The 56,044-nt window shown below is 57.4% G+C and carries 56 protein-coding genes and 1 pseudogene (2 of these 57 running past the window's edge); 19 read left to right on the forward strand and 38 right to left on the reverse strand.

Features of this window, described 5'->3' with window-relative positions:
* Nucleotides 1–330, forward strand: the 3' end of a protein-coding gene (locus WG29040_RS10495) for a MipA/OmpV family protein (RefSeq protein ID WP_127196120.1). 435 nt of this gene lie to the left of the window's left edge; the window shows 330 of its 765 coding nt (coding positions 436–765); its start codon lies beyond the left edge, outside the window; its stop codon occupies nt 328–330.
* Between the two features lie 63 nt (nt 331–393).
* Here WG29040_RS10495 and WG29040_RS10500 read toward each other — a convergent pair whose 3' ends face one another.
* From WG29040_RS10500 to WG29040_RS10565, 14 genes are all read right to left on the reverse strand, one after another.
* A complete protein-coding gene (locus WG29040_RS10500; protein WP_003443230.1) occupies nt 394–813 on the reverse strand; it encodes an EamA family transporter in 420 nt (139 codons plus the stop codon).
* Nucleotides 814–823: 10 nt separating this feature from the next.
* Nucleotides 824–1,198 carry a hypothetical protein gene (locus WG29040_RS10505; protein ID WP_003443228.1) on the reverse strand — a complete coding sequence of 125 codons (375 nt, stop codon included), beginning with the start codon at nt 1,196–1,198 and terminating at the stop codon, nt 824–826.
* On the reverse strand, nt 1,195–2,115 hold the full coding sequence (locus WG29040_RS10510) for an arginase (RefSeq protein ID WP_127196121.1): 921 nt from the start codon (nt 2,113–2,115) through the stop codon (nt 1,195–1,197). Before WG29040_RS10510 ends, WG29040_RS10505 begins: the two co-directional genes overlap by 4 nt.
* A gap of 188 nt (nt 2,116–2,303) precedes the next feature.
* Entirely contained in the window at nt 2,304–2,630 is a 327-nt protein-coding gene (locus tag WG29040_RS10515; RefSeq protein ID WP_177412970.1) for a GlpM family protein, read from the reverse strand.
* A gap of 8 nt (nt 2,631–2,638) precedes the next feature.
* Entirely contained in the window at nt 2,639–3,964 is a 1,326-nt protein-coding gene (locus tag WG29040_RS10520; RefSeq protein ID WP_003443222.1) for a sigma-54 dependent transcriptional regulator, read from the reverse strand.
* Nucleotides 3,961–5,865: an ATP-binding protein gene (locus WG29040_RS10525; RefSeq protein ID WP_003443220.1), complete on the reverse strand. Its 1,905-nt coding sequence runs from the start codon at nt 5,863–5,865 to the stop codon at nt 3,961–3,963. The genes WG29040_RS10520 and WG29040_RS10525 overlap by 4 nt, the downstream gene beginning before the upstream one ends.
* Nucleotides 5,866–5,994: 129 nt before the next feature.
* Complete coding sequence (locus WG29040_RS10530; RefSeq protein ID WP_003443218.1) at nt 5,995–6,729, reverse strand: amino acid ABC transporter ATP-binding protein; 735 nt, start codon at nt 6,727–6,729, stop codon at nt 5,995–5,997.
* A complete protein-coding gene (locus tag WG29040_RS10535) occupies nt 6,726–7,400 on the reverse strand; it encodes an amino acid ABC transporter permease (protein ID WP_003443216.1) in 675 nt (224 codons plus the stop codon). The genes WG29040_RS10530 and WG29040_RS10535 overlap by 4 nt, the downstream gene beginning before the upstream one ends.
* Nucleotides 7,400–8,146, reverse strand: a complete 747-nt coding sequence (locus WG29040_RS10540) for an amino acid ABC transporter permease (protein ID WP_003443214.1) — start codon at nt 8,144–8,146, stop codon at nt 7,400–7,402. The genes WG29040_RS10535 and WG29040_RS10540 overlap by 1 nt, the downstream gene beginning before the upstream one ends.
* Nucleotides 8,147–8,348: 202 nt before the next feature.
* Entirely contained in the window at nt 8,349–9,269 is a 921-nt protein-coding gene (locus WG29040_RS10545) for a glutamate/aspartate ABC transporter substrate-binding protein (RefSeq protein ID WP_003443212.1), read from the reverse strand.
* Between the two features lie 359 nt (nt 9,270–9,628).
* Complete coding sequence (glpD, locus tag WG29040_RS10550) at nt 9,629–11,167, reverse strand: glycerol-3-phosphate dehydrogenase (RefSeq protein ID WP_003443204.1); 1,539 nt, start codon at nt 11,165–11,167, stop codon at nt 9,629–9,631.
* A gap of 255 nt (nt 11,168–11,422) precedes the next feature.
* A complete protein-coding gene (locus WG29040_RS10555) occupies nt 11,423–12,178 on the reverse strand; it encodes a DeoR family transcriptional regulator (RefSeq protein ID WP_003443202.1) in 756 nt (251 codons plus the stop codon).
* A gap of 136 nt (nt 12,179–12,314) precedes the next feature.
* Complete coding sequence (gene glpK / locus WG29040_RS10560) at nt 12,315–13,820, reverse strand: glycerol kinase GlpK (protein WP_003443190.1); 1,506 nt, start codon at nt 13,818–13,820, stop codon at nt 12,315–12,317.
* 88 nt (nt 13,821–13,908) lie between these two features.
* The gene (locus WG29040_RS10565) at nt 13,909–14,760 is read right to left on the reverse strand and encodes an MIP/aquaporin family protein (protein ID WP_003443188.1); all 852 of its coding nucleotides are present in this window, start codon (nt 14,758–14,760) and stop codon (nt 13,909–13,911) included.
* A 381-nt stretch (nt 14,761–15,141) separates the two neighbouring features.
* On the opposite strand from WG29040_RS10565, the gene ybaK reads away from it, so the two are divergent.
* Nucleotides 15,142–15,612: a Cys-tRNA(Pro) deacylase gene (gene ybaK / locus WG29040_RS10570; protein ID WP_127196122.1), complete on the forward strand. Its 471-nt coding sequence runs from the start codon at nt 15,142–15,144 to the stop codon at nt 15,610–15,612.
* Nucleotides 15,613–15,724: 112 nt separating this feature from the next.
* Here ybaK and WG29040_RS10575 read toward each other — a convergent pair whose 3' ends face one another.
* On the reverse strand, nt 15,725–16,834 hold the full coding sequence (locus tag WG29040_RS10575; protein WP_003443186.1) for an ABC transporter ATP-binding protein: 1,110 nt from the start codon (nt 16,832–16,834) through the stop codon (nt 15,725–15,727).
* Nucleotides 16,831–17,751, reverse strand: a complete 921-nt coding sequence (gene argF / locus WG29040_RS10580; protein WP_003443185.1) for an ornithine carbamoyltransferase — start codon at nt 17,749–17,751, stop codon at nt 16,831–16,833. Before argF ends, WG29040_RS10575 begins: the two co-directional genes overlap by 4 nt.
* 409 nt (nt 17,752–18,160) lie before the next feature.
* Between argF and grxD the strand changes: the two genes are divergently transcribed.
* On the forward strand, nt 18,161–18,502 hold the full coding sequence (gene grxD / locus WG29040_RS10585) for a Grx4 family monothiol glutaredoxin (RefSeq protein WP_003443184.1): 342 nt from the start codon (nt 18,161–18,163) through the stop codon (nt 18,500–18,502).
* A 101-nt stretch (nt 18,503–18,603) separates the two neighbouring features.
* Here grxD and bfr read toward each other — a convergent pair whose 3' ends face one another.
* Nucleotides 18,604–19,074 carry a bacterioferritin gene (gene bfr / locus WG29040_RS10590; protein ID WP_003443183.1) on the reverse strand — a complete coding sequence of 157 codons (471 nt, stop codon included), beginning with the start codon at nt 19,072–19,074 and terminating at the stop codon, nt 18,604–18,606.
* A gap of 198 nt (nt 19,075–19,272) precedes the next feature.
* The gene (locus WG29040_RS10595) at nt 19,273–19,491 is read right to left on the reverse strand and encodes a bacterioferritin-associated ferredoxin (RefSeq protein ID WP_003443182.1); all 219 of its coding nucleotides are present in this window, start codon (nt 19,489–19,491) and stop codon (nt 19,273–19,275) included.
* Nucleotides 19,492–19,774: 283 nt separating this feature from the next.
* Between WG29040_RS10595 and WG29040_RS10600 the strand changes: the two genes are divergently transcribed.
* Nucleotides 19,775–20,377 (forward strand): peroxiredoxin, encoded by a 603-nt coding sequence (locus WG29040_RS10600; RefSeq protein ID WP_003443181.1) that lies wholly within the window; start codon nt 19,775–19,777, stop codon nt 20,375–20,377.
* A gap of 77 nt (nt 20,378–20,454) precedes the next feature.
* Here the strand turns inward: WG29040_RS10600 and rnt are convergent, their stop codons facing one another.
* Nucleotides 20,455–21,129 (reverse strand): ribonuclease T, encoded by a 675-nt coding sequence (rnt, locus tag WG29040_RS10605; RefSeq protein WP_003443180.1) that lies wholly within the window; start codon nt 21,127–21,129, stop codon nt 20,455–20,457.
* The gene (pyrC, locus tag WG29040_RS10610) at nt 21,126–22,172 is read right to left on the reverse strand and encodes a dihydroorotase (RefSeq protein ID WP_127196123.1); all 1,047 of its coding nucleotides are present in this window, start codon (nt 22,170–22,172) and stop codon (nt 21,126–21,128) included. The genes rnt and pyrC overlap by 4 nt, the downstream gene beginning before the upstream one ends.
* Before the next feature lie 155 nt (nt 22,173–22,327).
* Here pyrC and WG29040_RS10615 point away from each other — a divergent pair, with 155 nt between their 5' ends.
* From WG29040_RS10615 to WG29040_RS10625, 3 genes are all read left to right on the forward strand, one after another.
* Entirely contained in the window at nt 22,328–23,233 is a 906-nt protein-coding gene (locus WG29040_RS10615) for an OmpA family protein (protein WP_127196204.1), read from the forward strand.
* A gap of 128 nt (nt 23,234–23,361) precedes the next feature.
* Complete coding sequence (locus tag WG29040_RS10620) at nt 23,362–24,579, forward strand: argininosuccinate synthase (RefSeq protein ID WP_003443176.1); 1,218 nt, start codon at nt 23,362–23,364, stop codon at nt 24,577–24,579.
* 547 nt (nt 24,580–25,126) lie between these two features.
* Nucleotides 25,127–25,753: a response regulator transcription factor gene (locus tag WG29040_RS10625; protein ID WP_127196124.1), complete on the forward strand. Its 627-nt coding sequence runs from the start codon at nt 25,127–25,129 to the stop codon at nt 25,751–25,753.
* A gap of 85 nt (nt 25,754–25,838) precedes the next feature.
* Here WG29040_RS10625 and WG29040_RS10630 read toward each other — a convergent pair whose 3' ends face one another.
* The 4 genes and pseudogenes from WG29040_RS10630 to metG form a co-directional block, all read right to left on the reverse strand.
* A complete protein-coding gene (locus tag WG29040_RS10630) occupies nt 25,839–26,021 on the reverse strand; it encodes a PA3496 family putative envelope integrity protein (protein WP_003443171.1) in 183 nt (60 codons plus the stop codon).
* 106 nt (nt 26,022–26,127) lie between these two features.
* On the reverse strand, nt 26,128–26,766 hold the full coding sequence (gene nth, locus WG29040_RS10635) for an endonuclease III (RefSeq protein WP_003443169.1): 639 nt from the start codon (nt 26,764–26,766) through the stop codon (nt 26,128–26,130).
* A gap of 51 nt (nt 26,767–26,817) precedes the next feature.
* A pseudogene (gene rsxB / locus WG29040_RS10640) lies at nt 26,818–27,828 on the reverse strand (electron transport complex subunit RsxB); the annotation flags it as partial.
* A 156-nt stretch (nt 27,829–27,984) separates the two neighbouring features.
* Nucleotides 27,985–30,036, reverse strand: coding sequence for a methionine--tRNA ligase (metG, locus tag WG29040_RS10645; protein ID WP_003443166.1), 2,052 nt, complete (start codon nt 30,034–30,036; stop codon nt 27,985–27,987).
* A gap of 148 nt (nt 30,037–30,184) precedes the next feature.
* Here metG and apbC point away from each other — a divergent pair, with 148 nt between their 5' ends.
* Entirely contained in the window at nt 30,185–31,279 is a 1,095-nt protein-coding gene (gene apbC / locus WG29040_RS10650) for an iron-sulfur cluster carrier protein ApbC (protein ID WP_010655665.1), read from the forward strand.
* A gap of 211 nt (nt 31,280–31,490) precedes the next feature.
* Here apbC and WG29040_RS10655 read toward each other — a convergent pair whose 3' ends face one another.
* On the reverse strand, nt 31,491–31,700 hold the full coding sequence (locus WG29040_RS10655) for a cold-shock protein (RefSeq protein ID WP_002554837.1): 210 nt from the start codon (nt 31,698–31,700) through the stop codon (nt 31,491–31,493).
* A 353-nt stretch (nt 31,701–32,053) separates the two neighbouring features.
* Here WG29040_RS10655 and dcd point away from each other — a divergent pair, with 353 nt between their 5' ends.
* A complete protein-coding gene (dcd, locus tag WG29040_RS10660) occupies nt 32,054–32,620 on the forward strand; it encodes a dCTP deaminase (RefSeq protein ID WP_003443164.1) in 567 nt (188 codons plus the stop codon).
* 94 nt (nt 32,621–32,714) lie between these two features.
* Entirely contained in the window at nt 32,715–32,915 is a 201-nt protein-coding gene (locus WG29040_RS10665) for a hypothetical protein (RefSeq protein WP_003443163.1), read from the forward strand.
* Nucleotides 32,916–33,014: 99 nt separating this feature from the next.
* On the opposite strand, the gene WG29040_RS10670 is transcribed toward WG29040_RS10665, so the two are convergent.
* The 10 genes from WG29040_RS10670 to WG29040_RS10715 all read right to left on the reverse strand — a co-directional run bounded on the left by WG29040_RS10670 (nt 33,015) and on the right by WG29040_RS10715 (nt 41,893).
* Nucleotides 33,015–33,779, reverse strand: coding sequence for an ABC transporter ATP-binding protein (locus WG29040_RS10670; RefSeq protein ID WP_127196125.1), 765 nt, complete (start codon nt 33,777–33,779; stop codon nt 33,015–33,017).
* 7 nt (nt 33,780–33,786) lie between these two features.
* Nucleotides 33,787–34,908, reverse strand: a complete 1,122-nt coding sequence (locus WG29040_RS10675; protein WP_127196126.1) for a succinylglutamate desuccinylase/aspartoacylase family protein — start codon at nt 34,906–34,908, stop codon at nt 33,787–33,789.
* 9 nt (nt 34,909–34,917) lie between these two features.
* The gene (locus tag WG29040_RS10680) at nt 34,918–35,628 is read right to left on the reverse strand and encodes an ABC transporter permease (RefSeq protein WP_003443160.1); all 711 of its coding nucleotides are present in this window, start codon (nt 35,626–35,628) and stop codon (nt 34,918–34,920) included.
* The gene (locus WG29040_RS10685; RefSeq protein WP_127196127.1) at nt 35,625–36,353 is read right to left on the reverse strand and encodes an ABC transporter permease; all 729 of its coding nucleotides are present in this window, start codon (nt 36,351–36,353) and stop codon (nt 35,625–35,627) included. Before WG29040_RS10685 ends, WG29040_RS10680 begins: the two co-directional genes overlap by 4 nt.
* A 57-nt stretch (nt 36,354–36,410) precedes the next feature.
* A complete protein-coding gene (locus WG29040_RS10690; RefSeq protein WP_003443157.1) occupies nt 36,411–37,193 on the reverse strand; it encodes a transporter substrate-binding domain-containing protein in 783 nt (260 codons plus the stop codon).
* A gap of 299 nt (nt 37,194–37,492) precedes the next feature.
* Nucleotides 37,493–39,955: a penicillin acylase family protein gene (locus WG29040_RS10695; RefSeq protein WP_010655669.1), complete on the reverse strand. Its 2,463-nt coding sequence runs from the start codon at nt 39,953–39,955 to the stop codon at nt 37,493–37,495.
* A 230-nt stretch (nt 39,956–40,185) separates the two neighbouring features.
* Nucleotides 40,186–40,401 (reverse strand): SEC-C metal-binding domain-containing protein, encoded by a 216-nt coding sequence (locus WG29040_RS10700; protein ID WP_003443155.1) that lies wholly within the window; start codon nt 40,399–40,401, stop codon nt 40,186–40,188.
* A 7-nt stretch (nt 40,402–40,408) separates the two neighbouring features.
* Entirely contained in the window at nt 40,409–40,894 is a 486-nt protein-coding gene (locus WG29040_RS10705; RefSeq protein WP_029612260.1) for an LEA type 2 family protein, read from the reverse strand.
* Nucleotides 40,895–40,914: 20 nt separating this feature from the next.
* Nucleotides 40,915–41,391 (reverse strand): YchJ family protein, encoded by a 477-nt coding sequence (locus tag WG29040_RS10710; RefSeq protein ID WP_003443153.1) that lies wholly within the window; start codon nt 41,389–41,391, stop codon nt 40,915–40,917.
* A 4-nt stretch (nt 41,392–41,395) separates the two neighbouring features.
* Nucleotides 41,396–41,893, reverse strand: a complete 498-nt coding sequence (locus tag WG29040_RS10715) for a DUF6231 family protein (protein ID WP_003443152.1) — start codon at nt 41,891–41,893, stop codon at nt 41,396–41,398.
* A 154-nt stretch (nt 41,894–42,047) separates the two neighbouring features.
* Here WG29040_RS10715 and WG29040_RS10720 point away from each other — a divergent pair, with 154 nt between their 5' ends.
* From WG29040_RS10720 to WG29040_RS10730, 3 genes are all read left to right on the forward strand, one after another.
* Nucleotides 42,048–42,740 (forward strand): OmpA family protein, encoded by a 693-nt coding sequence (locus WG29040_RS10720; RefSeq protein ID WP_003443151.1) that lies wholly within the window; start codon nt 42,048–42,050, stop codon nt 42,738–42,740.
* Between the two features lie 177 nt (nt 42,741–42,917).
* Nucleotides 42,918–43,196 carry a DUF1145 domain-containing protein gene (locus WG29040_RS10725; protein WP_029612262.1) on the forward strand — a complete coding sequence of 93 codons (279 nt, stop codon included), beginning with the start codon at nt 42,918–42,920 and terminating at the stop codon, nt 43,194–43,196.
* Nucleotides 43,189–43,947, forward strand: coding sequence for a hypothetical protein (locus WG29040_RS10730; RefSeq protein ID WP_003443149.1), 759 nt, complete (start codon nt 43,189–43,191; stop codon nt 43,945–43,947). Before WG29040_RS10725 ends, WG29040_RS10730 begins: the two co-directional genes overlap by 8 nt.
* Before the next feature lie 69 nt (nt 43,948–44,016).
* On the opposite strand, the gene WG29040_RS10735 is transcribed toward WG29040_RS10730, so the two are convergent.
* Nucleotides 44,017–44,481 carry a CopD family protein gene (locus WG29040_RS10735; RefSeq protein ID WP_003443148.1) on the reverse strand — a complete coding sequence of 155 codons (465 nt, stop codon included), beginning with the start codon at nt 44,479–44,481 and terminating at the stop codon, nt 44,017–44,019.
* Nucleotides 44,482–44,579: 98 nt separating this feature from the next.
* On the opposite strand from WG29040_RS10735, the gene dinG reads away from it, so the two are divergent.
* The 6 genes from dinG to WG29040_RS10765 all read left to right on the forward strand — a co-directional run bounded on the left by dinG (nt 44,580) and on the right by WG29040_RS10765 (nt 53,230).
* Complete coding sequence (dinG, locus tag WG29040_RS10740; RefSeq protein WP_003443147.1) at nt 44,580–46,724, forward strand: ATP-dependent DNA helicase DinG; 2,145 nt, start codon at nt 44,580–44,582, stop codon at nt 46,722–46,724.
* A gap of 93 nt (nt 46,725–46,817) precedes the next feature.
* A complete protein-coding gene (locus tag WG29040_RS10745; RefSeq protein ID WP_127196128.1) occupies nt 46,818–49,169 on the forward strand; it encodes a beta-galactosidase in 2,352 nt (783 codons plus the stop codon).
* A gap of 352 nt (nt 49,170–49,521) precedes the next feature.
* Nucleotides 49,522–50,667, forward strand: coding sequence for an EstA family serine hydrolase (locus tag WG29040_RS10750; protein WP_003443145.1), 1,146 nt, complete (start codon nt 49,522–49,524; stop codon nt 50,665–50,667).
* Between the two features lie 109 nt (nt 50,668–50,776).
* On the forward strand, nt 50,777–51,907 hold the full coding sequence (locus WG29040_RS10755) for an OmpA family protein (protein ID WP_127196129.1): 1,131 nt from the start codon (nt 50,777–50,779) through the stop codon (nt 51,905–51,907).
* Nucleotides 51,908–51,930: 23 nt separating this feature from the next.
* Nucleotides 51,931–52,578: a pyridoxamine 5'-phosphate oxidase gene (gene pdxH / locus WG29040_RS10760; protein ID WP_003443143.1), complete on the forward strand. Its 648-nt coding sequence runs from the start codon at nt 51,931–51,933 to the stop codon at nt 52,576–52,578.
* A gap of 187 nt (nt 52,579–52,765) precedes the next feature.
* Complete coding sequence (locus WG29040_RS10765) at nt 52,766–53,230, forward strand: glycine zipper 2TM domain-containing protein (RefSeq protein ID WP_003443142.1); 465 nt, start codon at nt 52,766–52,768, stop codon at nt 53,228–53,230.
* 100 nt (nt 53,231–53,330) lie between these two features.
* Here WG29040_RS10765 and nhaA read toward each other — a convergent pair whose 3' ends face one another.
* Both nhaA and WG29040_RS10775 read right to left on the reverse strand, forming a co-directional pair.
* Entirely contained in the window at nt 53,331–54,512 is a 1,182-nt protein-coding gene (nhaA, locus tag WG29040_RS10770) for a Na+/H+ antiporter NhaA (RefSeq protein WP_010655673.1), read from the reverse strand.
* A 263-nt stretch (nt 54,513–54,775) separates the two neighbouring features.
* A protein-coding gene (locus WG29040_RS10775; protein ID WP_003443140.1) for an NAD(P)/FAD-dependent oxidoreductase crosses the window boundary here: on the reverse strand, nt 54,776–56,044 show its 3' portion. It continues 342 nt past the right edge of the window; 1,269 of the gene's 1,611 nt are visible here — the last part of the coding sequence; the start codon falls outside the window, past its right edge; its stop codon occupies nt 54,776–54,778.

Consider the following 56,044-nt stretch of genomic DNA (forward strand, 5'->3'; position numbering starts at 1 on the left):
GGTGAGCTGGGTTATCCGCTGGGCCTGGGAATTATCGGCAGCAGCCAGTTGGCGGTGAACTTTGCCGATGCCCGGCAAATGTCGACTTTCTTTGGTGTCAGCGCCAGTGAAGCCCGGGCTTCGGGTTTTTCTGCGTACAACGCCGGCGGTGGTTTTCAGAACGTGACATTGACCCAGAACTTCGAGTTTGCGCTGGCACAACATTGGTCACTGGTGGCCAGTGCCAGCTGGGTTCGTCTGGTGGGTACAGCGGCAGACAGCAGCATCGTCAAGGATGTGGGCGACGTGAATCAGGGCACAGTGCAGACCGCGATCAGCTATAAATTCTAGAGTGCGGGCTGACTCTGCGGGAGCTGGATAGCCGGCTCCCGCAGTTGCTCATCAGTCGATCTGTCAGTGCTCCGGCTCGCCGTCAGCCAGCAAGGCAATCCCGCCAATGATCACCGCCACGCCCGCCCAGTGCAGCGCGCTGATGTGCTCACCCAGGCCCAGCCACGAACCCAGCAGCACCCCCACGAATACCAGCGAACTCAGCGGAAACGCCAACGACAGGCTGCTGCGGCGCAATATCAGCATCCACACGAAAAATGCGCCGATATAGCAGGCAATGGCTGCCCATACCCCGGGATTGAGCAGCATGTCGTGCAGCCATTGCAGGGTGAAATCCGTATTGCCCAACTGATCGCCGCCGACTTTGGTCGCGATTTGCCCTGCGCTTTCCAGGATGATCAGCAATGCCCACAGTACAACCGTACCCAGCCGCCCATGCAGCCATCCACTTTGTGGCGGATTCATCGGTTCAGAGTTTTGCATGATTAATCTCCTAAGCTCCGGCGATGCTGACCAGCAACACGCCGAGGGTAATCACCAGAGTGCCCATCCAGCGGCGACGGCTGACGTGTTCACCAAGAAACACCTTGCCGGCGAAGACCACACCGCAATAGGCCAGCGCTGCGGCCGGAAACAACAAACTCAGCGGCGCCCGGGACAAGGCTTCAAGCCAGATGAAAAATTCGATCACGTAGGCAGCGATACCCGCCCACAGCATGGGAGCCTGGAACACCTGGCCCCAGAACGCATTGAGGCGAAAGCCGCCTTCGAGTTCGGGTAACCGGTCGAGGCCGATTTTGAAACACAGTTGGCCGATCACATCGAGAACGATGGAAAACGCCACTAGCGCAATAACAGTCAAAGTCACGGAAACAGCTCCTCAAACAACGAAATAAGGGCTTTGTTGGTGGTTGAATTGCGTAACAAATCGCTTTCGCTCCAGCGTTCTGGTGGCGGCTGATCGGACTTGGCCTCCCAGCGTTTGAGCAGGTTGCTGTGTGGCGCCCTGGCGAAGTCGCCGCAGACGTCGATCCCCAGTACGCGCTTGCTGGTGGCCAGCGCGCGTATGGCGTGGAGCAGGTGGGTAAGACGCATGCCGCCCTGATCCCAATTGGTGGCGGCGTCTTCGCTGGCCAGCACGTCTTTGTCGATGCTGATCCACACCCCTGTGGTGGGCAGGTTCTTGATCAGTTTGTCGATAAAGGTGGGCCAGTCCTGATCGGCCAGGTTGCGCCAGTACAGGAGATTTTCGTGTTGCTCATGGCCTGCGCCATCGCCGATGCGGCCCCAGACTTTGGTGGGCGCATGGCGCCATGGAAAGAGTTGCAGAGCCCCGCTGCGCAAGGCCCCCAGGTTGGCGCCTTTGAACTGCGGGCTTTTCAGATCATCGCTGCAGGGGCCAAGGGTGACGATACGCTTGATATTGTGCAGTCTGAGCGCCCGGTTGATCCATGAACCGCAATGCCGGCGGGGAGCAAAGCGCACCCAGTCGGGGTGGTTGTCGAAATGGACCAGGGTGACAGGCTCGTGCAGGTCTGCCAGCAGGGCCGGGGTCAGGTGATGATAATCACCGGAGCCGACGAAGAATATTTCAGGCCTGTGGGCCGCCCGCCTGGGACGTTCCTGCAGTAATTTGGCGAAGCGCTGGTAATTGCGTTCGGTGGACCACAAACGCAATTTCGGTCCCAGGGCCAGTAAATCCATACGGATCGCGCGACCATCGGCCAGCCGCAGCGCAATGGGCGCCTGGTGGGTCAGGCTGTGATCCAGATCGAGAATGTTCATGTGCTATGTACCCCCGTTTATTCACCGCCGGGTCAGACCAGGCGGGCGTCAGTGGGTAAATGCAAGGGGCGGGCCAGAATTTCGGCGGGTGTGGATCTCTGCTGGAACGAGACAGCTTGCGATCCAGGCCCCCGGGTATTTCAAGTGCAGCGCGACGTTGCTACCGACAGCAAGCTCGCTCCTGGCGATCAGTGCAAGCGCACCCAGACACTGACCAGTACGGTTGCGGCGATCAGCCAGGCCACGGCGGCCAGTGCCAAAGAGGCTTCTAGACGCATGCGATCCACCAGTACGTAGAGTGCTGCGAGGTAGACGAAGTAGGGAATGATCGACCACATGCCGAAGACGATGGTGGTTTTCAGGTCGTCCAGTGAGCGCCCTTTGCCGACGATGTAGTGGGCAATCAGGGCAAAAGTCGGAAACAGCGGGACCAGACCTGCGATGTAGTAGTTTTTGGTTTTTGCCAGCATCGCCAGGATGATTACCACGGCGGCGCCCAGTGCAGCTTTCAGAATTAAATCCATCAGTGAGCCAGCCCGTATTTTTTGACCTTGTCGAAGAGTGTGGTTTTGGCCATGCCCAACTCCTGGCTGGCCTGGGTCAGGTTGCCGCCACTGCGTTGTAGTGCATCGCTGAGCAGATTGCGCTCGAACGCCTCCACCGCTTCCGAAAAGCCCAGGCCCTGGGCGACGTTGCTGCCCGATTTCTTGAAGGCCGGCAGGCCCAAAGCAAAACGCTCGGCCACGTTGCGCAGCTCTCGCACGTTGCCCGGCCAGTCATGGCTCATCAGGTTGGACAGGGTCTGGTTATCCAGTTCAGGCGCCGTGCGGTCGAAACGCAGGGACGATTGCTGCAGGAAGTACTCGAACAGTTGCAGGATGTCTTCGCGGCGCTCGCGCAGAGGCGGCAGCTCGAGTGTCACCACATTCAACCGGTAATAGAGGTCGCTGCGAAACTGGCTGACTTTGCTCAGCTGATCGAGGTCGGACTTGGTGGCGGCAATCACCCGGCAATCGACATCGATGCTCTGGTTGGAGCCCAGGCGCTCCAGTGAGCGCTCCTGCAGCACCCGCAGCAGTTTGATCTGCAGGTTGAGCGGCATGCTTTCTACTTCGTCGAGAAACAGGGTGCCGCCGTCGGCATGTTCGATCTTGCCGATCCGACGCTTGCCGGCACCGGTAAAGGCATTGGCTTCGTGACCGAATATCTCGCTTTCGAACAGGTTTTCCGGCAGCCCGCCGCAGTTGAGCGCGACGAATTGCCGGGGCTGGCGACGGCTGAAGTCGTGCAGGCAGCGGGCGACCAGCTCCTTGCCGGTACCGGTTTCGCCCTCAATCAGCACGTTGGCCGAGGTATCGGCGACGTTGGCGATCAATTCGCGTAATTGCTGCATGGCGGGCGAGCGGCCGATGATCCGGCCCTCAAGGGAATCACGCTCGGCCAGCTGCCGGCGCAGTGACCACACTTCTCGGGCCAGGCCGCGTTGCTCCAGGGCCCGGCGTGCGATGTCGACCAGGCGTTCAGGAGAAAAAGGTTTCTCCATGAAGTCATAGGCGCCATCGCGCATGGCGCCCACGGCCATGGAAATATCGCCATGCCCGGTAATCAGTACCACCGGCAGGCTGCGATCACGGGCCTTGAGCCGTTTCAGCAGCTCCAGACCATCGATCCCGGGCAGGCGGATGTCACTGATGACAATGCCGGGGAAGTTGTCCCCGACCATTGCCAGGGCTTGTTCAGCACTGCTCACGCCTTCGCTGCGAATATCTTCGAGCGCGAGCGCCTGCTGGCATCCGAGCAGGACATGGGGGTCGTCTTCGACAATCAGGACGGTCAGCTCGTTATTCATATCGGCTCGGCCTTAGCGGGTTGCAACAGCGGTAATAAGAGGACAAACGCAGCACCACCGGTGGCCGGGAACTCGACGCTGAGGCTGCCGCCGGCAGCGGCGGCCAGGCTGGCCGACAGGGTCAGGCCCAGGCCCAGACCCTGCTCGCCGGGTTTGGTGGTGAAGAAGGGTTCAAACAGGTGTTTTCGGCTTTCAGGGTCGATGCCGGGACCGTTGTCACGTACTCGCAGGCGGTACTTGCCGTCGCCGGGTTCGCCTTCCAGCCACAGCTTTTTGGGGGCTGCCTGGTCCTGCATGGCGTCCAGAGCGTTGCCAATCAGGTTGACGAGGATCTGTTCCAGCCGGGTCTGGTCGATCTTGAGCTGGACGTCGCTGAAATCGCGCTGCAGTTCAACTCCGGCTGCTTCCAGGCGAAGCGCGAGCAGTTGCAGGGTCGCCTCCACTGCCTTGCCCAGGCTGGCCTGGCCCTGGTCATCGCCGCGTCGGGCAAAGGAGCGCAGGTTGGCAGTGATGCGGCCCATGCGGTCCACCAGATTGTTGATGGTGTTGAGATTGTCCGCCGCTACCTTCAGATCGCCGCGCTGGAGAAACCTTATGGTGTTGCCCGACAGTGTGCGCAAGGCGGCCAATGGCTGATTCAGTTCATGGGCAATGCTGGTGGACATTTGACCGATGGCGGCCAGTTTGCCGGCCTGGACCAGTTCGTCCTGGGCCCGGCGCAGGGTGTCTTCGGCCTGACGGCGCTCGCGAATCTGGCCCTTGAGCCGTTCGTTGCTGGCACGCAGGTGGGCGGTGCGTTCCGTAATTTTGCGTTCGAGCTGGTTATTGGCTTCTTGCAGGGCTTCGCGGGCCGCAAGCCTGGTTGCTATCACTTTGCGCCGTTCATTCCAGGCAATCAGCAAGAAGGCCAGCAGGGCAAAGGCCACGGCCACCAGCATGCCCTGATTGGCAGCTTCGCGGCGCAAGTCTTGTAATGGGGTGAGCAGGGTTATTTCCCAGGGCGTGTCGTTGAGCTTGCGGGTCTGGGCCAGATAGCTGACTTCCTTTTCATCCTTGGCCAGTCCGCTACTGGCGGCAAAGGTGACGGTTTCTACGCCTTCGGCCAGATGCTCACGTTCCACAGGTTGCAGCTCATTAAGCGGCCACCAGTAATACTGCAGGCTGCGCGCCAGCTGCTCTTTGGTGTCGGCGGTCAGGGGGCGGACCGATTTCAGGCGGCGGGTCGGATCACTCGACAGAATGATGATGCCGTTTTCATCGCTCACATAGGCTTCGAGCCGGGCGCGTTGCCAGCGCTCCTCAAGGGCTTCGAGGCGGACTTTGATCACCGCAACGCCAATGATTTTGCCTTGTTCTTCCAGACCGTGGGCCAGGTAGTAGCCCGGCTCGCCGGAGGTGCTGCCAATGCCGTAAAAACGTCCCGGCTGACCGCGCACTGCGTCTTGAAAGTAGGCCCGGAAAGACAGGTCTTCGCCCAGGTAGCTGTCGGCGTCGCGCCAGTTACTGGTGGCCATTACCCGGCCCGTGGTGTCCAGTACATAAATGGCACGGCTGCGGCTGCGGCGGTTCAGGCCTTCGAGGTATTGATTGACGGTAACCCGGTTCTGCGCGGTCGGATCTGCCAGCAAATGCGAAACACTGGACTCCAGCTCCAGCAGGCTGGGCAGGTAGGTGTATTTGCCGAGCTCACTCTCGACAGTGCGTGCATGGAGTTCAAGTTGACGCTCACCGTTCTCGCTGAGGCTGCGGATGCCAAAGTGTTCGCTGACGCGATAGCCCGCGTAGCCCAGCCCGATGGTTAGCAGCAGGATGAGCGGGGGTAACAGCAAATGGCGGAGCAGACGAGGTTTCACGGCAAGTGAGGGCGGGGCACCGCGATAAATAGTGGGGTCGCATTTCATCACAGATGCCTTGGGTCAACCACTGCGCAAGAGCAGCCGATTAACAGAAATCTCCTGTAGCAGCGAGCTGGTCTCGCGATCTTTTGGAAGATCGCGAGACCAGCCCGCTCCTGCAAGGAATGGTGCTGCTTAGTGCTGCAAGATTTTGGCGAGGAAGTGTTGCGCACGCTCGGAACGGGCCGTTACATCACCGAAGAACTCTTCTTTCTCACAGTCTTCGACGATTTTGCCCTGGTCCATGAAGATCACCCGGTTGGCGACCTTGCGTGCAAAGCCCATTTCATGGGTGACGCACATCATGGTCATGCCTTCGTGGGCCAGTTGCACCATCACGTCCAGTACTTCGTTAACCATTTCCGGGTCGAGGGCCGAGGTCGGTTCGTCAAACAGCATGACGATCGGGTCCATGGCCAGTGCGCGGGCAATGGCTACGCGCTGTTGCTGGCCGCCGGAGAGTTGTCCCGGGTGCTTGTGGGCATGTGCCGAGAGGCCAACGCGTTCCAGCAGTTCGAGGCCCTTTTTGGTGGCTTCTTCCTTGCTGCGCCCCAATACCTTGATCTGCGCGATCGTCAGGTTTTCGGTGATGGTCATGTGCGGGAACAGTTCGAAATGCTGGAACACCATGCCCACCCGCGAGCGCAGTTTTGGCAAATCGGTCTTCGGGTCGGCAATCGAAGTGCCATCGACCACGATGTCGCCTTTCTGGAACGGTTCCAGGGCGTTGACGCACTTGATCAGGGTCGATTTACCGGAGCCTGACGGGCCGCAGACTACAACCACTTCGCCTTTTTTGACTTCAGTACTGCAGTCGGTCAGTACCTGGAAGTCCCCGTACCACTTGTTGATGTTCTTGATCGAGATCATACGGCAAACCTTTTTTGCAGACGCTTGACCAGCAGCGAGGCGGAAAAGCTGATGATGAAATACACCAGACCGGCGAAGATCAGGAACTCATTGGAGCGGCCGATGATGTCGCCACTGGAGCGCGAGGCATTGAGGAAGTCCACAAGGCCAACCGTGTAAACCAGCGAGGTGTCCTGGAACAAAATGATGCTCTGTTGCAACAGCAGCGGGGTCATTTTGCGAAAGGCCTGGGGCAGGATGATCAGGCGCATGGCCTGGCCGTAACTCATGCCCAGCGCTTTGGCTGCGCCCATCTGGCCTTTGGGAATGGCCTGTACGCCGGCCCGCACGATTTCGCAGAAGTAGGCGGCTTCGAACATGACGAATGCCACCATGCATGATTCGAATGCACCGATCGGGGTGTCTTTGCCGGTGATCCAGCGCAGTACGAACGGGACCGCCAGGTAGAACCAGGTAATGACCAGCAGTAGCGGGATGGAGCGGAAGTAGTTCACGTAAGCGCCGGCCAGGTTGGCCAGCCACTTGCTGGACGACAAACGCATCAACGCCAGCACGGTGCCCAGGGCAATACCGCCGATAACGCCCAGGACCATGAGTTTCAAGGTCATGAGCATGCCGTTCCACAGGCCCGGCAGGGCAGGAACAATCCCGCTGAAATCGAAGAAGTCCATTATTTGCCCCCCAATGACATCAGGCCGGGCACCGCGACTTTCTTCTCGATCAGGCGCATCAGCAACATCAGGCTCATGTTCAGGGTGAAGTAAATCAGCGTGGCCAGGGTGAAGGCTTCAAACAGGTTGGCGGAAAACTCTGCCGTCTGTTTGGTTTGCGCCAGCAACTCCATCAAACCGATCAGCGATGCCACAGACGAGTTCTTGAACACGTTCAGGAATTCGGAGGTGAGCGGTGGAATGATGATTCGGTAGGCTTGTGGCAGCAGCACGTTCCAGTAGATCTGCGACAGGCTGAAGCCCATGGCGCGCGCGGCGGCTTCTTGCCCGTGGGGCAGGGCCTGAATACCGGTACGTACCTGTTCGCAGACACGGGCGGCGGTGAACAGACCCAGACACACGACAACACTCAGGTAGGCCGAGGTGGTCGGGTTGAGGTCTTGCTTGTACCAGTCCTGCAGGTTCTGCGGCAGCAGGTCGGGTACCAGGAAGTACCAGATAAACAGCTGAACCAGCAGTGGTACGTTGCGGAAGATTTCCACATACACCCCGGCGATGCCGGCTACCAGGCGGTTTGGCATGGTGCGCATGACGCCCAGCATCGAACCCAGTATCAGTGCAACAATCCAGGCGACAACAGCGATCGCAATGGTCCAGCCCAGACCGGAGATAAACCAGTCGAGATATGTCTCGCTGCCTATGCCGGTGGACTTGAAGAACACGCTCCAGTCCCAGTTGTAATTCATGCAGGGTCTCCCCTCAGATGGGTCTATAAAAAAGCACTTGCTTCAGGGAATCCGTTCTCACCCGACAGGGTCCGTCAGGCACACCGAGCCCGCTCGATCATCAGGGGTTCGAGTGTTCTCTAATGCAGTAAGAAGCAGTACAGCCGGTGAACAAGACTTGTGAGCGCGTTCAATCGCGCTCACAAGTCGCCTCAGCCAGGGATCAGGCCGCTGGTTTTTCTTCAGGTGCCGGCTTGTCGTTCGGGTTGGCGATCAGCTCTTTGAGCTCTTTGCTCATCGGGAAGTCGAGGTTCAGACCTTTTGGCGGGATAGGGGACTGGAACCATTTGGCGTAGGATTTATTGACGTCGCCAGACTTGTAGTAAGTGATGATGGCGTCATCCACGGCTTTCTTGAAGTCAGGATCACCTTTACGCAGCATGCAGCCATAAATTTCGTACGACTGTGGCGTGCCGGTCACGGCCCAGTCTGTTGGCTTCTTGGCCTTGGCCATTTCACCGGCCAGCAGTGCGTCATCCATCATGAAGGCTACAGCGCGGCCCGACTCAAGCATGTTGAAGGCTTCGCCGTGGTCTTTTGCCGAGATCACGTTCATGCCCATCTGCTTGTCGGCGTTCATCGCCTTGAGGATGCGCTCCGAAGTCGTGCCCGCGGTGGTGACCACGTTTTTGCCTTTCAGGTCAGCGAAGTCCTTGTAAGGCGAGTCCTTTTTGGACAGCAGACGAGTACCGATTTCGAAGATGCCGACCGAAAAGTCTACTTGCTGGGCGCGTTCCGCGTTGTTGGTGGTGGAACCACACTCAACGTCAACGGTGCCGTTCTGCACCAGCGGGATGCGGGTCTGGGAAGTGACCAGGTTGTACTTGACCTTGAGGTCGGGCATGTCGAGTTGCTTTTTCAGCCCTTCGACGATTGCCAGTTGCACATCGTGGGAGTAGCCAACCGGCTTGCCGGAGCCATCAGCGATGTAAGAGAACGGGATGGAGGAGTCACGATGCCCGAGGGTGATGGTGCCGGATTCTTTGATTTTCTTCAGTGTGCCGGTCAATTCGGCTGCAAAAACTGGAGTGCTAATCAGAGCTGCAGCAATAGCTGCGCTCAAAAGTTGCGGAACGATGCGCATCGATGTTTCCTCGACATTGTTTTTTTTATTGAGCCCGTTTGCGGACCCTTTTTGTACTAGGAATAGCCCAACAGGCTTGAGCACTGTTTAAGCATTCGGCTCAGAGTGTAGAGCATGAGTCGTGCCAAACGCGTGAATAATGCTCATCTATATGATTTGTAAGGATTTTTTAATATTTCAAGAATGGCTGTCGATAGGGAATGCCCGGAAAGCCGAATCAATGTGGGGCTTGCCGTTCGGAAAACCGAATGAAACCGGGCTGTAGCAGCGAGCCTGTTCGCGATGAAGGCAATCCGGTTGTCAGAAAACCGGGGAGGGTACCTTCGCGAGCAGGCTCGTTCATGCCGCGCGTCATGCCATCAAGCGGCTGCTACCTTGCGATGCTTCAAGTCCAGTGTGGCCATGTATTGCGCCAGGTGTTCCTGCTCTTGGGCCGTGGTGAACAAGCCGAGCTTGGTCCGGCGCCACAGGATGTCCTGTGCATCCAGTGCCCATTCCTGTGTGCACAGGTAGTCGACTTCACGACTGTAGAGACCGCTGCCGATATGCTCACCCATATCGTCCAGACCTTGCGCACCGTCCAGCAGGTTCCATGAGCGGCTGCCATAGGTGATTGCCCAGCGCTTGGCAATGGCAGCATCCAGCCAGTTGTATTTGCTGGTCAGGGCAGCGCTGAGGGCTTGCGGGGTAGTCATGTTTTCGCCACCCGGCAGGGTGGCCTTGGCGGTCCAGCTTGGCTTGATCTGAGTAAAGTACGGCGTCAGTTGGGCCATGGCCGATTCAGCCAGCTTGCGGTAAGTGGTCAGCTTGCCACCAAACACCGACAGCAAAGGTGCTTCGCCCGGAACGCCGGACAGTGCCAGGGTGTAGTCACGGGTGACCGCCGACGGGTTGTCCGACTCGTCATTGCACAGCGGGCGTACGCCGGAGTAAGTGCGCAGAATGTCGGCACGGCTCACTTGCTGTTTGAAGTGGGCGTTGACCACGTTCAGCAGATAGTCGGTTTCCTGTTCGGTGATGCTGACTTTGGCCGGGTCGCCGGTGTATTCGCGGTCAGTAGTACCGATGATGGTGAACTGGTCCATGTACGGAATGGTGAACACTATCCGTTGGTCTTCGTTCTGCAGGATGAAGGCGTTGGGTGCGTCATACAGCTTCGGAACGATCAGGTGGCTGCCCTGAATCAGGCGAATGCCGTATGGCGAGTCCAGCTTGAGATCGTCTTTGATGAACTTGGCCACCCAGGGCCCGGCAGCGTTGACCAAAGCCTTGGCGCGAATCGAAAACAGGCTGCCGTCAGCGCGCTCAAGATTCAGCTCCCACAAGCCTTTGCTGCGACGAGCTCCGACGCAGCGGGTCTGGGTATGTACATGCGCACCTTTTTCCCGCGCAGCCATGGCGTTGAGTACTACAAGGCGTGCGTCATCCACCCAGCAGTCCGAGTATTCGAAGCCTTTGGTGATTTCTGCTTTTAACGGGCTGTCGGTACCGAACTTGAGGCTGGTAGAACCGGCGAGCTTTTCACGCTTGCCCAGGTGGTCATACAGGAACAGGCCGGCACGGATCATCCATGCCGGGCGCAAGTGCGGGCGATGGGGCAAGACAAAGCGCATGGGTTTGACGATATGCGGGGCTTTTGCCAGCAACACTTCGCGCTCGGCCAGGGCTTCGCGCACCAGGCGGAACTCGTAATGCTCCAGGTAACGCAGGCCACCATGAATCAGCTTGCTGCTGGCGGACGAGGTGTGACTGGCCAGATCGTCTTTTTCGCAAAGGAACACAGATAAGCCTCGACCGGCAGCGTCTGCCGCGATCCCTACCCCGTTGATTCCACCGCCAATGACGGCGACATCGTAAACCTCGGCGAGGGGAGTGGCAGGCAAGGTGGTCAGGGACATATGTAGGCCTCGCGTTCTTTACGCATATTTGAATTCGAACATTAATGTTCATTTTCGAAAATGGTAGCGGATAAAGGCCGACAGAGCCAGTGCGCTTCGATTGAAAAAACTCATCGAAGGAGGGGGAAAGGAAGAATTTCGAACATTTTAGCGCGTGGGCCAGTTGCCTCGCGATTCACGCGAGGCATGCATGGGCCTGGCCGTGCTGTCATCGCGAGGCACACTCGCTCCTGCGGGAGTTTGTGCGGTGTGGTGTTAAACCACTTCCAGGCGGATTTTGTACTGGGCGAGCAGTTGCGCAAGTTCCGGGACCGGCGGCTGGTCGGTGACCAGACAATCGATCAGGCTGATAGGCCCGAGGCGGACCATCGCGTTGCGCCCGAATTTACTGGAGTCAGCGGCGAGAATGGTCTGTCGGGCATTGGCGATGATGGCCTGGGAAACACGCACTTCCTGATAATCGAAATCCAGCAGGCTGCCGTCTGAATCGATGCCGCTGATACCGACCAGTGCAAAGTCGAACTTGAACTGGTTGATAAAGTCGACGCTGGCCTGGCCCACGATGCCGCCATCGCGGCGCACGTTACCGCCGGCTATCAGGACTTCAAAATCATCCTTGGCGCTCAGGATTGAAGCGACATGCAGGTTGTTAGTGATGATTTTCAGGTGATTGTGGTTGAGCAGCGCCCGGGCAATGGATTCGGTAGTGGTACCGATATTGATGAAAATCGAGGCGTGATCGGGAATCTGGGCGGCGATGGCTTCGCCAATACGGCGTTTTTCATCGCGCATCTGGTCGGCGCGCATGGCGTAGGCGGTGTTTTCAACGCTGGAGTCATAGGCGGCGCCACCGTGATAGCGACGCAACAGGTCGGCTTCTGCCAACTGATTGATGTCGCGACGGATGGTCTGCGGTGTAACGACGAACAACTGAGCCATTTCCTCGATGCTGACATAGCCACGTTCGCGAACGAGTTCGAGGATCTGCTGTTGGCGTGGAGGCAGATTCATGGAGTTTCCTTTGGGCGGCGAAGCAAATTCGCCCATCATGCCGCAGGAAAGCGCCGCCTGCTACTCGCAGGTACCATGAACCATAGGCGTAGCAGCGAATACCAATGGTATCCGCTGCTCGCTTATCAGGGCGTGTTTAGTTGCTTTCTTCGTGGGGTTCCCAGTCACGAGTACGGCTCACGGCCTTTTTCCAGCCCGCGTAGAGCTTCTCTTTGCAAGCATCTTCAAGTGCAGGTTCGAACTCGCGTTCAATCACCGCCTTGCCTCGCAACTCTTCCAGGCTGCTCCAGAAGCCGCAGGCCAGACCGGCCAGGTAGGCCGCGCCCAAGGCAGTGGTTTCACGCATTTGCGGACGTTCGACCATGGTACCGAGAATGTCTGCCTGAAATTGCATTAGGAAGTTGTTGGCGACAGCGCCGCCATCTACGCGCAAGGCCTTGAGGCGTTCGCCCGAGTCTTGCTGCATGGCATCCAGTACATCGCGTGTCTGGTAGGCAATCGACTCCAGCGCGGCACGGATGATGTGATCCACGCGGACACCACGGGTCAGACCGAACAGTGCGCCACGGGCATACGGGTCCCAGTAAGGAGCCCCCAGGCCGGTGAACGCAGGTACCAGGTACACGCCATTGCTGTCTTTGACCTTGTTGGCGAAGTATTCGGTGTCATGGGCGTCGTTGATGATTTTCAATTCATCACGCAGCCACTGCACTGTGGAGCCGCCGTTGAACACAGCCCCTTCCAGTGCGTAGGCCACTTCGCCTCGTGGGCCGCAGGCAATGGTAGTCAGCATGCCGTGAGTCGACTTGACGGCCTTGGAGCCGGTGTTCATCAACAGGAAGCAGCCAGTGCCGTAGGTGTTTTTGGCCTGGCCCGGCTCAACGCACATCTGACCGAACAGCGCGGCCTGTTGGTCTCCGGCAATACCGCCAATGGCGATGCCGCTTTTGGTGCGCCCGTAGATCTCTGAAGACGATTTCACTTCAGGCAGCATTTCGCGAGGGATATCCAGCACCTCAAGCATCCTGGCATCCCAGTCCAGGGTGTGGATGTTGAAGAGCATGGTGCGCGAAGCATTGGTGTAGTCGGTGACGTGGGTTTTGCCGCCGGTAAATTTCCAGATCAGCCAGCTGTCGATGGTGCCGAACAGCAGTTCGCCATTACGTGCGCGCTCGCGGCTGCCTTCGACGTTGTCGAGGATCCACTTCAGCTTGGTGCCGGAGAAGTACGGGTCGGTCACCAGGCCGGTGGTGTCGCTGATGTATTGCTCGTGACCGTCGCGCTTGAGCTGCTCGCAGATCTCGGTGCTGCGCCGGCACTGCCAGACAATGGCGTTGTAGATCGGACGCCCGCTGATTTTGTCCCAGACAACCGTGGTTTCCCGCTGGTTGGTGATGCCGATCGCCGCAACCTGATCATGATGCAGGCCGGCTTGAGCCAGGGCTTCGACCATGACCGCGCTTTGGGTGGCAAAAATTTCCATCGGGTCATGTTCGACCCAGCCTGGCTGCGGATAGTGCTGTTGAAACTCGCGTTGCGCGGTGCAGACCACGTTTGCGTCACGATCGAAGATGATCGCTCGCGAACTGGTGGTGCCTTGGTCCAGCGCAATGATGTAGTTCTTATTCTGAATGTCGGTCATTTGATTGCCTTGCAGAATGAAGTAATGGGTTCAGGGCGCGAGAAAGTTATGGGCAGTAGTCTCGTGCGCCCCGTTTCATAAGTCGATATCAGGAAGCCTGGGTTTTTACCTCTGCGATGGCTTGGGCGTCCGTTGCCACGGGTTCGTCAGCAGGCAAGTGGCGGGCAATCATCCCGCGATATATGGCTGCGCCGAGGCAGGCACCCACGATCGGGGCAAAGATTGGAATCAGGAAATAAGGAATGTCGCGCCCGCCAGTAAGCGAAATGTCACCCCAGCCAGCCAAGAAAGTCATCAGCTTGGGCCCGAAATCACGCGCAGGGTTCATTGCAAAACCTGTCAGCGGACCCATCGAGCTGCCGATTACCGCAATCAACAAGCCAATCAGCAACGGCGCCAATGGGCCGCGGGGCAAACCGTTCTTGTCATCGGTCAGGGCCATGATCACGCCCATGAGGATTGCGGTAATGACCATTTCGACGAGGAAAGCTTGCAAGGTCGAGAGTGCAGGGTGTGGATAGGTCGAGAACACCGAGGCCAGTTCCAGGCTTGCCTGGCTGCCGCGAACCATTTGATGGGTTTGTTCGTAATCGAAAAATAAATTGCTGTAGAGCGTGTATACCAAAGCCGCTGCGCAAAAGGCTCCCGCGACCTGGGCGATGATGTAGAAGGGAAGTTTGCGCTTGTCGAAATCGGTAAACAGACAGAGTGCGATGCTGACGGCGGGGTTCAGGTGCGCACCGGACACGCCCGCAGTCAGGTAGATCGCCATGCTTACCCCAACCCCCCAGATGATGCTGATTTCCCACAGGCCCAGGCTGGCACCGCCTACCTTGAGGGCCGCAACACAACCTGTGCCGAAGAAGATTAGCAGCGCGGTGCCGAGAAACTCGGCCATGCACTGGCCTGAAAGTGTGGGGTGCCGGGTAGCAGTCGTCATTTTAAACCTCGTTTTTGTTGTTTTTTTACGTTGTCAGTCCGGGTTGCCAATGGGGCTGTATTAAAACCGGAGCGTCTCGATCCGGGTTTTTCAGGCCTGGGTAACAGAATGGCTGAAATGCTCGGGTATATTCATATTCGAAAAAATATAGACAAGAAACACTGCTGTCAAAGGTCGAAAGTGAACGCTCAGCCACATTCTGACTTTTTACCGCAGGTTTGGTACTTATTTTTGTGTAAGCAAAGAACACAAATTGGTAGGTTCGAGTTTAACGTTTCAGCTTGATGGGGCGCTGAAAGGCCTGCTCCAGCGCCTTTTTGCCGTGCAATAGCCTAATATTCGGGCTTGGTTTACTTCGTCCGATTCCTGACTGGAGCTGTCATGACGCCTGCACTGGACCTGCTGAAAAAAGTTCGCGCCGAACACCGGGTACACAGCTACGAACACGACCCCAAGGCCGCGTCCTATGGGTTGGAGGCCGCGGAAAAGCTTGGTCTCGCGCCGGCGCAGGTGTTCAAGACACTGTTGGCCAGCAGTGAAAAGGGTGAGCTGCTGGTGGCCGTTGTACCGGTCGTCGGAAGTCTCGATTTAAAAGCGCTGGCCCAGGCCGCTGCGGTCAAGAAAGTCGAAATGGCGGATCCTGCGGCAGCACAGCGTGCGACGGGATATCTATTGGGCGGCATCAGTCCGCTGGGGCAGAAGAAACGCCTGCGTACCTTTATTGATCAAAGTGCACAGGGTTTTGCGACGATTTTTGTCAGCGCCGGTCGACGCGGACTGGAAGTGGAACTGGCGCCTGCGGTACTGGCAGAGCACACCCAGGCAATCTTTGCGCCTGTGGGGCGTATCTGAGGGGGTTGCAGGAACCTGCTTGCCCCGCGAGCTCTTCGTTATTGCGTTGAAAAGCTCGCTCATGCGGGGGGGTGCAGTTCAAAAATGTGGGATCTGGTCTGGCAGCGACCGCTTAACCAGTTGTACTGAAACGTCTTACGCCAGACTCGGTGTGTTGAATTTGCGCAGCCGTGCTGCCGCTGGTCTGGAACATCACCAGATGTTCGGCTGCAACGCGAATGCCGACTTCTGCTCCCGGCAAGTGATCGGCATGGCTCGGGAAAATCGACTCCAGCTGGCTGCCGGTAGGCAGTTGCAGGCGGTACAGGGTCGATGCGCCCAAAAAGGTTTTGCCGATAATTCGCGCCTTCAGCTCACTGTCCGGGGCGTAGACGATATCGTCCGGACGCAGTAGCACATCAACTGCACCTCCGGTCGGCCAGGTGTAGGCACGATTGCCTCGTAATACGCCCAGCTCGGTTTGTACCGACTCCGGGCTCAGCAACTGCCCGCGAATGAAGTAACCCTGACCTATAAAACTCGCAACAAACGGCGTCAGAGGCTCGTGGTAAAGGTTGTAGGGGGTATCCCACTGTTCAAGGCGGCCTTCCTTGAAGACGCCGACATGGTCGCTGACAGCGAAGGCTTCTTCCTGATCGTGGGTTACCAGAATTGCGCTGGTGCCACGGGCTTTCAGGATGTCGCGCACCTCATGGCTGAGCTTGCGCCGCAGTTCGCCATCGAGGTTGGAGAAGGGCTCGTCAAGCAGTAACAGCTGTGGCTCGGGGGCCAGAGCACGGGCCAGAGCGACCCGTTGCTGCTGGCCGCCGGAAAGCTCGTGGGGGAAGCGTTTGCCAAGATTCTTGAGGTTGACCAGTTCAAGCAGCTCTTGGGTTACGCGCTCTTTGTCAGGGTGTTTGCGGATGCCGAACGCGATGTTGTCGGCCACGCTTAGATGCGGAAAAAGAGCGTAGTCCTGAAACACCATGCCGATGCGACGTTTCTCGGGTGCCAGTGTGAAACCGGCACTGGAGATGACTTCGCCGGCCAGCTGGATTTCACCCTGGTGTACGGGTTCGAAGCCGGCAATAGCGCGCAACGTAGTGGTTTTCCCGCACCCCGAGGAGCCAAGCAGGCAGCCAATGTCTCCTGCATTGAGATGCAGGTTGAGGTTTTGCACCACGCTCTGGCCCTGGTATCCACAGGCCAGGTCGCGCAGGTTGAGCAATAGCGGCTGGCTCATACGGGTTGGTACGCCGGTTGAACGAGAAATTCGAGCAGTGCTTTCTGCGCGTGCAGGCGGTTTTCGGCCTGATCCCACGCGACAGAGCGCTGGTCGTCCAGCAGGTCGAGGCTGATTTCTTCACCCCGGTGCGCAGGCAGGCAGTGCATGAACAGCACATCTTCGGCGGCAAGGTCGAGCAGGGCGCGGTTGACCTGATACGGTGCAAACAGCTTTAAACGCTTGGCCGTTTCTTCTTCCTGACCCATCGAGGTCCAGACGTCAGTACTCACCAGATGGGCGCCCGCTACAGCCTCACGGGGATCGCGGACGATGGTTACGCGATCACCAGCCAGGGCCACGAATCCGGGGTTGGGCTCATAGCCTTCAGGGCAGGCCACACGCAGCTGGAAGTCGAACTGGATCGCCGCTTCTATATAGCTGTTGCACATGTTGTTGCCATCGCCGATCCAGGCCACGGTTTTGCCTTTGATCGAGCCGCGATGTTCCAGGTAGGTCTGCATGTCGGCCAGCAGTTGGCAGGGGTGCAGATCGTCCGAGAGGCCGTTGATGACCGGTACCCGGGAATTGGCTGCGAATTCGGTCAAGGTGCTGTGGGCAAAGGTGCGGATCATGACAGCGTCAAGCATGCGTGACATGACAATGGCGCAGTCGCCGATCGGCTCGCCACGACCCAACTGGGTATCGCGTGGGGACAGGAAGATGGCCTGACCGCCAAGTTGAATCATGCCGGCCTCAAAAGACAGTCGGGTACGGGTCGATGACTTTTCGAAAATCATTCCCAGAACGCGGTTCTTCAGGGGTTCGAAGAGTACGCCGCGCTCGCGCAGGTCCTTGAGCTCGATACCGCGACGAATCACGCTGAGTAGTTCTTCGGGCGTGCAATCCATCAGGGAGAGAAAGTGCCTTGCGCTCATCATAAACTACCTTTTTTGCAACGATCGCAGATGCTCAAAGCCGGGTTTTTCGGAAAAACGGGCGAGACCTGCGGCGAAAGCCGCACGGGGCGACGGAAATAGGGGAAGGCGCGATCTTATAAGGAAATGTCGCGTCTTGCCAATAAGGGTCGTGCGTTTAGAGGTTCGAGCGAGACTTGCGCTATATGAGCACCAGGCTTGAACCACCATTGAGTGGTTTGCCTCACCTCAGCGGCCCATTTGTACACTGCCCTCAGGCTGCTTGGCAATTGTGTGCCATGTTGGCGCTGCTTCGCAGGTGGGAATTCGGACTATTGTCTGTCGGGGAGACCGAGCGTCAGGCCCGGCTTTCCGTTACAATGCGCCACCGTGCCGACAACTGAGTCGGAAAGTTCAGCCGAGGTGCTCCATGGATATCATCGAAACTATTAAAGAACAGATTGCTAACAACACCATTCTGCTCTACATGAAAGGCTCCCCGAACGCCCCGCAGTGCGGCTTTTCGGCTAAAGCTGCGCAAGCTGTCATGGCCTGCGGTGAGAAATTCGCTTACGTGGATATCCTTCAGAATCCTGAAATTCGCGCCAACCTGCCGAAATACGCCAACTGGCCAACTTTCCCGCAGCTGTGGGTAGGTGGTGAATTGATCGGCGGTAGCGACATCATGACCGAGATGGCAGCAGACGGTTCTTTGCAGTCGACGATCAAAGCCGCTGTAGAAAAAGCCGCAGCGAGCAAGACTGAAGCGTGAAGACAATCGCCACGGTCACTTTTAGTTAAGTGACCGTGCATAAAAAGCCCCGCTCCTGATTAAACAGGGCGGGGCTTTTTTATTGAGCCGTGGCGTGTTGGTTATTCACCCATTTGCGACTGCAGGTAATTCTCAATCCCTACTTTGTCGATCAGGCCCAGCTGTGTTTCCAGCCAGTCGATATGCTCTTCTTCAGATTCAAGAATATCTTCCAGAAGTTCACGGCTGCCAAAGTCACCTACAACTTCGCAGTGTGCGATCGCGGTCTTGAGATCGGCGTGGCCGGTCCTTTCGATGCGCAGGTCGCACTCCAGCATTTCTTTTGTGTGCTCGCCGATGTGCAGCTTGCCCAGGTCTTGTACGTTTGGCAGGCCTTCAAGGAACAGGATGCGCTTGATCAGTTTGTCCGCGTGTTTCATCTCGTCGATGGACTCGTGGTACTCGTGTGCACCCAACTTCTCCAGGCCCCAATCCTGATACATGCGTGCATGCAGGAAGTATTGGTTGATAGCGACCAGTTCGTTGCCGAGAATTTTGTTGAGGTGCTGGATGACTGAAATGTCGCCTTTCATGGCTAGGGCCTGCCTTAAGTAACCGTATATAAGGCAGAGTTTGATCCGCGTACTTACGACTGTCAAACCTAAGTGTTTGAATAATAAATGAAAATTAATCGGAATAAGAATGTTTGTGTTCCGCGTCTTGGTCCTAAGCGCTTGAATTTTAGACATAAAAAAACCGGACATTAAGTCCGGCTCTTCAAAATTCTCGATTCAGGCGACTGAAAATTCCGCCGGATAACTCATCACAGACTGGCTGGCTTGCAACGAGGACAGGGTTTCACGAACCACTTGCTTGGCCAGACAGGCACATTTGCCACATTGGCTTGCGACACCCGTCGCTTCACGCACTTCACGGTAGCTGCAGCAACCGTCGTAGATTGCGTCGCGGATTTTTCCATCGGTGACGCCAGTGCAAAGGCAAACGTACATAAATAAGAACCATCGCTGGTTGGGATTCAATGCGAAGGATCTTAATGTTAACGAGAATGATTGTCAAAGTACCTTGAGTCTCAATCAGGCCTTGGCGGTCCTGTAGTGACGAACGGTACGAGCCGAGAGTTTTTCGGGGGGTGAAAAAGGGTTAAGGCCGGTTCGGACGAGCGGTGTATGATGGACGGTCATTTTTTCCGCGAGAGCTGGTTTCAAGGCTGTTGTTTCACGATGGCAGCCTGGCCGGGTCCCGTTTTTCACGTTGCACACCAGGAGATATCCAATGAGCGTACTCGTAGGCAAACAAGCCCCTGACTTCACCGTCGCAGCCGTACTCGGCAATGGCGAAATCGTTGACAGCTTCTCGCTGTCCACTGCCATCAAAGGTAAATATGGCCTGGTGTTCTTCTACCCGCTGGACTTCACTTTCGTTTGCCCGTCCGAGCTGATTGCTCTGGATCACCGCATTCCTGAGTTCCAGGCGCGTAACGTTGAAGTGGTAGCCGTGTCCATCGACTCCCATTTCACTCACAACGCATGGCGCAACACGCCAGTGAACAATGGCGGCATCGGCCAGGTGAAATACACCATGGCAGCCGACATCAATCACGCAATCTGCAAGGCCTATGATGTTGAAACCGAAGGCGGCGTTGCTCTGCGTGGCGCATTCCTGATCGATGACAAAGGCGTTGTTCGCTCCCAGATCGTTAACGACCTGCCACTGGGCCGTAACATGGATGAGCTGCTGCGTCTGGTAGACGCTCTGCAATTCCACGAAGAGCACGGCGAAGTTTGCCCTGCCAACTGGAAGAAAGGCGACAAAGGCATGACTGCTTCGACTGCAGGCGTTGCTGCTTACCTGACCGAGAATGCTGACCAGCTGTAAGGGTCTGCTTCAGGCATAAAAAAACCGGACCCTGGGTCCGGTTTTTTTATGGGGTGAAGTAAGCCTTGACCACAGGATCAGTCGTTGAAGTCTTTCCAGCCACCCATTTGTTTCCAGCGGTTAACAATGCCGCAGAACAGCTCGGCGGTCTTTTCAGTGTCATAGCGTGCCGAGTGAGCTTCACGGCCGTCAAAGTCGATATCGGCTGTTTGACAGGCTTTGGCCAATACCGTCTGGCCGTATGCCAGGCCTGCCAGGGTGGCGGTGTCGAAGCTGGAGAACGGGTGAAACGGGTTGCGTTTCATGTCCAGACGCGCGACAGCTGCGTTGAGGAAACCCAGGTCAAAGCTGCTGTTGTGACCCACCAGAATGGCGCGTTTGCAGCCGTTGGCTTTCAGGGCTTTACGCACGCCACGGAAGATGTCGGTCAGGGCCGTTTCTTCGCTGACAGCCATGCGCAACGGGTGATCAAGCTTGATACCGGTAAATTCCAGTGCCGCAGCTTCGATGTTCGCGCCTTCAAAGGGTTCAACACGGTGGAAATAGGTGTGTTCGGGATACACAAAGCCTCTTTCATCCATGCCGATGGTGACCGCTGCAATTTCCAGCAAGGCATCAGTGGCGCTGTTGAAACCGCCGGTTTCAACATCGATTACGACCGGCAGATAGCCGCGAAAACGCTCGGCCATCGGGTGGCGTGAGCCGCCGCCATGACCGCCTTCGTGTTCGTCATCATAATGGTCGTCACTCACAGCTGTTCCTCCAGCAGGCGCCAGCGCAGTTTTTCACCGGCGCGCAGCGGAATTACGGTCAGCTCGCCGAATGGCAGACTGGTTGGGGCGGTCCACTCCTGGCGAACCAGGGTGATGTGTTCGGTACTGGGGGCCAGTCCGTAGAAACGGGGGCCGTTCAAGCTGGCAAAGGCTTCCAGTTTGTCCAGCGCGTTACGCTGTTCAAATGCTTCGGCATACATCTCGATGGCTGCGTAGGCGGTGTAGCACCCGGCACATCCGCACGCGGCTTCTTTGGCATGCTGGGCATGGGGCGCCGAGTCTGTGCCCAGGAAGAACTTCTCGCTGCCGCTCGTGGCCGCATCCAGCAGGGCTTCCTGATGGGTGTTGCGCTTGAGGATCGGCAGGCAATAGAAGTGCGGGCGAATGCCGCCAACCAGCATGTGGTTGCGGTTGTAAAGCAGGTGGTGAGCCGTAATGGTTGCGCCTACGTTAGCCGAAGCTTCATTGACGAACTGCACTGCATCTGCGGTGGTGATGTGCTCGAACACGACTTTGAGGGTCGGGAAGCGATCAACAACGCGGCGCATATGCTCGTCGATAAAGATTTTTTCGCGGTCAAACACGTCGACGTTGGCGCGGGTAACTTCGCCGTGTATCAGCAAGGGCATGCCGACTTCGGCCATGACTTCAAGGACCGGGAAGATCGCATCGATGCTGGTCACGCCAGAATCGGAGTTGGTCGTGGCGCCAGCCGGATACAGCTTGGCGGCGTGCACGAAGCCACAGGCCTTGGCCGTGCGGATGTCTTCAGGCTGGGTACGGTCAGTGAGGTAAAGCACCATCAGCGGCTCGAAACGGCTACCAGCCGGGCGAGCAGCCAAAATGCGCTGGCGGTAGGCATCTGCTTCGGCGGCATTACGCACCGGAGGTACCAGGTTTGGCATGATGATGGCGCGGCCAAAAGTGCGCGCCACATCTGCGACAGTGTGGGGCAACACAGCACCATCGCGAAGATGTATATGCCAGTCGTCGGGACGCAGCAGGGTCAGGCGGTCAGACATTGGGAATTCCAGGCGGGTCAAACTGATGCGAATGCTACCGGAAAAGACTCTCTCAGGCACTCGCTATCAAGTTTTGTCGCGGCTAACCGATATACGAAGGGTCTGCGGTAAACCGACGGACTGTTTTTTTGCAGTACAAGGCTGTGGAGGCTGCGGTGCGCCAGTGTTATTTCATTCTGCTCGGCATGTTTGCCAGCCTGCCAGCCATGGCCCTGACTTTTCAGACTCGACTGGAGAATATTGAGTGGAAGGTCGAGGGCGACAAATTTGAATGCCGGCTGATCCAGCCGATTACCGATTTCGGTTCGGGAGCCTTCGTGCGCCGTGCAGGTGAACAGGCCGTATTTCGCCTCAATGCCTACAACTCAATGCTGGGTGAAGGTTCTGCAACCTTGCTGGCAGCCGCTGCACCGTGGCAGCCGGGTCGGGGTGACATTGATCTGGGGCCGGTGCGCATCGGGCGCGGCCACATACTTTTCAACAGTTCGCAGGCCCAGGCAGGGCGCTTGTTTCGTGGCCTGCTGGAAGGCCGTAGCCCCCTGGTGAGGCATTACTCGCCTGCCGGCGGTTTGTCGGAGGTTCGTTTATTGCCGGTCAAGTTTCGCCAGGCCTACGGCGATTATGAGGCCTGTACTACAAAGCTGTTGGCCAAAAACTTCGAGCAGGTGCGCCAAAGCCAGATCGGATTTCCAGACGGTGGCATCGAGCTGGACATCAAGGCCCGGACCAATTTGCAAGTCATGCTCGACTACTTAAAGGCAGACCCTACGGTCAATCACCTCATCCTTGACGGCTATTCAGACAATAGCGGCAATCGTTTGACCAATCGTGAGTTGTCGCGGCGCCGGGCCCTGGCGGTGATGAACTACTTCAAGGAAAACGGCATGCAAGAATCGCAGATGACGTTGCGCTTCCATGGCGAACAATACCCCTTGGTGCCTAATACCAGTGCCAGCAACCGCGCTAAAAACCGTCGTGTCAGCGTGCGCATGGAGCGTGTGCCCGAGCCCGGAAAAGCCGCCCCGTCAGCCAGTGTGGCGAGTTTGGGTACGGCGTCCTGAGTAGCGACGACTGGTCGCCTTGTTGAAACTTACTGTCGCTTTGTCGTCTTAACGTGTCGCGCCTCTGTAATTTCTCCCACTTGAGCGGTAGACTGTTCGGCTTTTCGAACAACCCGTGGAGTGATGGCATGGCGGACGTAAACAAGGTCGTTCTGGCTTATTCGGGCGGCCTGGACACTTCGGTGATCCTCAAGTGGCTGCAGGATACTTATAACTGTGAAGTCGTAACCTTCACCGCTGACCTGGGTCAGGGGGAAGAGGTCGAGCCTGCACGCGCCAAGGCGCAAGCCATGGGCGTCAAGGAAATCTATATTGATGACCTGCGCGAAGAGTTTGTTCGAGACTTCGTGTTCCCTATGTTCCGCGCCAACACCGTTTACGAAGGCGAGTACCTGCTGGGTACTTCCATCGCACGTCCGCTGATTGCCAAGCGCCTGATCGAAATCGCCAACGAAACCGGTGCAGATGCCATCTCCCATGGCGCGACAGGCAAGGGTAACGATCAGGTTCGTTTCGAACTGGGTGCCTACGCACTGAAGCCTGGTGTGAAGGTAATTGCGCCATGGCGTGAGTGGGATCTGCTCTCCCGTGAAAAGCTGATGGATTATGCTGAAAAGCATTCCATCCCGATCGAGCGTCACGGCAAGAAAAAATCGCCGTACTCGATGGACGCCAACTTGCTGCACATCTCTTACGAGGGCGGCGTGCTGGAAGACACCTGGACCGAGCACGAAGAAGACATGTGGCGTTGGACCGTCTCCCCGGAGAAAGCGCCTGACACCCCGCAGTACCTGGAACTGACCTACCGCAACGGTGATATCGTCGCGCTGGACGGCGTTGAAATGACCCCGGCTACAGTCCTGGCGACCTTGAACCGTATCGGCGGCGAGCACGGCATTGGCCGTCTCGACATCGTTGAAAACCGTTATGTCGGCATGAAGTCCCGTGGCTGCTACGAAACTCCGGGCGGCACCATTATGCTGCGCGCTCACCGTGCCATTGAGTCGATTACTCTGGACCGTGAAGTTGCACACCTGAAAGACGAGTTGATGCCCAAGTACGCCAGCCTGATCTACACCGGCTACTGGTGGAGCCCTGAGCGCATCATGCTGCAACAAATGATTGATGCTTCCCAGGCTCACGTTAACGGTGTAGTTCGCCTCAAGCTGTACAAAGGCAACGTGATCGTTACCGGTCGCAAATCTGATGAATCGTTGTTTGATGCAAATATTGCAACATTCGAAGAAGACGGCGGCGCTTACAACCAGGCTGATGCTGCTGGATTCATCAAGTTGAACGCCTTGCGCATGCGTATTGCTGCGAATAAAGGCCGTAAACTGTTCTGATATATGCACACATGAAAAAACCCGGCCTTCAGGCCGGGTTTTTTTTGCTCTGCCTGAAGTGTCGTTGTCAACATCAGAGGTATACACACACATGTCTTTGCGGGTAAAAAACTTGCGGCATAGTTTGAATTAATCAGAAACAGATTAATGTTTTCTGATGTTGTATTTTGATACGAATCAATTTGAAAAATGCAATGCCAGGGCTGTTGGCGGCATGATCATGGGCTTGATTTCGGGTTGGCGCAGCGTGCGCACTTCAAGTCGCCAGGTGAACCTGATGGAACTTACTACAGTTTGTAGTAATGCCTGTCAGTCGCAATTAAGGTTGAATATACAATCTGAGAGCTTTCTTGTGCGGCACACAGTGCCCACAGGTTTTGCGAGAGGGAGTAATAATCGTTTAGTGTTGTTTTTTAGGATAAATCTTTATTTCTTGTAGGATTTTTCTTTGAATGTTGGTACCTGGCAAGGAGGTATGCCCAGGCTGTTATGACTAGGTTATTGTATTGGCTCTAAAATTTAGAACGGCGAAAAATGGAATTGTCCCATGAATAAAGTAATGATCGTGGATGATCACCCGGTAGTTCGTCTTGCTGTGCGCGTGCTCATGGAGCGACATGGATACGAAGTCATAGCAGAGACGGACAATGGTGTGGATGCTTTGCAACTTGCTCGCGAGCACACACCCGATATTGTGATTCTGGATATCGGAATCCCCCGGCTTGACGGCCTTGAAGTTATAGCTCGCTTGTCAACAACTGTAATGCCTATAAAGATATTGGTGTTGACCTCGCAAGTGCCCGGTCATTTTTCCATGCGTTGCATGCAGGCGGGGGCCGCGGGTTACGTTTGCAAGCAGCAAGGTTTGACTGAACTGTTGAGTGCGATCAAGGCAGTGCTTTCAGGGTATAGCTATTTCCCGAACCAGGCCTTGCACTCCACGCGTTCCAGTTTTGGTAGTACCAGTGAAGCAGATATGATCAATCGTCTGTCGGGGCGGGAAATGATGGTGCTGCAACAACTGGCAAAGGGTAAGAGCAACAAGGAAATAGCCGACAGCATATTTTTGAGTAACAAGACCGTGAGTACTTACAAAACGCGTCTTCTATTGAAACTCAATGCCCGCTCGCTGGTTGATCTTATTGAATTGGCGCAGCGTAATGGTCTGGAATGAATAGGATGTGAGCCGTTGCTCTTCGACAGCTCCTGAAAACAAAAAGCCTCCGTTAATGGAGGCTTTTGATCTCGCGAGCTAAAAGTCAAAGATCGTAAGGATAATCTTCCAGCTCTTTTTTCAGGCGCTTTTCAGCTAAAAGCGCATCAATCGTCCGGCGTTTGGCCAAATTGGTTTTAGCTACCTCAACCACAGGTTCCACTATCTCTTCCGGATCTGAGACAGGAAAATCTTCTTCCACTTCCAGTTGTTCTTTGCCAGTGCTCATTCAGTTCACTCCAGGCTAAGACATTCAATGGCGCCCCTTATAGCGATAATCGCTGCGCGGGTAAAAAAGATTTTCTCAATCGATCAGCACATAAACGCTCTATCGCTCAATCGTCAGAGGTCTTTTGCTTGAATTCACACAGGTCTTCTATGCGGCAGCTCCCGCAGCGCGGCTTGCGCGCCTGGCAAACGTAACGACCATGCAGGATGAGCCAGTGGTGGGCGTCGAGCAGATAAGGCTTGGGTACGAATTTCATTAATTGCTTTTCAACCTCGACCACATTTTTGCCTGGTGCAATACCGGTTCGGTTACTGACCCTGAAAATATGGGTATCTACGGCCATGGTCAGCTGTCTGAAGGCGGTGTTAAGCACGACGTTTGCTGTTTTACGACCTACACCGGGAAGCGCTTCAAGCTCCTCGCGGGTTTGTGGAACCTGGCCGGCATGCCGTTCAATCAGTAAACGACAGGTTTCGATAACGTTCTTGGCCTTGCTGTTATACAGGCCGATGGTTTTGATGTACTGCGACAGCCCTTCCACTCCCAGAGCGTAGATGGCTTCTGGGGTATTTGCGACTGGAAACAATTTGGCCATTGCCTTGTTCACGCTTACGTCGGTGGCTTGCGCAGACAAGATAACGGCAATCAATAATTCGAAGGGAGACGTGTAGGCCAGTTCGGTTTTGGGCTCGGGATTGTCTTCGTGAAACCGGCGAAATATTTCAAGGCGCTTTGCGGCGTTCATGGGTAAACACAATTCCTGGAGAGCGGTCAGTTATTTCATGGCTAAATTCCATCAGGCTTTGGGTGACTCCAAAGCGCTGATTGCCAATTCTGCCTGTGTAACCGCGTCATTCAAAAGCGCCAGTTGCGCACTGGGCTGTTCTTGGGTGGTGGCTTTTTTAAGTTCTGCCCGGCGCATGGCGAGCTGGATTTTTGCACGTTTAAGTTCCGCGTTGTTTATGGCCGGTGCGCTAATTGAGGCTTCAGGGGCAGGTTCAAATTGCGCCAGTGCCTGTTCGGCTGCCTCAAATTGTTGTTGCAGGAGCACCAGCTGGGATTGCTGTTGCGCAGTAGGAGGATGACCAAAGGCTTTAAGCGATTTGTTTAACTGTGCGCGTGCCATTGCCAGTGTGACCTTGGCTTTTTTCAGCGCCATTTCGTCGGCACTGGAAGACCCGGTTGTCGGCTCTTTGAGTTGCCCGGTGCCGTCGACGGCTGACGAACGCTGGGCGCGTGCCAGGCGTTCTGCCTGTTTGTGTTGCTCCTCACGGAGCAGGCGTTCGGTACGTCGCTCAAAGCGGCTGCGTGCGTGATCGCGCTTTTGGTGACGAGCCTTGTACTGTTCGGGCTCGTGGGCAAGTCCGGCAACAATCGGGATTACATTGGCCGGCAGAGGACGCATCTCTATGCAATCGACAGGGCAGGGCGCAACACAGAGGTCGCAACCGGTGCATTCATCAATGATTACAGTGTGCATGAGCTTGGCTGCGCCGAGGATCGCGTCGACAGGGCAGGCCTGGATGCACTTGGTACAGCCGATACACTCAGCTTCGCGAATGTAGGCTACCTGTGCCGGTGCGGTACCACGCCCGGTGTCCAGGGCCACCACGGGAATGGCAAGCAAATCAGCCAGTGCGGCGATGGTCTCGGTCCCGCCGGGCGGGCATTTATTGATGGGCTCGCCCTGGGCAATACCTTGCGCATAGGGTTTGCAGCCGGGGTGGCCGCATTTTCCGCACTGGGTTTGCGGCAATAAGGCATCAATACGTTGAATCAGGCTCATGGTGTGATCAGTCCAGCGACGGCGGGCCGCACCCGGGCGACACTCATCATGCGCAGTGAATAAGAGGGTGTGAGGCGGTTAAACCAGCGGCGCTGATTATCCGGCAAGACAAGAAGGGCGGCTAGGGATCAACATCCGCTAACGGCTAGTTGGCCGTTAGCGGATGGGGAGGACATGTTACTTGATGCGCTGGCCTGGCTTGGCGCCGCTGTCCGGGCTAAGCAGGTAAATTTCTTCACCGCCGGGGCCGGCAGCCATCACCATGCCTTCAGACATCCCGAAGCGCATTTTTCGCGGTTTCAGGTTGGCAATCATCATGGTCAGGCGACCTTCAAGTTCAGCCGGGTTCGGATAAGCGCTTTTGATCCCCGAGAACACATTGCGTTGTTCGTCGCCGATATCCAGGGTCAGGCGCAGCAGTTTGTCTGCGCCTTCAACCGCTTCGGCCTTGAGGATCAGGGCTACCCGCAGATCCACCGCGGCAAAAGCATCGAAGTCGATCTCGGCTGCAAGCGGTTCTTTTACCAGTTCGCCGTTGCCTTGAGGAGCGGCTGTGCCGGTATCTGTCTGGCTGGCAACCAGGTCTTCTTTAGATGCATCACTCATGGCTTGTACTTTTACCGGATCGATGCGCGTCATCAGCGGTTTGAACGCATTGAGCTGATGGTTGGCCAGCAGGGTGCTGTGATCTGCCCAGGTCAGAGGCGCAACGTTCAGAAAGGCTTCGGCGTCAGCGGCAAGCACTGGCAGAACCGGCTTGAGGAAGATCACCAGTTGACGGAACAGGTTGATGCCCAATGCGCAGACCGCTTGAACTTCGTCCTGCTTGCCCTCCTGTTTGGCCATTGCCCATGGCGCTTTCTCGGCAATCCAGGCGTTGGCCCGATCGGCCAGGCCCATGATTTCACGCATGGCACGAGCGAAGTCGCGGGCTTCATAAGCCTCGGCAATGCTCGGTGCCGCAGTCAGGAACGCATCGGTGAGCTCGGGAGCCGCATTGCCTTCGACCATTACCCCGGCGTTACCCTTGTGAATGAAGCCTGCGCAACGGCTGGCAATGTTCACAACTTTACCCACCAGATCCGAGTTGACCTTCTGTACGAAGTCTTCCAGGTTCAGGTCAAGGTCATCGACGCCACGGCCCAGTTTGGATGCGTAGTAGTAGCGCAGGTATTCCGGCGACAGGTGATCAAGGTAAGTACGGGCCTTGATGAAGGTGCCGCGGGATTTGGACATTTTCTGACCGTTGACGGTCAGGTAGCCATGGACGTTGATCGCTGTCGGCTTGCGATAGCCAGCGCCTTCGAGCATGGCAGGCCAGAACAGGGCGTGGAAATTCACGATGTCCTTGCCGATGAAATGATAAAGCTCGGTGGTGGAGTCCTTGGCCCAGTACGCATCGAAGTCCAGTTCCGGACGGCGAGCACACAGGTTCTTGAAGCTGGCCATGTAGCCGATTGGCGCATCCAGCCAGACATAGAAGTACTTGCCCGGCTCGTCCGGAATCTCGAATCCGAAGTAGGGCGCATCACGGGAAATGTCCCACTGCTGCAGTCCTGCATCCAGCCATTCGGCGATTTTGTTTGCGACTGCATCTTGCAGTGCGCCGCTTCGGGTCCAGCTTTTGAGCATGGCGTCGAAGTCTGGCAGCTTGAAGAAGAAGTGCTGGGAGTCCTTGAGTACCGGGGTTGCCCCCGAGATCGCTGACTTTGGATTTTTCAGGTCGGTTGGTGCATAGGTCGCACCACATTTTTCGCAGTTGTCGCCGTACTGATCATCCGTGCCGCATTTAGGGCAAGTGCCCTTGATGAAGCGGTCGGCCAGGAACATTTTCTTTTCCGGGTCGAAATACTGGGTGATCGAGCGGGTGGCGATATGCCCAGCTTCGCGCAACTTGATGTAAATCGCACTCGACAGCTCACGGTTCTCTTCGGAGTGGGTCGAATGGAAGTTATCGAAATCGACGAGGAACTCGGAAAAGTCGGCGCTGTGTTCAGCCTGGACGTTGGCGATCAGTTGTTCTGGCGTGATGCCTTCTTTCTCGGCGCGCAACATGATTGCCGAGCCGTGGGCGTCGTCTGCGCAGACGTAAGTGCATTGATTGCCGCGATGCTTCTGGAAGCGCACCCACATATCGGTCTGGATGTACTCAAGCATATGGCCAAGGTGAATTGAACCATTGGCATAGGGCAGGGCGCTGGTGACGAGGATCTTGCGTGGCTCGGACATGGGGCTCGGCTACTTGATGAGACGGTGGTCGGCCACTATAAAGCGCCGGGCAATTTATTTCACCCCGTCGACGTGTATCTGATCGTTTACGGTGTTTTTGTAGGTACGATAGCGGGCTGTTTTACTCAGTCTTTTTCGGGAGTTGCCCATGAGCGCAGTCAATCGCGCAGCGGTGGAGGCCGTCCTTCGCCAATACACCGACCCTTATTTGAATCAGGATCCGGTCAGTGCCGGGTGCGTACGTAACATTGAAGTCCAGGGTGAGCACGTCAGCGTTCGGCTGGAGCTGGGTTATGCCGCCGGTCTGTTCAAGAGTGGCTGGGGGCAAATGTTGCAAATGGCTATCAGCAACATGGACGGGGTGTCCTCGGCCAAGGTTGAGGTCAGCTGCGTGATTGCTGCGCATAAGGCCCAGGCTCAGATCCCGGGCCTGGCCAATGTGAAAAACATTGTGGCCGTGGCTTCCGGGAAAGGTGGTGTAGGCAAGTCGACTACTGCTGCCAACCTGGCGCTGGCGCTGGCGCGTGAAGGCGCGCGGGTGGGGATTCTGGATGCGGATATCTATGGTCCGAGCCAGGGGGTGATGTTTGGTATTGCTGAAGGCACCCGTCCGAAAATTCGTGATCAGAAGTGGTTTGTGCCGATTGAGGCCCATGGTGTCGAAGTGATGTCGATGGCGTTTCTGACCGACGACAACACGCCAATGGTATGGCGCGGTCCGATGGTGTCGGGCGCATTGCTGCAATTGGTTACGCAAACGGCATGGAATGATCTGGATTATCTGGTCATCGATATGCCGCCCGGCACGGGTGATATTCAGCTGACCCTGGCGCAAAAAGTCCCGGTGACCGGTTCGGTGATAGTGACGACCCCGCAGGATCTGGCGTTGCTGGATGCGCGTAAAGGTGTCGAGATGTTCCGCAAGGTGAATATCCCGGTACTGGGTGTTGTGGAAAACATGGCGGTGCACATTTGCTCGAACTGCGGTCATGCCGAGCATCTGTTCGGCGAAGGCGGTGGCGAGAAGCTGGCCACTCAGTACGGCGTTGAAGTGCTTGCGTCACTGCCGCTGTCGATGGCGATTCGTGAGCAGGCCGATAATGGCAAGCCAACTGCGATTGCAGATCCGGACAGCCCTGTTGCGTTGATCTATCAGGAACTGGCCCGGCATGTCGGGGCGCGCATAGTTATGTCTGAGGCTGCCTCGCAGGCCATGCCTACAATCACCAGCAGCGACGACTGACGGTTGGCAGCAGGAGATGCAGTTTGGCGCAAGCGCTGAGTAACTGTGGGAGCTGGCTCGCCAGCGATTACATCTACATGGTCTGAAGTCGAACCGCATCCCCTGCATCGCTGGCAAGCCAGGGGATTACAAAGGGTTGCCGGGTGCATTTATTGCGGGCATAAAAAAACCCCGCTTTTAAGGGCGGGGTTTTTTACTGGATCAGTACAAGTTAGATAACTTGAACTTCCTCAGCTTGCATGCCTTTCTGACCGCGGGTAGCGATGAAAGAAACCTGTTGGCCTTCTTTCAGGCTTTTGAAGCCGTCGGATTGGATTGCTTTGAAGTGAACAAACAGGTCGTCACCGGATTGTGGAGTGATGAAGCCGAAGCCTTTTTCATCGTTGAACCACTTAACGGTACCAGTTTGGCGATTAGACATGGTGTAACTCCTTGAACAAAGAAAACTGCGACGCAGGAAAAGCCCTGGCCGAGACTGAGTGCAAAGAGCAGGAAAAATTCTTGGAGATGGTTGGATCGAAATTCAACATATCGTGTAGAGATTCTCAGTGACACAAGCAGCACAGTGGCGCCACCTTAACCCTTTTTGCCGAACGTGCAAAGGGTCTTTGCAAAGGTTTCTCTAAAAACGTGACTGGCGGTTGTCCGTGCAGCCTGTATTCAGGGGTTGTGCAGCTATTTTCGATATTTTTGTCCCAGACTTTTGAACCGGGCCTTGGGGGGCGGTAAGATGCCCGACAGAATTTTTCTACCTCGCTATTCAGGACTCCCGCCATGAGCATCAAACCAGACAAGTGGATTCGCCGCATGGCGCAAGAACACGGCATGATCGAACCTTTCGTCGAGCGTCAGGTGCGTGGCGAAGGCGAAAACCGCCTGATTTCCTACGGTGTGTCGAGCTATGGCTACGACGTTCGTTGCGCAAACGAATTCAAGGTGTTCACCAACATCAATTCGGCCACCGTTGATCCAAAGAACTTCGATGAAGGCAGCTTTGTCGATGTCACCAGCGATGTGTGCATCATTCCGCCGAACTCCTTTGCCCTTGCCCGTACGGTTGAATACTTCCGTATCCCGCGCAACGTGCTGACCATCTGCCTGGGTAAAAGCACCTACGCCCGTTGCGGGATCATTGTTAACGTGACGCCGCTTGAGCCGGAGTGGGAAGGCCACGTCACGCTGGAGTTCTCCAACACCACCACGCTGCCAGCCAAAATCTACGCCAACGAAGGCGTGGCGCAGATGCTGTTCTTCGAGTCGGATGAAGAGTGTGAAGTGTCGTACAAGGACCGTGGCGGCAAATATCAGGGTCAGCGCGGCGTAACCTTGCCCCGCACCTGACGAGCTGAGGGAATTCCTGGGCGAATTGATACTCTATTGAGTGTATTTCCGGTCACGCACCCAGCGGGCCGGTTTATCGCTCAGGAGTTGCCCTATGAAGATCGATCCGAGTATCCGCGCCCAGCTGGCCAGTCTTGAGCCTAACCAGGTGGGCTTGCTGGCCTGGTCGCTGCTGGCTCAGCCCCAGGTGCAGGCAGGTGGCATTCCCGGTCAGCCTGACCCTGATACCCCGCTACCGACCGAGCCGGGCGTACCTACCATTCCGGATGAGCCTCCACCCGCGCCAGTAGCCTGATCGCGCGCAGGTTACCTTGCGCCCCCGCTAGCCCTTTGCCGTGCAATGGCCAGGCGCAGAGCCTGGCTGGCAGGGCATGAATGCCAATCAAGGGATGGCCTATTTCAGATTTCCGCTGAGGAACTGACGCAAGCGCTCGCTTTTGGGATTATCCAGCACCTCCTGTGGTGTGCCCTGTTCTTCCACCAGGCCTTGATGCAAGAACATCACCTGGCTCGCCACTTTGCGTGCGAAGTTCATCTCGTGGGTCACCATGATCATGGTGCGGCCTTCCTCGGCCAGGCCCTGAATCACCCGCAAGACTTCGCCAACCAGCTCAGGATCCAGCGCCGAAGTGGGTTCGTCGAACAGTATGACTTCCGGTTCCATCGCCAGTGCCCGGGCAATAGCCACGCGCTGTTGCTGGCCGCCGGACAGAAATGCAGGGTATTGATCGGCAACACGGGCAGGCAGGCCTACCTTGTCCAGATAGCGGTGAGCCCGCTCTTCAGCGTCTTTTTTGCTGACCCCCAGCACCCGGCGCGGCGCGAGGGTGATGTTTTCCAGCACCGTCATGTGGCTCCACAGGTTGAAGTGCTGAAACACCATGGCCAGGCGGGTGCGCAAGCGTTGCAACTGGTCATCATCGGCCACTCGCATACCTTGTTTGTCGCTGACCATACGAATCAACTGACCATCAAGGGTCATGGTTCCGTCATTGGGGGTTTCAAGAAAGTTGATGCAGCGCAAAAAGGTGCTTTTGCCGGAGCCGCTGGCCCCGATCAGGCAGATGACATCCCCGGTTTTAGCCTTGAGTGACACGCCCTTGAGCACTTCGTTGGTGCCATATTTTTTATGCAGGCCTTCGACGGTAAGTTTGAACATGCTGACCTCAAGGGGAAAGAAGATAGCCGCTGCGATAGGCTTGCTGCCCGGCAACATGGGCGATGACCATCCCGGCGGTGGCCATGCGCCGCAATGAGCGGGCATAGAGCAGGCCTGCAGTGGTGCAATAAACCGGGGTCAGCCGGTCGCTGACAGGGTCAATGACCTCGGCAATCAATTGGCCCGCCTGCAGGTAATCTCCGGGGCTGGCACAAAACACCAGAATTCCCCCGGCCGGCGTCATGACGGGTTCGACACCTGCCAGCGGGGTCGCGGGGTAGAGCAGCGGGGGAAGCACTCCGGTGGTTCCCTCGATGGCGCCAAACCCGATCAGATAATCGAGCAGCGCCTGGCAGTCCTGCTCGGCCAGGGCATGGCTGACATCGCCCTGGCCGCGCAATTCGACGGTGACGGAAACACTGCCCTGTGGCATGGCGAAGTCATGTCCAAAGCGTTGTTGTAACTGCCACCACAGCAGCGTGAAACACTCATCGAATGACAAGCCGCCGGAATCGGTCGCCAGCAGGCTGGCCTGGGCGCCGAGATAGCGTGCCAGCGGCTCGACCTGTGGCCAGGCCTCGGGCGTGGTGTACAGGTGCGCCACGGCCTCGAAATCACAGTGCAGGTCCAGCACCAGATCGGCGTCGCAGGCCAGTGTCTGGAGGGTCAGCCGTTGCGACTGCAGTTGCGTTGTCGCGGTTTGTGCCCCCAGGGCTTCACGCAGGTGACGACGGATCAGTTGCCGGTTGTACAAGGGATCCTGGTTTAACAAACCCTCAAGTTCATCACCGATCTGTGTACTTAGATCCAGAAAGTTGCGATTGAAATTTTGCCCGCTTTCCAGTTCATACCGGCCCAGCGGGATGTCCATCAAGACTTGCTCCAGTCCCGCCGGATTGGCCACTGGCACCAGCACGATTTCGCTGCGCAACCGGCCAGCACTTTCCAGGGCCGCCAGATGTTGCTTCAGGTGCCAGGCCACCAGCATGCCGGGCAACTCGTCGGCATGCAGCGAGGCCTGAATGTAGACCTTGCCCTGTGGCTTCGAGGGGCCGTAGTGGAAACTGTGAATATGCCGTTCGGTGCCCGGGACGGGGGCCAGCAAGGGATGGGTTTGATGTCGCTGCATGGAAAAATCCTAGTGTGCAGGGCCGAGAAAGGCTAACCAGCGGCGCTCCGCCAGGCGGAATAAACCGACCAACAAAAAGGTAACGCACAAGTAGATGATGGCCGCGATCCCGAAGGACTGGAACGTCAGAAAGGTCGCCGAGTTTGCGTCCCGCGCAACTTTCAGTACATCGGGGATAGTTGCGGTAAAGGCCACGGTGGTCGAGTGCAACATCAGAATCACCTCATTGCTGTAATACGGCAATGAGCGGCGCAAGGCCGAAGGCAGAATGATGTAGGCATAGAGTTTCCAGCCGTCAAGACCATAGGCCTTGGCCGCTTCCACTTCGCCATGGGCCATGCTGCGAATGGAACCGGCAAAGATTTCCGTGGTGTAGGCACAGGTATTGAGGGCAAATGCCAGAATCGTGCAGTTCATGGCGTCCCGAAAGAATGCATTGAGTTCGGGCTGAGCACGGACTGCCTCGATGCTGTAGATCCCGGTGTAACAAATAAGCAACTGGATATACAGCGGGGTGCCACGAAACAGCCAGGTGTAGAACTGCACCGGCCAGCGCACCCAGCGTCTGGATGAAACCCGTGCCACGGACAGCGGAATAGACAGTACAAAGCCAATCACCAGGGATGCGCTCAGTAGCCACAATGTCATCGCCAGGCCGGTGATGTGGTAGCCGTCGCTGTAGAGGAACGGTCGCCAGTACTCTTGTAGTAACTCAATCATCGCACTGCCTCTCGGGCGCCCGCGCCGTAGTGGCGTTCAAGGCGGCGTAAAACAAAGTTCGAGGCGCTGGTGATCGCCAGATAAATAAGTGCAGCGATGACCAGAAACAGAAACAACTGGTAGGTACTTTTGCCCGCATCCTGAGCCGCCTTGACCAGGTCGGCCAGCCCGATGATCGACACCAGCGCAGTGGCCTTGAGCATCACCATCCAGTTGTTGCCAATGCCCGGGAGGGCGAAGCGCATCATCTGCGGGAAAACCACAAATCGGAACCGCTGGCCGCGTTTGAGGCCATAGGCGGTAGCTGCTTCGATCTGGCCGCGGGGGACGGAGAGGATCGCGCCGCGAAAGGTTTCTGTGAAATAAGCGCCGTAGATAAAACCCAGGGTTATGACACCAGCACTGAACGGATTGATTTCGATGTATTCCCAGTCCATCGCATCCGTAAAGTTGGTGAGCCAGGTTTGCAGGCTGTAAAAAATCAGCAGCATCAGTACCAGGTCAGGTACCCCGCGAATCAGGGTGGTGTAGAGCTGGGCAGGCACACGCAGCAGCCTGTGGCTGGAGAGTTTGGCGCTGGCGCCGAGCAGTCCGAGCAGTACGCTCACTGCCAGTGACAGCACTGCCAGTTTGAGAGTCATCCACGTGCCTTGCAGCAGCAGCGGACCGAAACCCTGCAGGCTGAAAGTCGCAAGCCCAAGGTTCTGTAAAAGGTTTTCAAACATCTGAATTGAACCTATGGCAGTCAAAAAAGCGCCCACCCAAGTGTGGGCGCCAGGGCGTTATTTGCCGCTGTACAGATTCAAATCGCCAAAGTGTTTTTTCTGGATCGTGGCGTAGCTGCCATCGTCGTGTAACGCTTTGATACCTTTGTTCAAAAGGTCTTGTAGATCTTTGTTACCTTTTTTCAGGCCGATCGCAGTTTTGGCCGGTAGCAACTCGCTGTCCACGGGCTTGCTGACTTCGTAATCAGCGCCTTGCGGGGTTTTCAAAAAGCCCAGTTCGGCTTGCAGCATGTCCTGGATCGATGCATCCAGACGGCCTGAAGTCAGGTCGGCATACACTTGATCCTGGTTGGCATAGGCCTGAGTGGTAACCCCGGCCTTGTCCAGCACTGCCTTGGCATAGGCCTCCTGGATGGTGCCTTGCTCATAACCGACCTTTTTGCCCTTCAGCGATTCAGGTGTGGCGTCCAGCCCCGCGCCCTTTTTGAACACCAGCGCGGTTGGGCCGGAGAACAGTTCGTTAGAGAAATCGATGACCTTTTCCCGGGCCGGGGTCACGGTCATGGACGAGATCACACCATCGAATTTGTTGGCTTTAAGCCCGGGAATGGTGCCGTCGAAATCGGTTTCGACCCATTTGCATTTCACTTTCAGCTCGGCGCAGATGGCATTCCCCAGATCGATATCGAAGCCCACCAGGCTGCCATCGGCGGCCTTGGATTCAAACGGTGCATATGACGGATCGACCCCGAAACGCAGCTCTTTATAGTCTTTGGCCAATGCGGTGCCTGCTGCCATGGATAAAGTCAGTGCAGAGAGGACCAGAAATGCTTTTTTCATTATTCAATCCCTAAAACCAATGGGCGCTTGTGGCGCGTGATGACTGCTACTGGAGTGCTACGTCAGGTCAGAAGTAGCAAGTTCCGAACCACAGTGGGACAGGGGGTGGATTTAAGGGTGAGGCAGGCCAGTCAAGCGACGGCCAGTGCCCGAAAAAAGCGCGTGATAAAACGTGCGCACACAAACAGTGCGCGGCCAGTTTTATCTGTGGGAGTTGGCAGGTTTGCTCCCACAGACCGGATTGTGCGGTGGCACTCAGTCTGTGGGAGCCGGCAATGGCATTAACCGCTTACAGCGTTTTATTTGCCGGGAACCAGGGTCAAGCGGGTCTTGCCGTACACCTTGTCGAAGTTCTGCGGTTGCATCGGGAAGCTGATGTACTGGCCCTTGAGCCAGGGATCGATGCCATCGGTGTAATGTGGACTGGCGGGGTTGCTGGACTGTCCGGTGCTGTTTTGGCCCATCATCGGTTCAATCTGACCGAAGTCGACGATCATGCGCATGGCCGGGATCAGCGTGGTCTCGAAGCCGCTACCGCCAACGTTGTAAGCCGCGATATTCAGGGTGCTCTGGTCGCCGCCAGCCGCAACGGGGCCACGAACAGTCTGGCCATCGGCATTGCGCCACAGGTAGTAATGCAATTTTCCCCACTGCCAGGCCTTGTGATCAGCGCCCATCAAGCTGTCGCCGGCGTTGATGGCGGCTGCCAGGCTGCGGGCCAGAATGGTTGGTTTATCTTCTTTTTGCGGGGTGCGAATGTCGTCCCAGAACGGGCTGTCCTCGCGCCCAAGCAAGTGATCGGCCTGTGCCGAGTACGACAGCCCGCCGTTGGCGATAAAGGCCTTCCAGCTGGCACTGGTTTCTGGCCCGAGCTCATCCAGGAAGATCTGCCTGGTGCTTTCTTGCAAGAACAGCTCGTACAGCGCGGCATCCGCCGAGGCCGGGCCGAGTTTGCCGTCAAACGCCATTAACCGGCCAAGGGCCTCGCGGGCCTTGCCCTGATCAGCCGCAGGCAAGGCGGCGATCGCCTGCTTCAGCGGCTGCGCCATGCCGGGAGCGGTAAACATGGTTTTTAATTTGGCAGCGAACAGGGTGGTCTGGTCGTACTGCATCGCGATCATGCTGCGAGCGTCCTGTTTGCCACTGCCGGCCAGCTGCGCAAGGCGCTCGCTGCGCTCCGGGGATAACCACGAGTTGGACAGCTGCATGCCGTAGCCATAGGCAGCGGTGCGCTGGTTGGCCGTCCCCAGCCAGCCTTGTGCCGGGTCCTGATCGTAGGGATGCAGCATCGGATCGGCGTAGCCGTCCCAGTCGTAGCGGCCGTCCCAGCCCGGCGAGGGGAACAGGCCAAGGCCTTCACGGCGGTTGGGGTACAGCCCGGTCACTTGCCAGCCAATGTGGTTCGCGTCTGCGTATAACAAATTCAGCGCCACAGCGCGGATCTCGCGGCTGGCATCAGAGGCTTTCTCACTGTCCTGGGCGCGGGACAGGTCGAAAAAGGCATCAAGGGTTTTGTCGCCCTTCAAGTCGGGGGTTTGTAACGCCAGGCCCAGGCTGGCGTTTAAATCGGCCGCAGTGCTCCAGGAACTGTTGAGCAACGGTCCGTGGCGCGTTTCGTAAATGGTTTGACGAATCGGGCGCTGACCTTTGACGAAAAAGGTCTCGTTACGCACGGTTGCGGGCAGCCATTTGCCGTCAGCCAGGTAATACAGGCTGTTGCCCTGACGCTTGAGTTTTTCCAGGAATACATCCTGGTTATCACCCATGGCCATGCTCATGCCCCAGGCTACCTTGCCGTTGAACCCGGAAAACAGGGTTGGCAAGCCGGCGATGGAAGCACCTGCGGCCTGATATTTAGGTGCGCGTATTTGCACATAGCTCCAGGCCGAAGGCACACCGATGGGCTGGTGGATGTCGTTGGCCAGCAGGCTTTTGCCGCTGCGGCTGCGCTGCGGGCCAATCGCCCAGTCGCTCGACGCCGTGACTCCGGGCAGACTCAAGCGAGTGACTTGTTCAAGGGCCTGGGTCACAGCGCTTAATCCAGGCAACTGGCTGCCCGGGATCAATCCTTTGAGTTTGTCTGCTTCGCCTGTGGCCAGGGCTTCATTGGGGTAGGTCGGCGTCAGCCAGGGCAGCTTGGCGGTACCGGCTTTTTGCGCCAGGACCAACGAATTGAGCTCTTCCTGCAAATTGACCGACATGGAGAAGTTCAGCAGGCTGAAAATCAGCGCTGAATCTTCAGGCTTCCAGTACTCGATTTTATAGCCGGCTTGCGCCAGATCGGCCGGGAGCTTGTCGCGATAACGGAACAGGTAGGCGTTGACCCCACGGGCGTACACCTCAAAGAATTTCTTTAGCCGTGGCGAAGCGCTTTTATAGAGCTCGCCAGCGTTCTTTTTCAGGTTAACGCTGCGCATCAACCGGTCGCTGTCCAGTGCATCGGCGCCGTTCAACTCAGCCAGCCGGCCCTGGGCCAGCAAGCGTAAACGGACCATCTGGCTGATGCGGTCGCTGGCGTGCACATAACCAAGGGTGAACAGGGCGTCATGAAAGCTGCTGCTTTCGATCAGCGGCATGCCCTGACTGTTACGGCGTACAGACACATTCTGCGCCAGGCCTTTAAGCGGCTGTACACCGGAGGTCGGGACCAGGCTTTCTGATGAGTGGTTGTTTATCTGGCAACCAGTCAGGCCCAGCAGGCCGACCACTGCCGCGGCAACGCCGAACCGGGGTAAGAAATGTGTAAGGGCTGGCGAGGCCATGGCAAAGCTCCTGCGGGGGGAATGTCATCGAAAGGCGCTACGTTAGTGAGGCCGATGACGCCGCGCAAGCGCTATCTCAAAGGGTTCCAGAGGGGCTGTGTTCAGTGCGCCCGGCCAGTTTTACCTGCGGATGAAAGTTTTGCCGGGACAGGGCAACTATGCAGGGCCACAAACAAACACGCCGCACGTGCCCAAGGCAGGTGCGGCGTGTACAAGCAGCCTGGAAACTATCAGGCGCCGTGGCACTTCTTGAATTTTTTGCTGCTGCCGCATGGGCACGGATCGTTGCGGCCAACGTCTTTCAGTTCGTTGCGCACGGGCTCTTGGGGCGCGTGGCCGCAATGAGGGCCATGCACGTGACCGTGGTCGTGGTGGTCATGGGCGTGATCATGCTGCTCATGATCGTGGTTGCAGTCCGGGCCATGAACGTGGGGTTGTTGGGTCATTACTCAATCACTCTGGAATAAAATCGGCAGGGATTATCTCGCCTTTGCGGGTCAGGTGCACGTCGTTACCGTAGAAAAGGCCGGTCTCCAATGTGCCATCCAGCCGATAGGGGATGGGTTGGTCAGGAGATTCAAGCAATTTGATCAGCGGGCGCACCTGCGGCCACAGGTTGGTGCGCACCGGCACCACGAGCACGGCGTGGCTTTTTGCCTCGACGCTGAACCACTGGCTGTACTCCCCCTCGGCCAGTTTTATGGCGTCCAGCTGAATCCTGTAGGTCAGGCCGCGTACGGTCAGCGTCGAGTCGTTGGGGTTGTCGATCCGAAAGTACAGTTTGAAGCGCTGCTCCAGCATTTTGGCCTTGACCAGCTCTACGCGCATCAGATGTACGTCCGGGTCTTTTTCACCCGAGTCAAACCAGGAGGCGCAACCCGACAGCGCCAGAATCATCATCAGGGCAATTGTTCTTGTTATTCGAGCCCGAGAATCCATTCCTTAATTCCTCTTTTGTCTCAGTTGCCCAGATAGCTGGCGCAGCACTTTTTGAACTTGAATCCGCTGGCGCAAGGGCAGGCATCATTTCGCCCGACCTTAAGTGGCACTGTGGGATCAATGAAGTACCAGCGTCCAGCACTTTGTACAAATGATGACTGCTCGCGATGACTATGTTCGCCGTTGGCATCGTGCCAGCGTGCAGTAAAGGTCACAAAGGCATGTTCGGGTTGACCGCCGAAAACTTCGCTGCTTTCAACTTCCAGTCCCAGCCAGGTGCTTTGCGCGCTCCAGTCGCCAATGGACTGACAATCGAGGCCGGCCTGCTGTATTGGCAGCGTGGTACTGACCAGATAATCAATCAAGCCCAGGACATAGGCGCTGTAACGCGAACGCATCAGCGTTTCTGCGCTTGGGGCCGGGTGTCCGGCGTGATAGTGCCCGCAGCAGGCGTCGAGCAAGTTGCCGCTGCCACAAGGGCAAATGGATGTACTCATCGGCTTACCACCAATATTTGCCAAAATTTTCCGGATTGGCCCAGAATCTGGCATTCAGCCAGTCGGGTACTTGTTTGTACTCGCGCAAATCGTAAGTGAACAGGGTCAGTACCTGTTCATCGCGCTGAAAACGCTCACTGCTTTGCAGGGCAAGCGAAAAGAAATCGGTGTCCTTCCAGTTACAGGCACTCAGATCCGCCAGCACTGCAATGCGGCTGGCGTTCAGGTTGCGAATTCCGCCCAGTAGTTCCAGCCCTTCGCGCTTGGGCAGATGTTCCAGACAGTCGATCACCAGGGCCAGGTCAAAGCGCTGTGCGGCCAGTTCTGCCGGTAAAGCCCCGGGGGCCGCGTGGGCGACAACAACTTCGGGGTGAGTCTGTGCAAAAGCTGCCAGCGCCGGAAACTGGCTGGCGCCGACCACGAGCAGGCGTTGTGGCGCAGAACGCTCAAGCAGCGCCGCCAGTGCTTGCTGGGGTGTACGGGTAGAAATACCAGACGTCATCGAAAGTCCTCAATCAGAGCCCCAAGACTAGCGTGCTGAAGCCCCGGGGCCTAGTGGGCACTTGTCCGTGCATTGCCTTTGCTGGCGCATAACCCCGGCGCGGTCTTTACTTTCGGGGCATCGGCCCAATGCCGACCCCCAGGAGAGACCCCATATGAGCATCATCAGGACAGCCGTACCTTTGATTGTTCTCACCAGTGTATTAACGGGTTGCGCCGGTTTGCAAAAAACCGACTGGCCTACCTGTGCTGCTGTAGGTGGCGTTGGCGGAGCGGCGCTGGGGGCGATAAACAGTACCGCCTGGGCGGGCGGCGGTGCGGTATTCGGTGCCGGCATGGCCGCGGCTTACTGCTGGGTGCACGGCGATGGCGACGCGGATGGCGACGGAGTTCCGGACAGCCGTGACCAATGTCCGAACACTCCGAAAGGGGTGAAGGTCGATGCCGCAGGCTGCCCGATAGTGGCGGTTGTGGTGGTTGAAGAGGTGGTGATAGTTAAAGAAGAAACCATCGTGGTACGTGATGTTCACTTCGAGTTCAATTCGGCCAGACTGACCGCCGCCGACAAGGAAAAACTCAATGTGATTGCGACGCGGCTGAAAAAAGACGCGGCCAATGCTCAGCTTAAAGTCACAGGCTATACCGACAGCGTGGGCAAGGAAGCTTACAACCTAAAACTGTCCAAAGAGCGCGCGCACTCTGTGGTCGAGTACCTGATCAGCAGCGGTATACCACGCAGCCAGTTCGTATCCGTGGCCGGCGCCGGTGAGTCGAATCCGGTGGCCAGTAATCAAACCCCGGAGGGCCGTGCCCTGAACCGTCGTACCGAGATAAAAATCATTCGTTAAACCTGCCTCGGCGCTCTGGCGAAAGCCTCAGGCCAGAACGATATCTTCAAGGTCCGCAGGGCGCCCGGGTTTGATCAGACCAATCAACCCCGGGCTGTTTTTTTGCAAGGTTCACTGGCGCCGGCCTCCTGCAAGCCGTTAATGTGCGCTCAAAGAAAAACATAAAAGGGCAGGGGTATGCAGGTACTTAGGGGGCTGGGGAAAGTGTTGATGCTGTTGTTCTGGGGGATTGCGCTGAGCAACATTTACAAGCCGCTGATCAACCCGCTCGATTTACTGATTAATCTGGCTGGCAGTCTGTTACTGCTGACCCATGTACTTGAATTGCTGTTGTTCAACAGCAGTCTGCGGGACCGTCCGCACCCTTGGCGTGATCGCCTTTACATCCTTCTGGTTGGAATCCTTCACGTGCAAACCCTTGGTACTTCTTCAAAGCGAGACGACAGCCATGCGTAAACTTTGTCTGTTGGCCGCCTTGTGCAGCCCTTTTGCCCATGCCGACGTGGTCATGGTGCAAGCCAACTCCCTGATGCGCCTGCCGGGTAACGCCAGTGTGTTGCAGCTGGAAAAACTCGAAGTGGCGGACTACGGCACGCTGCTGATTCCCGCTGGCGTCACCCGGGTCGACATCGACCAGTTGCACCTGGGGCGCGAGGCGCGCATCACCCTGGTGCCTGCCGAGCCTGGCATCGAGCTGCGCGTTGGCCGGGCCGAATTTGACGAAGGCAGTCAAATCAATGCCCGAGGGGCTCCGGGCACCTTTGAAAAGCCTGCCCGAGCGGCACGGGATCTGAGTGTACGGATTGAATCGCTGCAAGCACCGCAATTGCTCATTGATGCCCGTGGCGGCACGGGTGCGCCGGGTTTTTCCGGGCTTGATGGTGGTAATGGCCAGGCGCCGGGTTGTACCTGGGGTGCGGCGGGTGCCGGGGCCAATGGCGACGACGGAGGTAATGGTCAGGCGGGTGCTGCGGGTGCACGGGTACGGGTTGAACTGCCGCGCGACTACCCGGCGGAGCTGATCAGCGTGCGGGTGGATGGCGGGGCAGGGGGCAAGCCGGGCGAAGCCGGGCGTGCGGGCGCTGGTGGCAAATCCAAGGGTTGCATTGTGTACCGTACCGACGGCGGAAAATCCGGTCGCCCGGGGCTGGCCGGACAACCGGGCGATGCCGGAGCCGCCGGCATGGTGACCATTGAGCGCTTGTAACGGTAATGCGCCACCTTTGATCTAGAGCCCTGCCGGGAAGCCCGGCCTCCCGGCAGGGCGGGGCAGCCCTTAAAACATGGGGCGGGCCGCCGCAATGGCTACCAGCACCAGCCCTACGATCAAGTTACATCCCACCAGGCGTCTGATCCGGCCCATGACCGCCGCACCTGCGGCCCACTGCTGGTCCTGCACGGCTTTGCGCAACTCCGGCAGTTGCAGAGACTGAATCCGGATAAACAGCGCCACCATCACAATGTACAAGCCCATCATTATCTGGACATAACGCGGGGCGGTTTCGAAACCGCTGAAGCGCATCTGCAGCAGCCCTACACCGCTTATCGGCAAAATCACCACCGCCAGCCATACCCAGACAAAAAACCGTTGAAACACTTCTACCCACAGTTTTAACCGCACAGGGCCTTCAAGGGCCGTCACAGCTGCCGGGCGCAGGATCATCCAGGCAAAAAACATCCCTCCCACCCAGATCAGGGCGGCCAGTAAATGCAGGCTGTAGGCGAGGCTAAAGGCGGTCATTGGGGTACTCCGTGCGGCGCAGGATGAATTAGCGGGGTATGATAGCGGCCATTCGAACCACTGAAAATTTATCCAGCGTTTCTCGCGCCCGAAGAACCATGATTAGTAACGAACTAAAATCCCAGATCCAGGGCGCTTACTCGCGTTTTCTCGAAGCCAAGAGCCTCAAACCACGCTACGGCCAGCGTTTGATGATCGCCGAAGTGGCCAAAGTGCTGGGCGATATCGATACCGATGAAGAAGGCCACCGCAGTGGCGAACCGGCTGTGGTCGCCGTCGAGGCCGGCACCGGTACCGGCAAGACTGTCGCCTATAGCCTGGCCGCCATCCCTACGGCCAAGGCCGCCGGCAAGCGTCTGGTTATCGCCACGGCGACCGTGGCCCTGCAAGAGCAGATCGTCTATAAAGACCTCCCCGACCTTATGCGTAACAGCGGGCTGAATTTCAGCTTTGCGCTGGCCAAAGGCCGCGGGCGTTATATGTGTCTGTCCAAACTCGACATGCTGCTGCAAGAAGGCCACGCGCAAACCGCGACGGCACAGCTGTTCGAGGAAGAAGGCTTCAAGATCGAAGTGGATGAGGCCAGTCAGAAGCTGTTCACCAGCATGATCGAGAAGCTTGCCGGCAATAAATGGGACGGTGACCGCGACAGCTGGCCCCAAGCCCTGGAAGACCAGGACTGGGCGCGCCTGACCACCGACCACAGCCAGTGCACCAACCGGCATTGCCCCAACTTCGGCCAGTGCGCCTTTTACAAGGCTCGCGAAGGCATGAGCAAGGTGGACGTGATTGTCACCAACCACGACATGGTTCTGGCGGATCTTGCGCTGGGCGGCGGTGCAGTGCTGCCTGACCCCCGTGACACGCTGTACGTGTTCGACGAAGGTCACCATTTACCGGACAAGGCCATCGGCCATTTCGCCCACTACACCCGTTTGCGCTCAACGGCCGACTGGCTTGAGCAAACGGCCAAAAATCTCACCAAACTGCTTGCCCAGCATCCGCTGCCGGGTGACCTGGGGCGTTTGCTGGAGCAGGTGCCGGAGCTGGCGAAAGAGATCAAGGCCCAGCAGCAGTTCATGTTCACTGCCTGTGAGCAGGTGGCCGACTTCAAAGTGGGCGAAGAGCCTGAAGGTCGTGAGCGCCCGCGTCATCGCTTTATCGGCGGCGTGATCCCCGATCACATGCGTGAAATGGGGATCGAGCTGAAGAAAGGCTTTTCGCGTCTGACCGACCTGTTCACCCGTCTGACAGAAATTCTCAAGGACGGCATGGACGGCGAGGTCAATATTGGCATCACCAGCAACCAGGCCGAAGAATGGTATCCGCTGTTTGGCAGCCTGCTGTCCCGCGCCCAGGGCAACTGGGAGTTATGGACCGCTTTTACCACCGAAGACCCCGAGGACAACCCGCCCATGGCGCGCTGGATGACCCTGGCTGAAAGTGGTTCGCTGTTTGATATCGAGGTCAATGCCAGCCCCATCCTTGCCGCGGAAATGCTCCGTCGCAACTTGTGGAACGTGGCCTACGGAGCCCTGGTCACATCGGCCACCCTGACCGCGCTGGGCACCTTTGACCGTTTCCGCATGCGTGCCGGGCTGCCCAAAGCCGCCGTCACGGCAGTGGTGCCGAGTCCGTTTCATCATGCCGACGCCGGTGTCCTGCGGGTGCCGGACCTCAAGGCTGACCCGCGGGATGCCGTGGCCCATACCGCGGCGATCATTCGCGACTTGCCCGCTCTGGTAGAAGGCTCGCGGGGTACGCTGGTGCTGTTTTCCTCGCGCAAGCAAATGCAGGACGTGTTTGACGGTCTGGAGCGCGACTGGCGCAAGCAGGTGTTTATCCAGGGCAACCTGTCGAAACAGGAAACCCTCAACAAGCACAAGGCACGGGTGGATGGCGGGGACTCGAGCGTGCTGTTCGGCCTGGCCAGTTTTGCCGAAGGGGTCGATTTGCCCGGCGCCTATTGCGAGCACGTGGTAATCGCCAAAATTCCGTTTTCGGTGCCTGATGATCCTGTGGAAGCGGCGCTGGCCGAGTGGATCGAAGCGCGGGGCGGTAATCCGTTCATGGAGATTTCGGTGCCGGATGCTTCGCTCAAACTGGTTCAGGCCTGCGGTCGTCTGCTGCGTACCGAACAGGACCGCGGCACCATTACATTGCTCGACCGGCGGCTGGTCACCCAGCGCTATGGCAAGGCCATCCTCAACGCCTTGCCGCCTTTCCGTCGCGAAATTTCTTAAGCCCGGGCCGGCGTCTTTGCCGGCTTTGCTGTCTATGCTGTTTCTTCAACACCTCACAGGCTGTTTTCGGCCGTTTGGGAGAACCTGATCCATATGATTCGCCGTTCGCTGTCTGCTGTTTTTGCGTTGCTGGTCACGACCCCGCTATTGGCGGCACCTGCCGGTCAACAAACCTTGTTCAACTTCGTTCGTCCTGCCGATGTGGTGCAAGTGGCGACCGTGGATGCGAGCTTGCCGCAATACAACGCGGAGCAAACGGCGGAAGGTGAAGTGCTGCGCCGCGTGACCTTTAACCCGGCTGCTGCGCCAAGCCTGCGTCTCACGCCGCAAACCGGCGCATGGGACTGGTCGCAGTCGGGGATGATGACCCTGCGTATCCAGAATGCGATGAGCTGGGCGCTCACCCTCTATGTGACCGTGCAAAGCAATAACGGCAAGACCCTCACCAGCCGGGTCGACTTACCTGCGGGACCGGCGCAAACCCTGTTACTGCCGTTGCAGGCGAATTCGCCGTACAGCCAGGGTATGCGCGCGGGACCGCCGATGCCGATGACTGTCGACGGGCAACGTATCTTGCTGGCCAGCACCCAAGGTGCGATTGATCTCAGCCAGGTGGTATCGGTCACCTTGTCCATCCCGCAACCCAATGCCGCGCAAAGCATTTTGCTCGAACGCTTTGGCGTGCAGGATGATGCCGGTGTGATCAAGGCCGTATACGGCTCGATCGTGGATAGCTACGGCCAGTCGACCCGGGCCAAGTGGCCGGAGCGAGTGGCCAATGATGAACAGCTCAAAGCCGCCGCTGCCAAAGAACAGCAGTTGCTCAAGGGCTGGCTGGCCAAACGGGGGGATCAGGACAAGTTTGGCGGTTCGCTCAAAGGTCCGGGGTTCAAGGCTACCGGCTTTTTTTACACCGAAAAACGCAATGGACGCTGGAATCTGGTGACCCCGCAAGGCCATCCGTTTTATTCCTTGGGCCTGAATGCCGTGACGGCCAACGATAGCCAGACCTACGTTGCCGGGCGTGAGTGGATGTTCACCGATCTGCCCGAGCAGGGTGCGCCTCTGGCCGGTTATTACGGTTCATCGAACAGCAACAACGGTAACGGTTCCGCGCAGGGGCGAGGTTACAACGTTGGCCGCTGGTACAACTTCTATGGCGCCAACCTGCAACGGATTTACGCGCAGCCTTGCGAGGCCGGCAAAACAGTCCCCGGGGCCGAGCCTGTTATTCCATGTGCGCCACAAGTTATTGATGCCAAGCGCTGGCAGGAACACGCCCTGGATCGCCTGCAAGCCTGGGGCTTTAACACCATCGGCAACTGGAGCGATCCGGAACTGGGGCTCAATGATCGGGTGCCTTACACCTTGCCGCTGTCGATAGTCGGTGACTACGCCAGCATCAGCACGGGTGCCGACTGGTGGGGCGGCATGCCCGATCCGTTTGACCCGCGCTTTGCCATGGCCACCGAGCGCGCAGTGGCGATTGCTGCCCGCGACCATCGGGATGACCCATGGCTGATCGGTTATTTCGCGGACAACGAACTGGCCTGGGCCGGCCCCGGTAATGATCCGGCATCACGCTATGCACTGGCCCTGGGCACCTTGCGGCTGACCACGGACGTACCGGCCAAACGTGCATTTCTGAAGCAGTTGCGCGACAAGTACCGTAACCAGCAAGGCCTGTCCAAAGCCTGGGGTGTCGATATCCCGGCGTGGGAGCTGATGGAAGACCCGGGTTTCGAGGCGCCGCTGCCCAACGCCGAGCACCCGGAAATTGAAGCGGATTATCAGTATTTCCAAAAGGTCTTCGCCGATACCTATTTCAAGACCATTTCCGACTCGCTGAAGTGGCATGCCCCGAATCACTTGCTGCTGGGCGGCCGCTTTGCCGTGAGCACACCAGAAGCCGTGGCCTCGTGCGCCAAGTATTGCGACGTACTGAGTTTCAACTTCTATACCCTGCAGCCGCAGGACGGTTATGACTTCGCCAAACTGCGCGAACTGGACAAGCCGGTGATGATCACTGAATTCAACTTTGGCTCCCGCGACCGCGGCCCGTTCTGGGGCGGCATGACCGAAGTGGCCAGCGAAGAAGCCCGCGGTCCGGCCTATGCCAGGTTTCTCAAGCAGGCAGTGGCTGAGCCGTCGATTGTCGGCGTGCACTGGTTCCAGTACCTGGATCAGCCGGTTACCGGCCGTTTACTCGATGGCGAGAATGGTCACTTCGGCATGATCGGTATCACCGATCTGCCGTTTACCGGCTTTGTCGACAGCGTGCGTAAAACCAACCTGCTGGTCCTCGATCAACTCGGCCAAGAGGCCGCCAAGGCCCAGGTCGATGCTGACCAGGCCGCCAAAGCCCCGGTGCATACACCTCAGGATGGCAGCGCTGGAAGCTCTGGCCCGGGCCATGCCGGCGGTCATTCAGGTAAAGGTCACTGATCTGCGAAACCGGGCGGCGAGTCACTGCGTCGCTCCAGGGGGCCTGCGCCCTTCTAGATAGCATTTGAAAACCTGGCGCTTCCATTCAACTGAATGGAGGCTTCGAAATGGATGCGAAAGGGAGGTGGGCAAGCGGGGTCGAAGCCGTTCAGCGTGCACGCATGCGATTCGGGCCCGCTACGACTGTTCGGCAGGGATTTCACAAAAAATCCACTCTCACGCTGATACCTTCTGCGCCGACTGCGTAATGCACAAAAATTGTGCGTTGGTAGCGGTTTGCTCTGTTTCAAAATCTCACAGGGACTGGAACAATGCATGCCTTGTAGAGCCATGCTTGATTCAGGAGGTGCGGGTGCAGATTCAGGGTTTTCACGACCTTAAGTTCGAAGCAGTACGTGAGGCGTTTGCCGATCTGTTCAATGATCCGCAAGAACGCGGCGCGGCACTGTGCATCCGGATCGGCGGCGAAACGGTGCTCGATTTGTGGGCCGGCACCTCTGACAAGGACGCAGAGCAACCTTGGCACACCGACACCATTGCCAATCTGTTTTCCTGTACCAAGACCTTTACCGCAGTCACTGCGTTGCAGTTGGTAGAAGAGGGCAAGCTGGAGCTCGATGTACCTGTTGCCCGGTATTGGCCTGAGTTCGCTGCTGCGGGCAAAGAGTCGATCACGTTGCGTCAGTTGCTCAGCCATCGCGCCGGCTTGCCGGCAATACGTGAATCAATGCCGGCGGCTGCCTTGTATGAATGGCAGACCATGGTGGATGCGCTGGCCGCGCAAGCGCCCTGGTGGACCCCCGGTGAAGGGCATGGTTACGCCGCAATCACTTATGGCTGGTTGGTGGGCGAGTTGATTCGTCGGGCCGACGGGCGCAGTGCGGGCCAATCGATAATGGCGCGTACCGCCAGGCCTTTGGGGCTGGATTTCCATATCGGGCTGGCGGATGAAGAGTTTTACCGGGTGGCCCATATTGCTCGCAGCAAAGGCACGATGGGCGATGCGGCAGCGCAACGCCTGTTGAAAGCGATGATGAATGAGCCGGCTTCGATCAGCACTCGGGCATTCACCAACCCGCCGTCTATCATGACCAGCACCAATAAGCCGGAATGGCGGCGGATGGAGCAGCCGGCGGCCAACGGCCACGGCAATGCCCGAAGCCTGGCCGGTTTCTACAGCGGTTTGCTGGATGGCAGTTTGCTTGAAGCCGAAATGCTCGGGCAATTGACCCGTGAGCACAGCATCGGTCCGGATAAAACCTTGCTGACGCAGACTCGCTTCGGGCTGGGCTGCATGCTGGATCAACCGGATGTAGCCAACGCTACCTTCGGCCTGGGCCCCAAGGCGTTTGGTCATCCCGGGGCAGGAGGGTCGATAGGCTTTGCCGATCCGGAGCGGGATGTGGCTTTTGGCTTCGTTACTAATACACTTGGGCCTTATGTATTGATGGACCCACGGGCGCAAAAGCTGGTTAAAGTCTTGGCGAGGTGTCTATAACCGGGTATTTGTAGGCCGTAGGTCGGAACCCTGTAGCTTTTATGCGTTTAATACGTTTTTTTATGTAGGCATAGCGCCTTTTATTCTTAATTCATTGTGTGGATATTCAATGTCATCTAATAAGACCCTCGCTCTGGCTCTTTGCCTGGCAATTACCGGTTGTGCACAAACTCCACAGAATGACGCCGCAGGTGGTCACAAATGGTGGCAGCTGGGCTCTTCCGACCAAGCGTCGACGCCTTCCGATAAAAGCGCCAGCGCACCTTCCAAGCCTGCAGACACTAAAGTAACTGCGCCGGTCGCCAAAACTGCCGCAGCGCCTGCGACTCCTGCTGTAGCCGAAGCCAAAGAAAGCGCTTTCAGCTGGTGGCCATTTGGTTCCGACTCGGCCAAAAAAGATGCCCCGGCGGAGAAAGAAAAGGTAGTGGCTGGCGCCGCAGCTCCTGCAACAACATCGACCAAAAATTGGTGGTGGCCGTTTGATAGCGCTGCCAAAGACAGCAAGCCCGCAACGGTTGGCGTGATTCCAATGCCAGATCCGAAAATCACTCAGGCCTGGCTGGACGAGTACGAGCCTCGCCTGCGTGCAGCAATCAAAGACACCAACCTGCAACTGGAGCGTCGCGAAAGCTTGCTGGTGATCGTGGCCTCGGCTGATAGCTCGTTCAAGGCTACACGCCCGGATTTGTTGATGCCGTCCATGCTTGGCCCGTTCACACGTGTGGCCAAAGTGGTTGAAGGCGATCCCAAAACTGCAGTACTGGTGCTTGGCCATGCGGACGCCACAGGCGCCATGGCAGCCAACACCCGACTGAGCCTGGATCGTGCCAAATCAGTGGCGGCTATCTTCCGCATGAGCGGTCTGCAGAGCAATCGTCTGACCCTGCGTGGCATGGGCTCGGTAATGCCTCGTGCAGCCAACGACAGTAATGAAGGTCGTGCACTGAACCGCCGGGTTGAAATCCTCATGACTCCGCAAGCGACCATGGTCGCGCTGGTCAGCAAATACAGCCAGCCTGCCTTGTCGCCATCTGATCTGGTTGCAGTGCAGCCGGCTGTTGCGCCGTCGATTGCGAAAAAAGCGGCTGCTCCTGCCAAGAAAGCGGTGGTTGCCAAAAAAGGCGCCCCGGCTAAAGCCCCGGCTAAAAAGGCAGTGAAAGCTGCTCCAGCCAAAAAGCCGGTAGTGGCTAAAGCCGACACCAGTAAAAAGGTTGCTGCTAACGATCAGGCCAAGAACTGATTGATTCAGGAAAGGATTGGCTCATGACTCAATCGCTGGCAGATATGCGCCGTGATTACACCCGTGACGGGCTGACCGAGGCTCAGGCTCCGGATGAGCCTTTCGCGCTGTTTCATCAGTGGTTCAGTGACGCGGTCAAAACCGAGCAGCCACCGGTCGAAGCCAACGCCATGACCCTGGCCACGGTCGATGCACAGGGTCGCCCGCATTGTCGGGTGCTCCTGCTTAAAGGTCTGGATGATCAGGGTTTTACCTTTTTCACCAACTACACCAGCGCCAAGGGCCAGCAATTGGCCGCATGTCCCTTTGCGGCGATGACCTTTTTCTGGCCTACCCTGGAGCGCCAGGTGCGTATCGAAGGTCAGGTGATCAAGGTGTCGGCGAAAGAGTCCGATGCCTACTATCAGGTTCGCCCGTTGGGTAGCCGGATCGGGGCCTGGGCTTCGCCACAAAGCCAGGTGATTGCGGGTCGCGAAGAGTTGATCGGGCTGCTTGAAGCCACAGAGGCGCGTTTCAGCGAGACCCAGCCGCACTGTCCTGAACACTGGGGCGGTTATCGGTTATTGCCCGAGCGCATCGAGTTCTGGCAGGGGCGTCCAAGCCGTCTGCATGACCGGCTGAACTATCGTTTTGACGGCGCTCGCTGGACCCTTGAGCGGCTGGCGCCCTGAAGTCGCTACCGGGAGGCTGCGTAATGCAAAACGGTAATTACGCGCTACCCTTACACGAGTTTTTAGAGAGTTGTCAGGCCTGACGAGACTGTACAGGCGCTGAATAAAGGCTGTTTATCTGCGCCGCGCGGTGACATGTACCCGGCTGCAGAGTTTAATGTATCCCTGATCTTTTGGAGTTGATCCTATGCGTAAGTCCGTACTGTTAGTTGCTGCTTTTTCGACCATGACAGTTTTGTTGGGCGGCTGCACCTCGAGCTTGACCGGCGACACCTACTCGCGCGATGAAGCGCGCCGCGTGCAAACTGTTCGCATGGGCACCATCGTTGCCCTGCGTCCGGTACAGATTGAAGGCACCAAAACCCCGATCGGCGCTGCAACAGGTGCTGTTATCGGCGGCGTTGGTGGCAGTGCTATCGGTGGTGGCCGTGGCAGCATCGTGACCGCCGTTATCGGTGCAGTAGCTGGTGGCCTGCTGGGCTCGGCAGCCGAGTCGGGCCTGACCAAGACCCAGGGTGTAGAAATCACCGTACGTGAAGACGACGGCAGCACCCGTGCCTACGTGCAGCAGGTTGAGCCGAACCAGGTGTTCCGTACCGGTGAGCGTGTACGCATCATGACTGTTGACGGTACCAGCCGCGTTACCCAGTAACGCCCAGGCGACACCGTTAAAAACAAAACCCCGGCCAGTGTGAACTGGCCGGGGTTTTTGTTTATCTATGACCCTTATCCGGGAGCGGGCTCGCGCAAGGTCAGGCGACCTGTTGTTTACGGCTAAAGAACGCCGTAACCCCGTAGCCAATCAGCGCCGCCAGAATTGAGCCGGTCAGGATGCCCATGCGGTCCATTCCCACGTAATCACTGCTTCCCGCCACAAACGCCAGGGAGCCTACGAACAGGCTCATGGTGAACCCGATACCGCACAGAATCGCTACGCCAAACACCTGACCCCAGTTAGCACCGGCCGGCAGCGCTGCACAGCCGGTTTTAATCACGATCCAGGTCAAGCCAAACACGCCCAGGGTTTTACCGAGCAGCAAGCCTGTGGCGATCCCCATCGGCACGTGGTGGGTAAAGCTGTGCAGGTTGACGCCTGTCAGCGAGACGCCGGCATTGGCGAAAGCAAACAATGGCAAAATCCCGTAAGCCACCCAGGGGTGCAGCGCATGTTCGATGCCCATCAGTGGTGACGGTTCGGAGTTCCTGGTCCGCAGCGGGATGCAGAATGCCAGGGTCACACCCGCCAGCGTGGCATGCACGCCGCTTTTAAGCACGCATACCCAGAGGATCAGTCCGATGATCATGTAAGGGGCGATCTTGACCACGCCCATGCGGTTCATCGCGATCAAAATCACCAGGCACGCCGCAGCCAGCATCAGGGATACCCCTGACAGCTCGGTGGTGTAGAACACCGCAATCACAATGATTGCGCCCAGATCATCAATGATCGCCAGGGTCATCAAGAACAGTTTGAGTGACGCCGGGACACGTTTGCCGAGCAGGGCCAGCACCCCAAGGGCGAAGGCAATATCAGTGGCCATCGGGATTGCCCAGCCGCCATGGGCGTCCGGGAAATCTTTGTTGATGTACCAGTAAATCAGTGCCGGCACTACCATGCCGCCAACTGCGGCTGCACCGGGCAGTACTACCTGGGACGGTCTGGACAGCTGTCCGTCGAGCAGTTCGCGTTTGACCTCCAGGCCAATCAGCAGAAAGAACAAAGCCATCAGGCCATCGTTGATCCACAGCAGCGAGGGCTTGGCGATTTGCAAGGCACCGATCTGCACGGCCACCGGTACGTCAAGAAAGGCTGTGTAGTAGTGGGAAAGCGGCGAATTGTTGATGATCAAAGCCAGAGCCGCAGCTGCAATCAACAACAGACCGCTGGCAGCTTCCAACTGAAAGAAACGAGTGAAAGTGCTACGCAGAGGCAAGGTGGCTCTCCATCGGATAGTTATGGGGTGCGATACCCGGACTTGTGAACCCGCTGGTTAAAACAAAAACCGGGTTGGCTTTTGTTTTAAACAACGCGTTGATCTCACTTCGACAAAGAGCCTAGCAGTTGAGTGCCCAATGGAGCCGCGTTGAGTTTGAGCAGACTGCAGGAACTGTCCTGTGGATCAAACTGTACCGCTGCCTGGAGCTGAAAAGGGCTGCGTAACAGCCCTTGTCGAAGCCTGGCGGCAGCGGTACAGGGTCAGGCTTCGATACCGAGAATATCCCGGGCAACGGCTTCGGCAATCCGGATGCCATCCACGCCCGCCGACAGAATTCCGCCGGCGTATCCTGCGCCTTCGCCAGCCGGGAACAGGCCTTTGACATTGAGACTCTGCATCGACCCGTCGCGGGTCATGCGCAATGGCGATGAGGTGCGAGTTTCGATCCCGGTCAGGATCGCGTCATGCATCGAGAAACCTTTGATCTGCTTCTCGAATGCCGGCAAGGCTTCGCGGATGGCTTCAATGGCGTAGGCCGGCAAAGCCAGTGCCAAATCACCCAGGGATACGCCCGGCTTGTAGGACGGTTCAACACTGCCCAGTGCGGTGGACGGCTTGCCCGCAATAAAGTCGCCAACCAATTGCGCCGGCGCTTCGTAGTTGCTGCCGCCCAACACATAGGCGTGGGCCTCCAGACGCTCTTGCAACTCGATACCGGCCAGAGGTCCACCCGGGTAGTCTTCGGGGGTAATGCCGACCACGATGCCTGAGTTGGCATTGCGTTCATTACGCGAGTATTGGCTCATGCCGTTGGTCACGACGCGGCCGGGTTCGCTGGTGGCTGCAACCACTGTACCGCCGGGGCACATGCAGAAGCTGTAGACCGAGCGGCCGTTTTTGGCGTGGTGAACCAGCTTGTAATCAGCGGCGCCCAGCTTCGGGTGACCGGCGTACTTGCCGAGGCGCGCGCTGTCGATCAACGACTGCGGGTGCTCGATACGGAAACCCACCGAGAACGGCTTGGCCTCCATATATACACCGCGCTCATGGAGCATGCGGAAGGTGTCTCGGGCGCTGTGGCCCAGGGCCATGATCACGTGCCGCGAGTTCAGTTGCTCGCCATCGGCCAGGACCACACCGGTCAAGTGTCCGTCATCGATCAATACGTCGGTAACGCGTTGCTGGAAGCGTACCTCGCCGCCCAGCGCCTCGATTTGCTGGCGCATGTTTTCGACTACGCCGGTCAGACGGAACGTACCGATGTGCGGTTTGCTGACATAGAGGATTTCGTCCGGCGCACCGGCTTTGACAAACTCGTGCAGCACTTTGCGACCGTGGTGTTTCGGGTCTTTGATCTGGCTGTAGAGCTTGCCGTCCGAGAAGGTCCCGGCGCCACCTTCGCCAAACTGCACGTTCGATTCAGGGTTCAGGACGTTTTTGCGCCACAGGCCCCAAGTGTCTTTGGTGCGCTGGCGCACTTCAGTGCCGCGCTCAAGAATGATCGGCTTGAAGCCCATTTGTGCCAGCAG

It is taken from the genome of Pseudomonas sp. PAMC 29040, assembly GCF_003994535.1.
Taxonomy (GTDB): Bacteria; Pseudomonadota; Gammaproteobacteria; order Pseudomonadales; family Pseudomonadaceae; genus Aquipseudomonas; species Aquipseudomonas paraversuta.

Excerpts from the sequence above, each read along its gene's own strand:
- pyrC (WP_127196123.1), bottom strand. The coding sequence starts at position 22,172 with ATGTCTGACCGCCTGACCCTGCTGCGTCCCGACGACTGGCATATACAT.
- WG29040_RS10655 (WP_002554837.1), bottom strand. The coding sequence starts at position 31,700 with ATGTCTAATCGCCAAACTGGTACCGTTAAGTGGTTCAACGATGAAAAA.
- WG29040_RS10735 (WP_003443148.1), bottom strand. The coding sequence starts at position 44,481 with ATGACCGCCTTTAGCCTCGCCTACAGCCTGCATTTACTGGCCGCCCTG.
- WG29040_RS10755 (WP_127196129.1), top strand. The coding sequence starts at position 50,777 with ATGTCATCTAATAAGACCCTCGCTCTGGCTCTTTGCCTGGCAATTACC.
- WG29040_RS10765 (WP_003443142.1), top strand. The coding sequence starts at position 52,766 with ATGCGTAAGTCCGTACTGTTAGTTGCTGCTTTTTCGACCATGACAGTT.
- WG29040_RS10520 (WP_003443222.1), bottom strand. The coding sequence starts at position 3,964 with ATGAATAACGAGCTGACCGTCCTGATTGTCGAAGACGACCCCCATGTC.
- WG29040_RS10510 (WP_127196121.1), bottom strand. The coding sequence starts at position 2,115 with ATGAACATTCTCGATCTGGATCACAGCCTGACCCACCAGGCGCCCATT.
- WG29040_RS10630 (WP_003443171.1), bottom strand. The coding sequence starts at position 26,021 with ATGAGCACTGGCAAAGAACAACTGGAAGTGGAAGAAGATTTTCCTGTC.
- WG29040_RS10720 (WP_003443151.1), top strand. The coding sequence starts at position 42,048 with ATGAGCATCATCAGGACAGCCGTACCTTTGATTGTTCTCACCAGTGTA.
- WG29040_RS10530 (WP_003443218.1), bottom strand. The coding sequence starts at position 6,729 with ATGATCTCGATCAAGAACATCAACAAGTGGTACGGGGACTTCCAGGTA.
- WG29040_RS10690 (WP_003443157.1), bottom strand. The coding sequence starts at position 37,193 with ATGAAAAAAGCATTTCTGGTCCTCTCTGCACTGACTTTATCCATGGCA.
- WG29040_RS10545 (WP_003443212.1), bottom strand. The coding sequence starts at position 9,269 with ATGCGCATCGTTCCGCAACTTTTGAGCGCAGCTATTGCTGCAGCTCTG.
- apbC (WP_010655665.1), top strand. The coding sequence starts at position 30,185 with ATGAGCGCAGTCAATCGCGCAGCGGTGGAGGCCGTCCTTCGCCAATAC.
- WG29040_RS10685 (WP_127196127.1), bottom strand. The coding sequence starts at position 36,353 with ATGTTTGAAAACCTTTTACAGAACCTTGGGCTTGCGACTTTCAGCCTG.
- grxD (WP_003443184.1), top strand. The coding sequence starts at position 18,161 with ATGGATATCATCGAAACTATTAAAGAACAGATTGCTAACAACACCATT.
- pdxH (WP_003443143.1), top strand. The coding sequence starts at position 51,931 with ATGACTCAATCGCTGGCAGATATGCGCCGTGATTACACCCGTGACGGG.
- ybaK (WP_127196122.1), top strand. The coding sequence starts at position 15,142 with ATGACGCCTGCACTGGACCTGCTGAAAAAAGTTCGCGCCGAACACCGG.
- WG29040_RS10600 (WP_003443181.1), top strand. The coding sequence starts at position 19,775 with ATGAGCGTACTCGTAGGCAAACAAGCCCCTGACTTCACCGTCGCAGCC.
- WG29040_RS10565 (WP_003443188.1), bottom strand. The coding sequence starts at position 14,760 with ATGACGACTGCTACCCGGCACCCCACACTTTCAGGCCAGTGCATGGCC.
- argF (WP_003443185.1), bottom strand. The coding sequence starts at position 17,751 with ATGAGCGCAAGGCACTTTCTCTCCCTGATGGATTGCACGCCCGAAGAA.
- WG29040_RS10680 (WP_003443160.1), bottom strand. The coding sequence starts at position 35,628 with ATGATTGAGTTACTACAAGAGTACTGGCGACCGTTCCTCTACAGCGAC.
- WG29040_RS10525 (WP_003443220.1), bottom strand. The coding sequence starts at position 5,865 with ATGAAATGCGACCCCACTATTTATCGCGGTGCCCCGCCCTCACTTGCC.
- glpK (WP_003443190.1), bottom strand. The coding sequence starts at position 13,820 with ATGACCGACATTCAGAATAAGAACTACATCATTGCGCTGGACCAAGGC.
- dinG (WP_003443147.1), top strand. The coding sequence starts at position 44,580 with ATGATTAGTAACGAACTAAAATCCCAGATCCAGGGCGCTTACTCGCGT.
- WG29040_RS10555 (WP_003443202.1), bottom strand. The coding sequence starts at position 12,178 with ATGAATCTGCCTCCACGCCAACAGCAGATCCTCGAACTCGTTCGCGAA.
- WG29040_RS10715 (WP_003443152.1), bottom strand. The coding sequence starts at position 41,893 with ATGACGTCTGGTATTTCTACCCGTACACCCCAGCAAGCACTGGCGGCG.
- WG29040_RS10500 (WP_003443230.1), bottom strand. The coding sequence starts at position 813 with ATGCAAAACTCTGAACCGATGAATCCGCCACAAAGTGGATGGCTGCAT.
- WG29040_RS10730 (WP_003443149.1), top strand. The coding sequence starts at position 43,189 with ATGCGTAAACTTTGTCTGTTGGCCGCCTTGTGCAGCCCTTTTGCCCAT.
- WG29040_RS10695 (WP_010655669.1), bottom strand. The coding sequence starts at position 39,955 with ATGGCCTCGCCAGCCCTTACACATTTCTTACCCCGGTTCGGCGTTGCC.
- WG29040_RS10620 (WP_003443176.1), top strand. The coding sequence starts at position 23,362 with ATGGCGGACGTAAACAAGGTCGTTCTGGCTTATTCGGGCGGCCTGGAC.
- WG29040_RS10625 (WP_127196124.1), top strand. The coding sequence starts at position 25,127 with ATGAATAAAGTAATGATCGTGGATGATCACCCGGTAGTTCGTCTTGCT.
- WG29040_RS10595 (WP_003443182.1), bottom strand. The coding sequence starts at position 19,491 with ATGTACGTTTGCCTTTGCACTGGCGTCACCGATGGAAAAATCCGCGAC.
- WG29040_RS10705 (WP_029612260.1), bottom strand. The coding sequence starts at position 40,894 with ATGGATTCTCGGGCTCGAATAACAAGAACAATTGCCCTGATGATGATT.
- dcd (WP_003443164.1), top strand. The coding sequence starts at position 32,054 with ATGAGCATCAAACCAGACAAGTGGATTCGCCGCATGGCGCAAGAACAC.
- WG29040_RS10675 (WP_127196126.1), bottom strand. The coding sequence starts at position 34,908 with ATGCAGCGACATCAAACCCATCCCTTGCTGGCCCCCGTCCCGGGCACC.
- WG29040_RS10575 (WP_003443186.1), bottom strand. The coding sequence starts at position 16,834 with ATGAGCCAGCCGCTATTGCTCAACCTGCGCGACCTGGCCTGTGGATAC.
- WG29040_RS10535 (WP_003443216.1), bottom strand. The coding sequence starts at position 7,400 with ATGGACTTCTTCGATTTCAGCGGGATTGTTCCTGCCCTGCCGGGCCTG.
- WG29040_RS10670 (WP_127196125.1), bottom strand. The coding sequence starts at position 33,779 with ATGTTCAAACTTACCGTCGAAGGCCTGCATAAAAAATATGGCACCAAC.
- WG29040_RS10710 (WP_003443153.1), bottom strand. The coding sequence starts at position 41,391 with ATGAGTACATCCATTTGCCCTTGTGGCAGCGGCAACTTGCTCGACGCC.
- WG29040_RS10540 (WP_003443214.1), bottom strand. The coding sequence starts at position 8,146 with ATGAATTACAACTGGGACTGGAGCGTGTTCTTCAAGTCCACCGGCATA.
- nth (WP_003443169.1), bottom strand. The coding sequence starts at position 26,766 with ATGAACGCCGCAAAGCGCCTTGAAATATTTCGCCGGTTTCACGAAGAC.
- WG29040_RS10700 (WP_003443155.1), bottom strand. The coding sequence starts at position 40,401 with ATGACCCAACAACCCCACGTTCATGGCCCGGACTGCAACCACGATCAT.
- WG29040_RS10665 (WP_003443163.1), top strand. The coding sequence starts at position 32,715 with ATGAAGATCGATCCGAGTATCCGCGCCCAGCTGGCCAGTCTTGAGCCT.
- metG (WP_003443166.1), bottom strand. The coding sequence starts at position 30,036 with ATGTCCGAGCCACGCAAGATCCTCGTCACCAGCGCCCTGCCCTATGCC.
- glpD (WP_003443204.1), bottom strand. The coding sequence starts at position 11,167 with ATGTCCCTGACCACCTTGCCTGCCACTCCCCTCGCCGAGGTTTACGAT.
- bfr (WP_003443183.1), bottom strand. The coding sequence starts at position 19,074 with ATGAAAGGCGACATTTCAGTCATCCAGCACCTCAACAAAATTCTCGGC.
- WG29040_RS10745 (WP_127196128.1), top strand. The coding sequence starts at position 46,818 with ATGATTCGCCGTTCGCTGTCTGCTGTTTTTGCGTTGCTGGTCACGACC.
- WG29040_RS10725 (WP_029612262.1), top strand. The coding sequence starts at position 42,918 with ATGCAGGTACTTAGGGGGCTGGGGAAAGTGTTGATGCTGTTGTTCTGG.